This is a genomic window from Zobellia alginiliquefaciens, assembly GCF_029323795.1.
Taxonomy (GTDB): Bacteria; Bacteroidota; Bacteroidia; order Flavobacteriales; family Flavobacteriaceae; genus Zobellia; species Zobellia alginiliquefaciens.
In genome coordinates this window covers 2364529-2422199 of the sequence record NZ_CP119758.1, presented here as the reverse complement: position 1 = coordinate 2422199, position 57671 = coordinate 2364529, and the positions used below count along the sequence as shown (strand labels likewise).

Annotated in this window: 50 protein-coding genes and 1 tRNA gene (2 of these 51 only partly in view); 17 read left to right on the top strand and 34 right to left on the bottom strand. The window is 37.8% G+C overall.

What is annotated here, in order from left to right; translation table 11 throughout:
- A protein-coding gene (locus P0077_RS10245) for an ABC transporter ATP-binding protein (protein ID WP_276169083.1) crosses the window boundary here: on the top strand, positions 1 to 568 show its 3' portion. 95 nt of this gene lie to the left of the window's left edge; the window shows 568 of its 663 coding nt (coding positions 96-663); the start codon falls outside the window, past its left edge; its stop codon occupies positions 566 to 568.
- A gap of 10 nt (positions 569 to 578) precedes the next feature.
- Here the strand turns inward: P0077_RS10245 and P0077_RS10240 are convergent, their stop codons facing one another.
- On the bottom strand, positions 579 to 1943 hold the full coding sequence (locus tag P0077_RS10240; RefSeq protein WP_276169082.1) for a Fic family protein: 1365 nt from the start codon (positions 1941 to 1943) through the stop codon (positions 579 to 581).
- Positions 1944 to 2215: 272 nt separating this feature from the next.
- Here P0077_RS10240 and P0077_RS10235 point away from each other — a divergent pair, with 272 nt between their 5' ends.
- The 5 genes from P0077_RS10235 (at position 2216) to P0077_RS10215 (ending at position 5523) form a co-directional block, all read left to right on the top strand.
- Positions 2216 to 3355: an Mrp/NBP35 family ATP-binding protein gene (locus P0077_RS10235; RefSeq protein ID WP_276169081.1), complete on the top strand. Its 1140-nt coding sequence runs from the start codon at positions 2216 to 2218 to the stop codon at positions 3353 to 3355.
- Between the two features lies 1 nt (position 3356).
- Positions 3357 to 3599, top strand: a complete 243-nt coding sequence (locus P0077_RS10230; protein ID WP_276169080.1) for a NifU family protein — start codon at positions 3357 to 3359, stop codon at positions 3597 to 3599.
- Positions 3600 to 3669: 70 nt separating this feature from the next.
- On the top strand, positions 3670 to 4728 hold the full coding sequence (locus P0077_RS10225; protein WP_276169079.1) for an NAD(P)/FAD-dependent oxidoreductase: 1059 nt from the start codon (positions 3670 to 3672) through the stop codon (positions 4726 to 4728).
- 56 nt (positions 4729 to 4784) lie between these two features.
- The gene (locus P0077_RS10220; RefSeq protein WP_276169078.1) at positions 4785 to 5087 is read left to right on the top strand and encodes a four helix bundle protein; all 303 of its coding nucleotides are present in this window, start codon (positions 4785 to 4787) and stop codon (positions 5085 to 5087) included.
- A gap of 106 nt (positions 5088 to 5193) precedes the next feature.
- On the top strand, positions 5194 to 5523 hold the full coding sequence (locus tag P0077_RS10215; protein ID WP_276169077.1) for a 2Fe-2S iron-sulfur cluster-binding protein: 330 nt from the start codon (positions 5194 to 5196) through the stop codon (positions 5521 to 5523).
- Here the strand turns inward: P0077_RS10215 and P0077_RS10210 are convergent.
- From P0077_RS10210 to P0077_RS10155, 12 genes are all read right to left on the bottom strand, one after another.
- On the bottom strand, positions 5520 to 7256 hold the full coding sequence (locus P0077_RS10210) for an ABC transporter ATP-binding protein (RefSeq protein ID WP_276169076.1): 1737 nt from the start codon (positions 7254 to 7256) through the stop codon (positions 5520 to 5522). The two genes, P0077_RS10215 and P0077_RS10210, sit on opposite strands and share 4 nt — an antisense overlap.
- A gap of 128 nt (positions 7257 to 7384) precedes the next feature.
- Complete coding sequence (locus tag P0077_RS10205; RefSeq protein ID WP_276169075.1) at positions 7385 to 8044, bottom strand: hypothetical protein; 660 nt, start codon at positions 8042 to 8044, stop codon at positions 7385 to 7387.
- A gap of 60 nt (positions 8045 to 8104) precedes the next feature.
- Complete coding sequence (locus P0077_RS10200; protein ID WP_276169074.1) at positions 8105 to 8842, bottom strand: GDSL-type esterase/lipase family protein; 738 nt, start codon at positions 8840 to 8842, stop codon at positions 8105 to 8107.
- A gap of 20 nt (positions 8843 to 8862) precedes the next feature.
- Positions 8863 to 10179: a gluconate:H+ symporter gene (locus tag P0077_RS10195; protein WP_276169073.1), complete on the bottom strand. Its 1317-nt coding sequence runs from the start codon at positions 10177 to 10179 to the stop codon at positions 8863 to 8865.
- Positions 10180 to 10284: 105 nt separating this feature from the next.
- Positions 10285 to 10497 carry an ACT domain-containing protein gene (locus P0077_RS10190; RefSeq protein WP_276169072.1) on the bottom strand — a complete coding sequence of 71 codons (213 nt, stop codon included), beginning with the start codon at positions 10495 to 10497 and terminating at the stop codon, positions 10285 to 10287.
- A gap of 128 nt (positions 10498 to 10625) precedes the next feature.
- Positions 10626 to 11684, bottom strand: a complete 1059-nt coding sequence (locus tag P0077_RS10185; protein ID WP_276169071.1) for a toxin-antitoxin system YwqK family antitoxin — start codon at positions 11682 to 11684, stop codon at positions 10626 to 10628.
- A 308-nt stretch (positions 11685 to 11992) separates the two neighbouring features.
- A complete protein-coding gene (locus P0077_RS10180) occupies positions 11993 to 12394 on the bottom strand; it encodes an ACT domain-containing protein (RefSeq protein ID WP_276169070.1) in 402 nt (133 codons plus the stop codon).
- A gap of 133 nt (positions 12395 to 12527) precedes the next feature.
- Complete coding sequence (locus P0077_RS10175) at positions 12528 to 13406, bottom strand: pirin family protein (RefSeq protein WP_276169069.1); 879 nt, start codon at positions 13404 to 13406, stop codon at positions 12528 to 12530.
- A 68-nt stretch (positions 13407 to 13474) separates the two neighbouring features.
- On the bottom strand, positions 13475 to 14068 hold the full coding sequence (locus tag P0077_RS10170; protein WP_276169068.1) for a Crp/Fnr family transcriptional regulator: 594 nt from the start codon (positions 14066 to 14068) through the stop codon (positions 13475 to 13477).
- A gap of 86 nt (positions 14069 to 14154) precedes the next feature.
- On the bottom strand, positions 14155 to 15285 hold the full coding sequence (locus P0077_RS10165; protein ID WP_276169067.1) for a PAS domain-containing sensor histidine kinase: 1131 nt from the start codon (positions 15283 to 15285) through the stop codon (positions 14155 to 14157).
- Between the two features lie 289 nt (positions 15286 to 15574).
- Positions 15575 to 15958 (bottom strand): DUF3037 domain-containing protein, encoded by a 384-nt coding sequence (locus P0077_RS10160; RefSeq protein WP_276169066.1) that lies wholly within the window; start codon positions 15956 to 15958, stop codon positions 15575 to 15577.
- Entirely contained in the window at positions 15948 to 16727 is a 780-nt protein-coding gene (locus P0077_RS10155; RefSeq protein WP_276169065.1) for a HipA family kinase, read from the bottom strand. Before P0077_RS10155 ends, P0077_RS10160 begins: the two co-directional genes overlap by 11 nt.
- Positions 16728 to 17149: 422 nt before the next feature.
- On the opposite strand from P0077_RS10155, the gene P0077_RS10150 reads away from it, so the two are divergent.
- The gene (locus tag P0077_RS10150) at positions 17150 to 18082 is read left to right on the top strand and encodes a DUF6807 family protein (RefSeq protein ID WP_276169064.1); all 933 of its coding nucleotides are present in this window, start codon (positions 17150 to 17152) and stop codon (positions 18080 to 18082) included.
- Between the two features lie 92 nt (positions 18083 to 18174).
- Here P0077_RS10150 and P0077_RS10145 read toward each other — a convergent pair whose 3' ends face one another.
- The 15 genes from P0077_RS10145 to P0077_RS10075 all read right to left on the bottom strand — a co-directional run bounded on the left by P0077_RS10145 (position 18175) and on the right by P0077_RS10075 (position 41225).
- Positions 18175 to 19041, bottom strand: coding sequence for a DUF4861 family protein (locus P0077_RS10145; protein WP_276169063.1), 867 nt, complete (start codon positions 19039 to 19041; stop codon positions 18175 to 18177).
- Positions 19042 to 19119: 78 nt separating this feature from the next.
- Positions 19120 to 20613, bottom strand: coding sequence for a glycoside hydrolase family 88 protein (locus tag P0077_RS10140; RefSeq protein WP_276169062.1), 1494 nt, complete (start codon positions 20611 to 20613; stop codon positions 19120 to 19122).
- A gap of 74 nt (positions 20614 to 20687) precedes the next feature.
- Positions 20688 to 21539 (bottom strand): glycoside hydrolase family 16 protein, encoded by an 852-nt coding sequence (locus P0077_RS10135; protein WP_276169061.1) that lies wholly within the window; start codon positions 21537 to 21539, stop codon positions 20688 to 20690.
- A 106-nt stretch (positions 21540 to 21645) separates the two neighbouring features.
- Entirely contained in the window at positions 21646 to 23031 is a 1386-nt protein-coding gene (locus P0077_RS10130; protein ID WP_276169060.1) for an alpha-L-fucosidase, read from the bottom strand.
- A gap of 62 nt (positions 23032 to 23093) precedes the next feature.
- A complete protein-coding gene (locus tag P0077_RS10125; protein ID WP_276169059.1) occupies positions 23094 to 25079 on the bottom strand; it encodes a hypothetical protein in 1986 nt (661 codons plus the stop codon).
- 294 nt (positions 25080 to 25373) lie between these two features.
- Entirely contained in the window at positions 25374 to 26501 is a 1128-nt protein-coding gene (locus P0077_RS10120; protein WP_276169058.1) for a glycoside hydrolase family 88/105 protein, read from the bottom strand.
- A 26-nt stretch (positions 26502 to 26527) separates the two neighbouring features.
- A complete protein-coding gene (locus P0077_RS10115; protein ID WP_276169057.1) occupies positions 26528 to 27844 on the bottom strand; it encodes a dienelactone hydrolase family protein in 1317 nt (438 codons plus the stop codon).
- Complete coding sequence (locus P0077_RS10110; RefSeq protein WP_276169056.1) at positions 27831 to 29759, bottom strand: sialate O-acetylesterase; 1929 nt, start codon at positions 29757 to 29759, stop codon at positions 27831 to 27833. The genes P0077_RS10115 and P0077_RS10110 overlap by 14 nt, the downstream gene beginning before the upstream one ends.
- 22 nt (positions 29760 to 29781) lie before the next feature.
- On the bottom strand, positions 29782 to 31773 hold the full coding sequence (locus P0077_RS10105; RefSeq protein ID WP_276169055.1) for a hypothetical protein: 1992 nt from the start codon (positions 31771 to 31773) through the stop codon (positions 29782 to 29784).
- Between the two features lie 165 nt (positions 31774 to 31938).
- Positions 31939 to 33102 (bottom strand): galactonate dehydratase, encoded by a 1164-nt coding sequence (gene dgoD, locus P0077_RS10100; protein ID WP_276169054.1) that lies wholly within the window; start codon positions 33100 to 33102, stop codon positions 31939 to 31941.
- 50 nt (positions 33103 to 33152) lie between these two features.
- Complete coding sequence (locus tag P0077_RS10095) at positions 33153 to 33929, bottom strand: SDR family NAD(P)-dependent oxidoreductase (protein ID WP_276169053.1); 777 nt, start codon at positions 33927 to 33929, stop codon at positions 33153 to 33155.
- A gap of 61 nt (positions 33930 to 33990) precedes the next feature.
- Positions 33991 to 35241 carry an MFS transporter gene (locus tag P0077_RS10090; protein ID WP_276169052.1) on the bottom strand — a complete coding sequence of 417 codons (1251 nt, stop codon included), beginning with the start codon at positions 35239 to 35241 and terminating at the stop codon, positions 33991 to 33993.
- 43 nt (positions 35242 to 35284) lie between these two features.
- On the bottom strand, positions 35285 to 36712 hold the full coding sequence (locus P0077_RS10085; protein WP_276169051.1) for a GH39 family glycosyl hydrolase: 1428 nt from the start codon (positions 36710 to 36712) through the stop codon (positions 35285 to 35287).
- 41 nt (positions 36713 to 36753) lie between these two features.
- Positions 36754 to 38184, bottom strand: a complete 1431-nt coding sequence (locus P0077_RS10080; protein WP_276169050.1) for a RagB/SusD family nutrient uptake outer membrane protein — start codon at positions 38182 to 38184, stop codon at positions 36754 to 36756.
- Between the two features lie 23 nt (positions 38185 to 38207).
- Positions 38208 to 41225, bottom strand: a complete 3018-nt coding sequence (locus P0077_RS10075; protein WP_276169049.1) for a SusC/RagA family TonB-linked outer membrane protein — start codon at positions 41223 to 41225, stop codon at positions 38208 to 38210.
- Positions 41226 to 41383: 158 nt separating this feature from the next.
- Between P0077_RS10075 and P0077_RS10070 the strand changes: the two genes are divergently transcribed.
- From P0077_RS10070 to P0077_RS10060, 3 genes are all read left to right on the top strand, one after another.
- Positions 41384 to 42415, top strand: coding sequence for a GntR family transcriptional regulator (locus P0077_RS10070; RefSeq protein WP_276169048.1), 1032 nt, complete (start codon positions 41384 to 41386; stop codon positions 42413 to 42415).
- A gap of 29 nt (positions 42416 to 42444) precedes the next feature.
- Positions 42445 to 43137 (top strand): HAD family hydrolase, encoded by a 693-nt coding sequence (locus P0077_RS10065; RefSeq protein ID WP_276169047.1) that lies wholly within the window; start codon positions 42445 to 42447, stop codon positions 43135 to 43137.
- A gap of 94 nt (positions 43138 to 43231) precedes the next feature.
- Positions 43232 to 44272: a lactonase family protein gene (locus P0077_RS10060; protein ID WP_276169046.1), complete on the top strand. Its 1041-nt coding sequence runs from the start codon at positions 43232 to 43234 to the stop codon at positions 44270 to 44272.
- A 169-nt stretch (positions 44273 to 44441) separates the two neighbouring features.
- Here P0077_RS10060 and P0077_RS10055 read toward each other — a convergent pair.
- Positions 44442 to 44522 (bottom strand) — tRNA-Leu (locus P0077_RS10055).
- Between the two features lie 149 nt (positions 44523 to 44671).
- Between P0077_RS10055 and P0077_RS10050 the strand changes: the two genes are divergently transcribed.
- From P0077_RS10050 to pth, 3 genes are all read left to right on the top strand, one after another.
- A complete protein-coding gene (locus P0077_RS10050) occupies positions 44672 to 45613 on the top strand; it encodes a ribose-phosphate pyrophosphokinase (protein WP_276169045.1) in 942 nt (313 codons plus the stop codon).
- Positions 45614 to 45663: 50 nt separating this feature from the next.
- Positions 45664 to 46299 carry a 50S ribosomal protein L25/general stress protein Ctc gene (locus P0077_RS10045; RefSeq protein WP_276169044.1) on the top strand — a complete coding sequence of 212 codons (636 nt, stop codon included), beginning with the start codon at positions 45664 to 45666 and terminating at the stop codon, positions 46297 to 46299.
- 134 nt (positions 46300 to 46433) lie between these two features.
- Entirely contained in the window at positions 46434 to 47063 is a 630-nt protein-coding gene (gene pth, locus P0077_RS10040; protein WP_276169043.1) for an aminoacyl-tRNA hydrolase, read from the top strand.
- Here the strand turns inward: pth and P0077_RS10035 are convergent.
- Together P0077_RS10035 and P0077_RS10030 are read right to left on the bottom strand one after the other, a co-directional pair.
- Positions 47050 to 47730 (bottom strand): hypothetical protein, encoded by a 681-nt coding sequence (locus P0077_RS10035; protein ID WP_276169042.1) that lies wholly within the window; start codon positions 47728 to 47730, stop codon positions 47050 to 47052. The two genes, pth and P0077_RS10035, sit on opposite strands and share 14 nt — an antisense overlap.
- Positions 47727 to 51512, bottom strand: coding sequence for a reprolysin-like metallopeptidase (locus P0077_RS10030; RefSeq protein WP_276169041.1), 3786 nt, complete (start codon positions 51510 to 51512; stop codon positions 47727 to 47729). Before P0077_RS10030 ends, P0077_RS10035 begins: the two co-directional genes overlap by 4 nt.
- A gap of 52 nt (positions 51513 to 51564) precedes the next feature.
- Here P0077_RS10030 and P0077_RS10025 point away from each other — a divergent pair, with 52 nt between their 5' ends.
- Together P0077_RS10025 and P0077_RS10020 are read left to right on the top strand one after the other, a co-directional pair.
- Positions 51565 to 52491, top strand: coding sequence for a bifunctional riboflavin kinase/FAD synthetase (locus P0077_RS10025; RefSeq protein WP_276169040.1), 927 nt, complete (start codon positions 51565 to 51567; stop codon positions 52489 to 52491).
- Positions 52492 to 53820 carry an HTTM domain-containing protein gene (locus P0077_RS10020; RefSeq protein WP_276169039.1) on the top strand — a complete coding sequence of 443 codons (1329 nt, stop codon included), beginning with the start codon at positions 52492 to 52494 and terminating at the stop codon, positions 53818 to 53820. It begins immediately after the preceding gene.
- Here the strand turns inward: P0077_RS10020 and P0077_RS10015 are convergent.
- Positions 53817 to 54041 (bottom strand): VOC family protein, encoded by a 225-nt coding sequence (locus tag P0077_RS10015; RefSeq protein ID WP_349292997.1) that lies wholly within the window; start codon positions 54039 to 54041, stop codon positions 53817 to 53819. The two genes, P0077_RS10020 and P0077_RS10015, sit on opposite strands and share 4 nt — an antisense overlap.
- Positions 54042 to 54194 (bottom strand): VOC family protein, encoded by a 153-nt coding sequence (locus tag P0077_RS10010; protein ID WP_276169037.1) that lies wholly within the window; start codon positions 54192 to 54194, stop codon positions 54042 to 54044. It lies immediately after the preceding gene.
- A 79-nt stretch (positions 54195 to 54273) separates the two neighbouring features.
- Here P0077_RS10010 and serS point away from each other — a divergent pair, with 79 nt between their 5' ends.
- Positions 54274 to 55545 carry a serine--tRNA ligase gene (gene serS / locus P0077_RS10005; protein ID WP_276169036.1) on the top strand — a complete coding sequence of 424 codons (1272 nt, stop codon included), beginning with the start codon at positions 54274 to 54276 and terminating at the stop codon, positions 55543 to 55545.
- 65 nt (positions 55546 to 55610) lie between these two features.
- Here the strand turns inward: serS and P0077_RS10000 are convergent, their stop codons facing one another.
- Positions 55611 to 55922 (bottom strand): hypothetical protein, encoded by a 312-nt coding sequence (locus tag P0077_RS10000; RefSeq protein ID WP_276169035.1) that lies wholly within the window; start codon positions 55920 to 55922, stop codon positions 55611 to 55613.
- Between the two features lie 205 nt (positions 55923 to 56127).
- Between P0077_RS10000 and P0077_RS09995 the strand changes: the two genes are divergently transcribed.
- Positions 56128 to 57671 carry the 5' portion of a tetratricopeptide repeat protein gene (locus tag P0077_RS09995; protein ID WP_276169034.1) on the top strand. Its footprint extends 241 nt past the window's final position, so only the first 1544 of its 1785 coding nucleotides appear in the window; its start codon is at positions 56128 to 56130; the stop codon falls past the right edge of the window.

Below are 57671 nucleotides of genomic sequence, written 5' to 3'. Positions count from 1 at the left end.
AGAATTCATCTCTATCATGGGGCCTTCCGGCTCAGGAAAATCTACGTTACTGAATGTCATTGGTATGTTAGATGATTTTGACGAAGGTGAATACAGTTTTCTTGATGAACCGGTTCATCAACTGAAAGAAAAACATAGAGCTAACCTATACAAACAGTACATTGGTTTTGTATTCCAAGCCTATCACCTTATAGATGAATTAACAGTCTATGAGAACCTAGAAATGCCCTTATTGTATAAAAAGCATTCGGGTTCAGAACGTAAAGCGATGGTGGCAGATATGTTAGACCGTTTTAATATTGTTGGCAAAAAAGACCTTTTTCCCACGCAATTAAGTGGTGGCCAACAACAATTGGTAGGGGTAGCCCGCGCCTTGATATCAAAACCAAAGCTCCTGCTAGCAGATGAACCTACTGGCAACTTAAACTCTACTCAAGGAGAGGAAATTATGGAGTTGTTCAAGCAATTGAATAATGAAGGCGTAACCATAGTTCAAGTTACCCATTCCGAAAAGAATGCTGCGTACGGTAAGCGTGTTATTAATTTGTTAGATGGAAGAATGGTGTGATAAATTCTTTTTAGATAAGTGATTCAAATAAATCACCTTTCCAATAATTAGACGATTTTTTATCGATGGGTACTTTTTTTATAAATTCCTGACGTACCAATTCCTCTAAATCAGCTCGAGCAGTCTGATTAGTGACAGAAAAAATGGTTTCAATTTCTTTAACAGTAAAGGAGCGATTCCCATCTTTTTCAATCCAAAAAAGTATCTGGGCCTGCCGCTCATTGACACCATCGATTTTCAAAAATTTAGAAAAACTATGTTGTTCTATTTTCTGTTTAGCTACGTATTCTTTCAAATCCTCGAAAGCCTGAGTAAGCACTTTAACCTGATAATGAACAAAATATGTCACATCCATATCATCAATTTCTGTATAGATATATGCTTTTTCATACTGTACTTTCGATTTTATTATTACCCTTGAAATAGATAAGTACTCAGCTAACCAATACCCATTTTTTAAAAGATACCAATAAAAGATAGCACGAGCTGTTCTTCCATTTCCATCTACAAAAGGGTGAACATACCCAATGAGAAAATGCAAAATAGAAGCTTTAACGATTGGATGTATAAAATTTTCTTTTGGGTTTGAATTAAAGAACTCGCAGAACGATTGCATTAACTCATTAAGTTCCTCAAATTTTGGAGGTGTGTGGATAATTTCGCCAGTAATATCGTTCATTACATGCACGTCATCTGATGTTCGAAATACACCAATATTACTATCCTCTAAAGTATCAACTGTTACCAATCGGTGAATTTCAAATAATTTATCAATAGACATATCTTCCTCTTGATGCTCACTAATAAATTGAATTGCTTGGTAATTATTCAAAATCATCTGCTCCGATTTGCTCTTGGGTTTCTTGTTTTTCCTGAGCATCTCCTTCGCCTTCACACGCGTAGTCGTGGCCCCTTCGACCATAGAAGAAAAGATAGATTCTTCCATAAGGGCATTATTAAGATACTGATCCTTATCTAAATCGGAAAGCAATTTTTCTTTTTGAATTCCTGCGCCGAAATTAAAATCTAGATAGTGTAGCTTTTGTTGTAGTGAGGAATTAGGGTAAAATTTATAATCAATTCCAACCCTACTAGGAAATCTACCATCATCATCCCAACGTCTTAAACTATAACTTCTTAAATTAAGCATTCTTTGGGTTTTCACCAATCTCCAAACTTCAGATGGATAATCCTCCGGATATTCCATTTCTAAAGAATTCGGTTTTTTGACATACTTGATTTTATCCCAATACAAATAATCCTTTTCAATCTTATTTAATTGTGGAACAATTAAACTTGTATAAACATTTTCGTTTTTGAAATCTTGTATCACTCGAATATTATAACCATCTAAATCAGGTGCCTTTTCCATCATAATTTATAAAATATCCTAATTTTTAATTTTTTAGGATAAATCATCCCATTATAAATATATGTAATTATTTGTAAATTTTAAAAAAATTAGGACAAATTGAAAAGATTAAATTATTTATAAGGTCCCAAAAATCTCCATTTCCATAAGAGCTTAGAACACATCATACTAACGCCTAATCACTAACACCTATTACCCTCTATTACATTTCAACACAAACACTTTAGTTTCTTACCCTTATGCCGTATCTTTGTTCTTTAGAATGATTTTATATAATGAAGATTGATAAAAAAGAAGTTTTAAGAGCACTAGAGAATATTACCGTACCCGGTGAGGGCCAAAATATGGTAGAAAGCGGTGCAGTTAAAAATATACAGATTTTTGGAGATGAGGTTGAAGTGGATATTACCATTGGCAACCCTAGTTTACAGGCCAGAAAAAAAACCGAGGTGGAGATTCTAAAAATCATACACCGTGAGGTTTACGAAAAGGCTAAGATAAAAGTCAACATTAAGGTAGATGCTCCAGCAAAACCTAAGGCCAATGAAATAAAGGGCAAACCATTACCCGGCATCAAAAATATAATAGCCGTTGCTTCCGGTAAAGGTGGTGTAGGTAAATCTACGGTTACTGCAAATTTAGCGGTAACCTTGGCTAAAATGGGCTTTAAAGTAGGCGTTTTAGATGCTGACATTTACGGTCCTTCCATGCCAATAATGTTTGATGTTCCTATGGAAAAGCCTTTGGCTGTTAATGTTGATGGAAAATCAAAAATGAAACCGGTAGAGAATTATGGCGTAAAGATGTTATCCATTGGTTTTTTCACCCAGCCCAACCAAGCGGTAATCTGGCGTGGTCCAATGGCTGCAAAAGCGTTGAATCAAATGATTTTTGATGCACATTGGGGCGAATTGGATTTTATGCTTATCGACCTTCCTCCGGGAACAGGAGATATTCATTTGAGCATCATGCAAGCTATGCCCGTAACTGGAGCCGTAGTGGTAAGCACACCTCAGAACGTTGCTTTGGCAGATGCCAGAAAAGGGGTTGCTATGTTTCAACAAGACTCTATAAATGTTCCTGTTTTGGGAATTGTAGAGAATATGGCTTATTTTACACCAGACGAGCTTCCTGATAATAAGTATTACATTTTTGGTAAGGAAGGCGCAAAAAATCTGTCTGAAGATTTAGACGTACCTTTCTTGGGCGAGATTCCTCTAGTTCAGAGCATACGAGAAGCCGGAGACGTAGGAAGACCAGCAGCAATGCAAACTGCTACTCCTGTGGAAGAAGCCTTTGAAGAAATCACAAAAAATGTGGTACAAGAGGTTGTGGGCAGAAACAAAAGTCTTCCCCCAACCGAAGCAATTAAAATAACAACTATGGCAGGCTGTTCTGCCGTTAAGAAAAAATAATATGGCCTCAGAAGAATTAACACTGAAAGTAGAAAAAGCACTAGAGGAAATCCGTCCTTTTTTGCAGAGCGATGGTGGAGATATATCTTTGGTTTCCATAGATAACGAAAATTCCGTTAAAGTGAGATTAGAAGGGGCTTGCGTGGGTTGCAGCGTTAACCAGATGACCTTAAAGAGTGGTGTGGAAATGACTATTAAAAAGCATGCGCCACAAATTGAAGAAGTGATAAATATTGGCGTTTAACACGCTGATTTTTATCATTTTATTTCTGACCTTTTAACACTAATTTCGTCCAAAATTTATGCAAAACTCAATGATCAAGACAGACATATTGATTATAGGAGCTGGCCCAACAGGGCTTTTTGCCGTTTTTGAGGCAGGTCTACTAAAGCTCAAATGTCATTTAATAGATGCCCTACCACAAGCAGGTGGACAATGCTCCGAGATTTATCCTAAAAAACCAATTTACGACATACCAGGCTTTCCTGAAGTGTTGGCAGGGGATTTAGTGAACAATCTTATGGATCAAATAAAACCTTTTGAACCTGGCTTTACTTTAGGCGAAAGGGCTCAGACTATAGAAAAACTAGAGGATGGCACCTTCATAGTTACCACAAATAAAGGCACCAAACATCATGCACCCGTTGTTGCTATTGCTGGTGGTCTGGGCAGTTTTGAACCTAGAAAACCATTACTCCAGAATCTTAAAAAGTATGAAGACAATGGAGTTTCATACATCATAAAGGACCCTGAAGTCTATCGTGACAAAAAAGTGGTAATTGCAGGAGGTGGAGATTCCGCGCTAGACTGGAGTATATTTTTAGCCGATGTTGCTGCCGAGGTCACTTTGGTTCATCGTAGAAATGAATTTAGGGGTGCTTTAGACTCCGTGGAAAAAGTACAGCAGCTTAAAAACGAAGGGAAAATCAATTTGATTACCCCGGCTGAAATCGTAGCATTAAAAGGTGATGACAAGTTAGAGGCGGTTTCCATTAGAAAAACAACAAATCCCGATGAGGATGTTACCTTAGAAGTTGATAATTTTGTGCCGCTTTTTGGGCTTTCTCCAAAATTAGGCCCCATTGCTGATTGGGGACTGGAAATAGAGAAAAATGCCATTAAAGTAAACACATTTGATTATCAGACCAACGTGCCGGGAATTTATGCCATAGGCGATGTAAATACCTATCCTGGGAAGTTAAAACTGATTCTTTGTGGTTTCCACGAAGCCACCTTAATGTGCCAAAGCGCTTATCAGCGTATTTATCCTGATAAGAAATATGTAATGAAATATACAACCGTAGGCGGTGTAACCGGTTTTGACGGAAGTAAAAAAGAAGCACCTAAGGCAGTTGTAAAGAGTATAAATTAGGAAGCTAGGTATATAGGAATTAGGAGTTAGTTCTTAAAACTATAACATAGAAGCATATGGCAGTTAAAAGGTTTGAAGATGTATTGGTGTGGCAGAAAGCACAAGATTTTGCTGTTGTTATCTACCAAAAGTTTTCAAACTCCAAAGACTATTCTTTTAAAGACCAAATTCTAAGAGCATCGATATCAATTTCTAACAATATAGCCGAAGGGTTTGACAGACGCACGAATCCTGATTTTATTCGATTTTTATATTTTGCAACAAGTTCAAATAGCGAGGTACGTTCCATGTTATATCTTTCCAAGAGACTTCATTTTTTAAGAATCACCGGAAACAACAGAGTTAATCAAACAGTCTAACGAAATTTCTAGAATGCTCTTTGGACTTATACAATCAATGACCCCAAGAAAGTCAACCAATTCATAAAAACTAACACCTAATCCCTAACTACTAATTCCTTTTCTAATGTCCGATATAAAAATAAAAATAACCGACCGCGACGGAGTTGCCCATGAGGTAGATGCCCCAACCGATATGAACATGAATCTTATGGAGGTTGTTCGTTCCTACGAATTGGCCCCTGAAGGAACTATTGGAATCTGTGGAGGTATGGCCATGTGTGCTTCTTGCCAGTGCTATGTAGAGTCTGACCATGCGCTTCCTGAAAAATCAGATGATGAAGATGCTATGCTAGCGGAAGCCTTTGATGTGAAAGACAACAGCCGTCTGGGCTGTCAAATTCACATGACCCCAGATTTAGATGGGTTAGAAGTGGAATTAGCTCCTGAGAGTTAAATCCTTGCCTGATAAGTAAATAGATTAAAATACCTACCTTCCTTAGCAATAAGCGCATCGTGGGTGCCTTCTTCGGCAATTCTTCCATTTTCGATAACTAAAATCTGATTCGCTTTTCTGATTGTACTTAATCTGTGTGCGATTACAAATGTGGTACGTCCTTCGGTAAGGGCGGCCAAACTCTTTTGTATCAATGCCTCACTTTCGGTATCCAAATTAGAAGTAGCTTCATCTAAAATCAAGATTTTAGGGTCCGCCAAAACAGCCCTTGCAATAGCAATACGCTGGCGTTGACCACCCGATAGTTTCACGCCTCGTTCCCCTATCAACGTATCCAATCCGTCATCGAACCGATCCGTAAATTCATTTACATATGCCGCTTTAACAGCCTGCTGTAATTGCTCTTCGGAAGCATTAGGCCGCGGAAAAAGAATGTTCTCCCGTATGGTTCCCTCAAAAAGAAAATCGTCTTGCAAAACAACCCCCAAATGCTGCCGGAAGCTATTCAAGTTCACTTTTGAGACATCCTTGCCATCTATAGTAATTTTACCTGACTGTGGATTTAGAAAAGTAGCCGCTAACCCGGCAATTGTAGATTTCCCAGAGCCAGAACTCCCTACTAGAGCCACTACGTTACCTGACTTTACCTCAAAATTAATATTATGGAGCACTTCTTTATCTTCTTCATACGAAAAAGAAACATCGTCAAAAACAATATCGCCTTGAACATCATCCAGAACAATTGTTCGGTTTTCTTCATCAGATTCAGGAGTCATGTTCATGAGTTCTTCCGTACGGTCCAACCCGGCCAAGGCTTCGGTTAACTGACTTCCTATATTGCTCATTTGTACTATGGGCGCTACCATCAATCCCAACAAAAAAGTAAAGGTTAAAAATTCACCGACAGTCAATTCATCCATCATGATTTTATAACCTCCAATACCCATAATTCCGGTTGTGGCAATCCCTAAAAGAAAGGTTGAGGAACTGGTCATAAAAGCGGTAGCCGTCAAACTCTTTTTCACATTTTGAAAAAGACGATCAACCCCTTCTTCAAATATTTTATTTTCTTGTATCTCGGCATTAAAACCTTTAATTACCCGTACACCTCCTAAAGTTTCGGTAAGTCTACCTTTAACTTCGGCATTTATCTTTCCCCGGTTCCTAAAAATAGGTCTAATAATCTTAAATGCCTTCAAGGCTATAACGGCAAAAATAGCTAAAGGCACCAAGGTAAAAACAGTCATGGTCCAGCTTATGCGCAAAAGTAATATGAGCGAAACTACAGCCGTAATAGTACCGCCCACCAATTGTACCAAACCGGTACCGATTAAATTACGAACGCCCTCAACATCGCTCATAATACGGGAAACCAAAGCTCCCGACTTTGCATTATCAAAAAAACGAATAGGCAAAGAGAGTACTTTTTTCTGTACTTGCGCCCGAAGTTCGGAAATCAAAAATTGCGCCTGTACGCTCAAAATTTTAGTCAACAAAAACGACGTAACCGCCTGTACCAAAATGGCCAACGCAACCAGTCCCACGAGCAGCTTCAAAAACTCGATATCCTTATTGGGTATAATATCGTCCATCAAATACTTTAGGGACATTGGAGCCACAAAACTTGCCGCTTTACTAATTACAATGAGAAGTAGTCCAATAAAAACTAAATTTCGTCTAGGCCAAATAATGGTCTTAAACGCGGTAAGTATACTAACTTTTTTTTCGGCCATGGAAGAAGGTTTGAAGAGGCCAAAGTTACGGTAAAAAGTGGTACTCCACTTTTTAGGATTGTTATCTAAATCACAAACTGTTCAAATAGAAACGCAATTAAAGTCTATACCAAATAGAAAAAAAACTATTAATCCTCCTCTTTAGTAATAATCAAGGTAGCTTTAGAACCCTCGGAGAGCAACCATTTATTAGCGTAAATTAGTTCCCCTTTATCATCATAAACGTTTACCTGAGCGGTATTAGGTGCGGAAGTTCCGGTGTTAAGAGCCTCAAAATCTACACGATTAAACCCTTTTTTCAAATCTATATTTACGCCTTTAAAAGAACCTGTTAAAAGGATATTAGGGTCAACAACATCCCCATTGACATAAATTTTTATACGGTCGCCATCTACATTTTCATGGTCTCGACAAACAATACCAACAAATTTGCCATTGTTTTTTACATCGCCCATGTACATATCCGGGAAATGCTGCTTTGAACCTTCCTTAGGTTGTATTGGTCCAACTTTAGGGTCAATTTTCATGCCTGCTCCCGCCTGCACTAATTCTCGGTCATCAATCATCTTAACCGGATTCCGTTTTGCAAAATCCAATTCAACCTGAGGTTGATCATCAACTACAGAAGGAATTTTCAAAGATGTTCCTTCATTAGGCTTAGCATTATCATCTATTTTATTGGCTGCATCTATTTTTAAATCTTTCTTTTGAGGAATATCGGTCTGTGCCATCCCTGAAAAGGAAAACAGCATAACAGCTAATACCAATACCGAATAGTTTTTGATCATCGAATTAAAAAAATCAAGATAAAGATAACAAATACCCTGCCACGGGGGCTTAACGCAATGTTAAAACGATAAATTACTGAAAATCGTATCGGCAATTAACTTATGACCGCTCCTATTAGGATGAATAGGGTCTTTGCCATAACACTCTTTTTGACCATTAAAAAGAGGTTTACGAATGTTTATCTCGGCATTTGCATATGGGTGATGCATTTCTAAAATGATATTGGTAAACTCTTGTAACACCTCTGCATCATACTTCGGATATGGGTTTTTGTAGCTATATGAATTTCCCTCATGAGCTTTTGCTGCTAAATTGGCCAAAGGAGGTGGAGTAAGCAAAATAGTAGGAATATCTCTTTGCCTCATTTTTTCTAGGAAGGAATAAACTCCTATTTTAAAACTTCTAAATAATTTCTCGGAAGGTTTACCATAAATCCCATCATTGATTCCATAACAGAAAAGTGCCACATCTATCTTATTTTTATCTAAAATAGTATCTAACCGCTCAAAAAGATACGGTCTGGGCCCTGGGTGGTCTTTCTCCGTGAGTCCGCTTACGGTCTCACTACTTTTTCCAAAGTTGATAAAAGTAATATTGAGTTCCGGCTTTTCTATATTGAATTTTTCCTGAAGCATTTCAACATAACCATGACCTCCCGCGTACGTAATGCTATCACCAAAGCAACCCACGACCTGATTTTTCTTCAATTGAAACTTAGAGTGGTCAAAACAGCCCATGAGACTAGTTCCTGCAATAGCTAGGGCCGTTCTGTTTATAAATTGTCTTCTCTTCATCATCGTGCAATGATTCGTAGTTTTTATATAAAAATATCAAGAATAAGAACCCCAATAAGCCCCATAACACCAACAGTGGTTTCCATAACTGTCCATGTTTTTAAAGTATCTTTTACCGAAAGATTAAAATACTCTTTATAGAGCCAAAACCCACTGTCATTAACATGCGATAACATTAAACTACCCGAACCGATAGCCAAAACCATTAATTCCGGACTAACATCTGTATTCGCAATTAACGGCAATACAATACCTGCAGCCGTAAGTCCTGCTACAGTTGCAGAGCCTACACAGACCCGTATAACAGTAGCAATTAACCATGCTAAAATTAATGGCGAAACGGTTGACCCCTTTAGCATTTCCCCTATGTAGTCGCTTACACCACTATCTATAAGTACTTGTTTTAAAGCCCCTGCTCCTGCTATAATAAGAAGTACCATGGTAATGCCGGATACAGCACTTCCAACAGAGTCCATTACATCTTTCATTTTTTTGCCCCTTGCCAATCCTAAAGTATAAATGGCCACTAAAACCGATATAAGCATAGCCATTACGGGATTGCCTAAAATATCCGTTGCTTTTCTAATTGCATTTTCTTCAGGAAGTATCAGAGCTATAACCGATGCAAAAGCTATAAGAATTACAGGAAGCAAAGCCGTTACAATACTGATAGCCGTACTGGGCATCTCATCATCCGTTAAGATTTTTGGGTTCAAAAATTCTTTTAAAGGCGTGGCCTCCACATTTTTTATTGAGCGTGACAAAAGAGGTCCTGCCACAATAATAGCTGGTATGGCCACGATAATACCGTACAATAGCGTTTTACCTATATCCGCATTAAAAATAACGGCAATACCTGTAGGTGCCGGGTGCGGCGGAAGATATCCGTGGGTTACTGAAAGGGAAGCCAACATAGGCAATCCTACATAAATTAAGGGAAGTCCCGTAGCGGCGGCAACTGTAAAAACAAGTGGAATTAATATTACAAAGCCAACGGTATAGAACATGGGGATACCTACAATAAAACCTGTTAATACCACAGCCCACTGAATGTGTTTTTTTCCAAATTTCTCTACCATTTGCGTGGTGATACGTTGTGCGGCACCGCTATCTGCCACCAATTTACCTAACATGGCCCCAAGACCAAGAATTAGAATTAGATACCCCAAAGTATTACCAATACCGGATTGAATAGATTTGGTAACCGTTTCAAAATCCATCCCCTCAGCAACGCCTACCAATAGGGAAACGATAATAAAGGCGATAAAGGCGTTGAGTTTAAAGCGAGCAATTAAAATGAAAAGAATGAAAATTCCGGCAATTACAATAGCAAGTGGCATGGGCTAGATTGGTATTAAGCCCTCTAAGATAATAAAATAGATAACAAATGAAACTTGAAAAAACGGACTTACGACCTTCTTTTTTTTAATAATGACTTCTATATTTTACGAATAGTTTTCCGAAAGCATTTTAAGTACATGAACCGCTTTTTCAGCATCTTTTCTATCCACAAAAACATGGTCGTGATAGTAGGCCGCAACCACATTGCAACTTATATTGTATTTTGCCAATTCTGAGGAAAACAGAGCAGTAAGACCAACTCCTTCTAATAATAAGAGATAATTGGTGGAAAGTACGAATGGACAGCTACCATTCACCGTTCAACAGGTTCGATACGACCAACGAGAACCGAAAAGTATTCAACTATCTCGACATTATTATAACCCTGAAAAAATTTAAAATTAAAACAAGAAAAACAACTTCCCAAATATTTTAAGTGGTGAGATTAGTCATATCTCTTGTCAGAAACTTGATTGTCGTTTTTAAACACACGCTCCTGCTTTAACTCTCCGCTCTCTTTATAATATTTCCATGTCCCCTCACGTTGGTCTTTTATGTACTGACCGTCTAACGCCAGTTTTCCACTAGGGTAGTATTCCTTATAGATTCCATCGGTAATACCATTCTTATATTCCCGTTCTACATATTTGTTGCCGCTACGGTAATTATAAGTAACATCTACACCTTGTAGGTGACCATCGACATAAGGTGTGTGTCTAATTATCATCCCTTTTTCATTAAACTTATCCAGTGCCCCAATTGGGCCTTTATCATTGTAGGTAGCTGAAAGCGCCAATTTTCCGTTGTCGTGGTATTTTTTTTCCATTACCCTGACACCGTTCTCGTAGATTTCCTCATTTTTTTTAAAACCGTTTTCGAAGTATTCGGTAAGGGAATACGATTTGGGTCCGGAATAGACTTTTACCGATATTTTCTGATTATCACCCTTTGTTTTTTCCCAAGTCCCCGTTGGGTCGTTATTTTTATAATACTCAATGGTTGTGGACGTTACAGCTCCATTATAATTCCGTGAGGTTTGCACCCATTTTCCTTCTTTTAAGCCCTCATTGTAGTTTTCTATTTGATATACTCCGTGCTCATTCCTGTATATCCATTCCCCATCCGGTTCACCATTTTTATAAGCATAGGTATTCAGTACGCTACCATCTTGAGAATAAGTCTCTCCTTTTCCATTACCAATACCTTCAGCAAAGGTCGAGTAAAATTCAAGTCTACCAGAGCTATCGTAACCTTCCCATTTGCCATCAGGTTTTCCATCTATAAATGTAGCCTCACTATAAGCTCCGGACCTTTCCGCAATCTTAAACGTACCATTGAGCACCTTATCATCCTGTCCATAATAAACGATTTCTTTACCAAATTTAGCTGTACGTACGTATTCTATAGTGGGTACGCTTTTTTGTGCGGTAGATGAAACAGTTACCGTCGTTATCAATAATAAGGTCAATAAACTTTTAAAGATTTTCTTAATAATGTTTTTCATAGTTTGATTATTATTGAGGGTTTACTAAACGAGCCTTTGTGCCAAACAAATAACGAGCATATATAACATTTATTTTTTTTGGAAAAATATTTATTTTGAATCAACTGGTACCACAAAACATTACAAAATCATGACTTCGAGCGGCCAACTCACGCCGCTGCTAGTTTCTTTGCCCTCCAAATTTTCAAAATATCTTTTTACGGAAAGATTAGAATATTGTTTCTGGATTAGATAACCGTAGCTTGAAAACAAAAAGCAATGAGTAAAATTTTCGAGGCAACATTCAAAAGGGTAATTCGTTATCCCTTTTACGAATAACCTTCAGATAGTCCTTTTAAAACTACAACCGCTTTTTCAGCATCTTTTCTATCCACAAAAATATGGTCGTGATAGTAGGCCGCAACCACATTACAACTTATATTGTGTTTTGCCAATTCTGAGGAAAACAGAGCAGTAAGGCCAACTCCTTCTAAAGATGAATGGATTTCCAAAGTTATCCAAGAAGCTACGTATTCATACGAAAGTTTCAAAGCATCGGCTTTTTGCTTGGCAATTATTACCGTACTACCTTCTTTCTCTTTAAACTCAGAAAGGATATCCGCCCTTGAAATTAGGCTTGCATTCGTTAAGGTTGCAAATACATATTCCCCTTCGTTCAACTTTGGGGTCATGCCTTTTATCATTTTCGCTAGGTCTTTTTCTCCTGCCATTGTAATGATTGCATATAAAATCTAAATTTACATTACTTTACACACTTGTACAACCCAAATTAAACACCATAAAAAAGCGACAAAATGAAACAATACTTCTTTTCACCTTGTCGCCATAAAAATTTAAAATCTATTAGTTCTCCAAGTATCCAAATTTGCCGTTATTGAAGTCGTGAAAAGCCTGCATCAGCTCTTCTCTGGTATTCATAACAAACGGACCGTGAGCAGCAATAGGCTCGTTTAGGGGATCGCCACTTAAAACCAAGACTAATGCATCTTCAGAAGCTTCTACCGTAAAATTCTCCCCGTCATTGGCCATCAACACCAAATGATCCGTAGGGGCATGATCTGTACCATTTACCGTAACACTACCTTCAATAACCAAAAGAACGGTATTATAGTTCTCCGGAAACGAAAAATCCACTTTACCTCCTTTTTCCAATCTGGCATTAAACATATTAATTGGAGTAAATGTAGAAGCCGCACCTTTTACCGCATTGTATTCTCCCGCAATTACCTCAACCTCCCCCGTTTTGTTCGGAAGTTTGAACCGGTTTAGATTTTCCTTTTTTATTGCTTGATATTTGGGTTCGCTCATTTTATCTTTTTTAGGCAAATTCACCCAAAGCTGTACCATTTGAAAGTCGCCCCCTTTTTTTGCCCATTCTTCTTCATGGTATTCTTTGTGCAAAACACCACTTGCAGCAGTCATCCATTGTACATCACCTTCACTAATCACCCCTCCGCCACCACTACTGTCATGGTGAGCCACTTTGCCTTTGTAAGCAATAGTGACGGTTTCAAAACCTCTATGTGGATGTACGTCAACACCCCTAGGGGAATCTGTTGCAGAAAAATGAAACTTTGAATTGTAGTCCATCATAATAAATGGATTCATTCGCTCCATATCCAATCTAAAACCGCTGGGTATGAAATTATGCACTCTAAAACCATCTCCAACAAAATGTGGGTCTTTTGGTTTTACCACTAATTCTACTGTTCTTGTTTTCATGTCTTTATCATTTTATACTACAAATTTATTGCGATAAACCAAGCCGTACATTGATGTATGGTAAGAAGCTATTTTTTAAAATGTTTTTGCGCAAGACCCTTTCTAACTCTGCTTAAACTTTCTGGAGTAACACCTAAATAGGATGCTACCATTGTTTGTGGTACTCGCAAAAGAATATCTGGATACATTTTCACAAACTGCAAATACCTTTCTTCTGCCGATGCACTGAGAAGTCCGTTTACTCTCTTCTGTAAGTGCCGAATATGATTATGAAGAAGCCGATTATTAAAATCAGAAAAAGATGGAATATTTTTAGATAACTGTTGAATAAAAGCATCGTTTAACAACACCACCCTACTAGCCTCTAAAGCTTGTATATAATATGCTGAAGGCGAATTAAAATAACTGCTTTCACGATCCGTTACAAACCAATTTTCCGGGGCAAAAGCAATTACATGCTCTTTACCCTTATTGTCTATAGAGTACTGCCTTAACAGGCCTTTTTCAACAAAAAAAGTGTGCTCACAACGTTCATTTTTACGTAATAAGAATGTATCTTTTTGGATTGATTTTTTCTTACAATTCTCAAGTATTGCAAAAATCTCACCCTCGTCAACATTTAGGTTTGTCGTTAAAAAAGTCTTTAAAGTAGTGCCGTCCATTCCTTTTATTCAATTTTAATCTCTAAACTAAACAAAAGAGAACAGACATCTCTTTTTCCTATTCAACTTTAAACTAGGAAACAGGGTTATTTGGGCATATTCAATGGCACAGTAAATTTAAAGTCACTGCCTTCCCCCAATGTACTTTCCGCCCAGATTTTTCCTCCTAGTTTTTCTACAAACTCCTTACAGAGCACTAGACCAAAACCGGAACCTTTTTCGTCTGCCGTGCCCACGCAGGCCATATTGGTATTAATGCCAAATAATCTTTTACAAGTATCTGAACTCATACCAACGCCATTGTCAGAAACCGTCACTTCTACGTGGGTGTCGCTCAGTGCAGTGGACAAATTTATATTTCCACCTGGTTTTGTAAATTTAATAGCATTTGAGACCAGATTACGCACTACCGTTCTTATCATTTTATCATCAGAACGCACCTCTATAGCTTCAACTTTAGAATAATTTAGAGTTATATCCTTGGTTTTTGCTATAGTCTCGTATAATTCTAAAGTTTCATTTATTATTTGATGAACACAAACACTTTTTGATTCCAGTTCTAGTTGACCCATTTGAGATTTTGCCCAATTCAAAAGATTATCTAAGAGGTTAAGGCTGTTTTTAGTGGTCCTATCGATTAATTCTAAATACTCGTTAGATTGTGCAACATCATTCTTTTGAATCGAATCCCCCAACAAATCTGATAACAAACTGATATTATTAAACGGACTTCTTAAATCATGTGCTATAATCGAAAATAGTTTATCCTTGGTATCTCCAACTTTCCTTAATTGGGTTTCGCTTTTACGTAAATCTTCTTCTGCTTTTTTATTTTCGGATATGTCGCGAAGCACACACACAAGAAATTTATGACCTTTTTCATCAATGAATCGTGATTTCCTAGTGGAAATAATTTTTGACTTCCCTCCTCTAACCGTAATTTTTTCCTCTACAACACTTTCAATACCGCTTTCCAAAACTTGTTGGTCAACTTTTAAAAAAGACTCAGCTTCCTCTGGGGCAAAATCTTCTGCAAGGGTTTTTCCTAGAATGTCTTTACGAGAAAGCCCCATCATCTTGCAGAAAGCATCATTGACAATTACCAATCTACTCTGGGCATCTTTTACAAATACCGAATCACCCATGTGATCCAAAACAGTTTGGGTGTATATTTTATCTTTATTAAAATGACTATTTACATTAAGCGGTTTGTTCATTCTACGGTTTACGGTTGTTACATTTAAAGAAAGGGACTGGACATTATTAATTGCACGAGGTATAGTTCTAAGCTATCTCGTGTATTTCTATGGGGGAGTAGAAAACTGCTAATCAATGCATAGCAGCCTTTAAATTTAAGATTTTTTTTAACAACTTGTAGAAATCACTGCCGATTGAATCTAAAAAATTCGGAATTTCAAAACTAACATGATGCCTTAAAAGTGAATATTACAATTCATTTGAGTATTACTAAGAAAAACGAAATTTACCTGAAAAACACCTCATAAATTAAAGAACATACAAGTTAAAAAGTATTTCCAACTCTTTCTCAGGGTCCGTACAAAGACCAGGGTGCGGTTTTGAACTTTGTATAATTGTACTCCTAGAAGCGGTTAGCCAGCGAAATCTTGAGGGCAGGTCCAGCGTCCCAATAACCCCACCTTTAGGCTCACCCTCACATACCAACTTCCAAGCTTTTAAATACGCTTCTATATCTTCCTGTGCCACATCGCAAGCAAATGCTTTTAAACGATTTGGATCAATGGCAAACTTCATGCGTAAGAACTTTTTTCTTTTAGAGAACACAATGGCCCCAACGTTTATAAATTCTCCACGTTCTACTTTTGGAACTAATCTTATTATGGCAAATTCATATGTAACTCTATCTTGCATCTGCCGCTTCTTTAACCAACACTTCTAATTTTGCCAATCGGGTGTTCAAAAACTCTTTGTATGCCGCTCGTTTTTCCAGTGGCGTTAACTGATCGGATTCACTCAACAACCAATCTTCAGGAACATTAGATACAATTTCTGCAATCACAGTTTCATCTATTCGCTCTTTAATTTCGTTCGCTGCCTGCGTCAATTCGCTAGCTCGCTCTAAAAGCACATGATCTTTTATAGCCGGAAAAGTTCTGTCCAAATGGGTTCGCCAGGTTTCCCAATTGTGATGGAAATAAAAACTAGAACCGTGATCAATGAGCCAAAGCTCTTTGTGCCAATTAAGCAAGTTTGTATTCTTTGCCGTACGGTCTATATTACTGATCATACCATCCAACAGAACAACCTTTGAAGCTGTCAAGGGGTCTGCAACAGACACCAACGGGTCATAAACTATGGATCCTGACAGGTAATGTAATCCTAAATTTAAACCCACACTAAACTTGAGTAAATCTTGAATTTCTTCATCTGGCTCAGTTTTATTAAAACTGTCGTCCAAATTCATAAAAACAATTTCCGGGACTTTAAGCCCCATAGCACGGGCAAGTTCGGCTCCAATTAGCTCGGCAATCAAAGCTTTTTTGCCTTGCCCCGCACCTCTAAACTTTATGACATACAAAAATTCATCGTCCGCTTTTACAAGCCCGGGAAGTGAACCTCCCTCACGTAAAGGTTTAATATATTGAACCACATCTACGGTACGAATTTCAATTGTATTCATAGTTGCTAAGGTAGTGAAAGTTGTAATTTTGAATCTATATTTTTGGGCATAAAAAAAGCCGAGAATACATCTCAGCTTTTTTCTTTCTACTCTGTACTCGAGGCGCGAATCGAACTTATTCAAACAAGAGAATATAACCTTATGGTTCATAATATATTTAACGTAAGAATTACTTTATTCCCTCTTATTTTTCTCATTGGTCTTAAAACGACCTGCTAATTCGAGCATCTAAAAGACTTAATTTTAATATTGCTTCAGGCAACTTTCTTACTGAATAAAAAATAATAAGCTCACCATTATGACATACCTATCATTTTAGTATGTAAAAACCTTAAAAATCGCCTACTTTCATAACATAAAATGAGAATGTTTTATCGAAAATTATAGTACTTAAATTTTCGGATAATTTTTAACAAGTTAACATGTATCGATTATTATTATTTATCAGTCTAACAAATATTCTAAGCGCACAAAACATTAACGTCAAAATTCAAAGTAATATAGCCTGTTTTACGGAAAATAAGGATAGCATCTTGAATTACCAAATAGCTGACAAATCGCTGAATGGCACTTATAAAAGATCTAATTATATACACCCGCTGTATACTTTGGATGGTCAAATACTAACTGAGGACTTCCCTAAAGACCATCTACATCATAGAGGTGTTTTTTGGGCGTGGCATCAATTATACATTAACGACACAAAATTAGGAGATGCATGGGATATAAATGATTTTCACTGGATTGTAAAATCCGTCAAAGAGCTCAAGGTTGAGGGAAAAGCTAAAGCTATACAAGCTGAAGTGCTATGGAAAACCACTCGTTGGAAGGATGAAAATGGTAAAGAAAAGCCTGTAGTTAGAGAAATGACTACAATAAAAGTCTACCCCACTAAAAATCGTTATCGACAAATAGACATTAAAATATCTATATGCGCTTTAGAGTCAAATATGAGTCTAGGTGGGGCTCAAAATAAAACAGGTTATGGAGGTTTTTCTGCTCGAGTTCGTCTAGTAAACGATATTGCTTTCGCCAGTTCTACTGGAGTGGTAACACCCGACATTTTACCCGTAATTGCAGGTGACTGGATAGATATTTCTGGGTCTTTTAGTAAAGACGGCGTGCTCTCAGGACTGAGCATTCTTAGTCATCCGGATAATCCCGGCTTTCCAAATCCATGGGTTTTGCGCTCCAAAGGAAGTATGCAAAATGCCGTTTACCCTTATCCCGGAGAAAGTGCCGTACCTTTATCAGAAACTCAACCTACAACTTTACGTTATCGGTTGCTTGTTCATGAAGGCGACAATGAGGCTCTTGATATTGAATCAATACATACTGACTTTGGAAAAAATTAGCTTTTAGAAATTGTAAGGGTTACAACAGGTTACTGAATTCCATAATCGAAATAAGCATATAAAGAGTTTCCCGTTTTACTTTCGAAGATTTATTAGAGTTTTGATTCTTCCTCAATATACGCTAAAAACTTTTCAAAGGTATTTAGCTTTTTTTCTTTAGCATTAGCTGAAACAATCCAACTCTCCAATAGTTTTGTTGGTTTTGATACAAGTAGATATTGACTTTCTTCGCTGATTTTTTGAACAAAATCATTGGGATTAAACAGTATTGCAGACCCTATTTCAATTTTATCCACCGCCACATCTTCGGGGTGTAAACCCCATGTGGAAATATAGTTAGACTCACTATTAATCTTATGCCCTGGGTGATGATTAATTCCTGTGACAAATTGTACAGGTTCGGAGGTAAGGGCAAATGCTTCTACCTTGGCTTTACGAATACCCGTAAAAACGGTTACCCGTACCAATATATCAACATTTGTATTTTTGTATGGTATGCCTTCAGAAAGCATTTCCATATAAGAAATAGTTCCTTCCTTTACCACTCTTGCAGTTCTTTTGGTAATGGGGTTCAAGGGCACTACCTTTTCCCCATCCCATAATCGAATACCGCCAAGTCCTACCGTATTCCCAACTTTATAATAATCCGCACCCCATCCATTTTTTTGCTGTTCCACGCTAGGGTACCATTGTGCTTTACGTATCTCTAAACCTTCTTTCGTTTTAGAGTATACATCAATAGCGGCCACCTTGTTAAAATAGATTCTAAAACCAAGCCACTCATTTTCAATAGCTGATCCATGATGCCCCAAAACATTAAATAAATCTCCCTCCTTGGAGCTTACCTCATTTAAGTAGTTTGTACTATCCTTTTTAAAAAACAAACTTACATCGGTATTGTTTTGTGCAAAAGTAATATTATTGATAAATACTATAATAATTACCACGATTAGACGCATAGTGATTTGCTTTTATTTATTTACTGATTCCTTTACCCCTATTATATTTTAAGTTTTGCCGATTAAATAAATGAGTATTTATTTTCTAAAGGCATATAATTGGGCCATCATTCCCATTCCCATTTGGGCAATTACTCGATAATTACTTTGTTGCAATCCAATTCCTCCCCTATTATCTTGAGCTGCTCCTTTAAGAAAACCATCCGGTGTAAGGTACTGCTGCAGACCTATCCAACATTTTTTAGCATATATCGCATATTTTGACTCCAAATAACCATTTTGTACCCCTGTCATAATTGCTGCCGAAATTCCGGCAGAGCCAGAAGTATCAGGTGCAACATCTTGATCCATAAAGCAGTTCCATAGCCCATTTTCGCGTTGCATAGCAACAACAATATCAACTCCCTCTCTAAACTTTTCTATAATTACCTGATCCTCGATTTCTCCTTCCAGTTCAGAAATTGTTCGAACGGACCCCAATAAAAACCACGCTGCACCCCTTGCCCAATTCTTATATGTCTTTTCTCCTTGGTTATACCGTAAGTAAAAAGAGCCATTGTTCAGCAATACAAAACGATGTCTGAGCTGTTCCAAAGCATTTTGCATCAAATCTTTACGTTTCCACAATTTTCCGATAACCGCCATTGGATATGCCACCGTATAACATCCCTCGGCGGTAAGTGAATGGCCATCGGTAACCATACCGTTCTCTTTTGTATAAGAATCCCAAGCTTTGACTACTGTTTTTAATATTGGATGAGAAGCATCTAACCGAGCTAATGTTGCAAATGGAATTGTAGATTCAATTCCATCTATTTGATTAAACTTTGGCATACTATGAGCATTTTCATAGATTAGATTTTTATTATCATCAAAAAATAAATCAAAATGCTTTTTAATAATGTCCAAAGCCTGTTGCGTACCTTTTTGTGAGTAAATCTGCCAAAGACCATCAAGCACTGTTCCTTCTCGCCAGCCAAATGCCTGTATTGAGTTAAGTGACATAAAATTGTCCAAAAAGGTCTCTACGGAACCATTTTTCTCAGTAGAAACACAAAGATGTGGCAATAATAATTGATTGTTACCATCGATTGATTGCCTGTCAAAAATCCAAAGTGGCTCAGAAGCTTCCAGAAAAAGGACAAGACCATGTTTATTTATTGACCGAACATGTTTTTTATCAATTTCGAGTTCGTATGGTACCAATACGGAAGAACTTTTAATAGCTATAGAGCCTATATCAATTTCAGTATCAGGTATTCTAATTTTCAATAATTTTTCGTCCCACGTTTCTTGAGCTATGGATATCCTAAAAAAAACATTTGTGTTTGGAAGGTTTGATAATGGCTTTAAAACAATAAAGTCATTAGGCCTTATACCGGCTGTACGCCATCCAAATGCAGCTCTTTTCCCTTTTGGAATTTCAATTGGATTTTGGGAAATAATCTTTACATCGATTGTTTTGGTCCCTTTAAATCTAACTTCTGAAAGTAAATCACATGCAGTTGAAGGAAGTAGAAAAACCCCCAGACCAAGGGTGGGTATTTTTTCTAAAAAAATTCGTCGTTGCATATTGTCTTTTGATTTGGGTTGTTTGATTTTTTTAAAATGCTGAATTCGATAGTTTAATTATTCTACACTCATTTTTAAATTTTTACTTCATCATACACCCGTACGTAATCGACTTCAAAATAATCAGGTAGTATAGCCTCTTTAAGAATCGGGGACGCAGCTCCTTCCCGATACCCATTGCATTCCGCAGATACCAAAATAAACTGCTCTGTATGGGAAACAGGACCAGATATCCGCCAAGTTTCCTTTCCGTCAACATAAAAAACATAGCCTGTTGGACTCCAATCAACCCCGTAGGTATGAAACTCGTTATCGTTCAAACCCATTTTCATTTCACCAGATCCCTCGTGCTCATGGTTTTCTCCATACCCGTTCCAATGAATATTTTGGCTAATCGTACCATTTCTTTTAAAATTCTCCATGATATCGATTTCCACTCCAGAAGCCAAGGGGTCCAATGATGAGCCTATGGTTGGAGATTGTAACCAAAATGCGACCCACCATCCTTCTTGGGTCGGTAATTTGCATCGAATTTCATAATACCCATATTTATGTAAAAACTTGGGGGATTTCAGATTCGCTATTGGCCAAGTCAATTCTGTCTTTCCATACTGATTTCCGGGCCGATCCATGAAATTGCTTCCCGTTTGTAGTTGTGTGGTATGATATTCTCCTTCATTTTTATACGCTTTCATCAGCAGACTACCCTTACCGTCTAATTTATAAGCGTCATCCGTCCAAGTTATATGGCGAGTTTGCATTATATGCAGCCTAAATCCCCACTTTGTGGTATCCAATTCTTTCCCGTTAAACTCATCATTCCACACTAACTTCCAGGTTTTATCTTTTGGCAGATGATTGGTCGATTGTGCAAAACTCATTTGAATATTGACCATATTCATGATAATCGTAAAAAGTACTGTCAAATAATAAATGTTACATTTCCTCATGATTGCGTTTATCTTACTTTATTTTTAAACTACTATGGATTGATTGTTTATGAGTTCAACTATAGAAGCTGTCATATAAATCTTATTCATTCTGAAATTTTAATACCCACGCATTTTCGCACTTGGGTTTTCGCTGCAGTTCCACAGGAATCTCAACGAAAAATCCTGTACCATTTTTCTCCCATTTTAATGGTTTATTATACCCAAGTAAATAAACCTCATCCCCTTCTTTTGGTTGCATGGACGAAATGGAAATTCTAGCCGGCATTTTTGTTTCTCCTTCATCGGGGAGATAAAATGCGTAGACAAAATCATCTTTTTGGGTAAACACCAATTTGGTTTCATGGTATGGAACTATTGGTTTTGTACCGTAAATAGCTTCTCCATTGATTTTCATCCAATCACCAATACTCTCTAAACGTTCATAGGCGGTATCGTCAAAATCACCATTGGGGCTAGGGCCAACATTCAACAGGAAATTTCCGCCTCTCGAAACAATTTTAACCAGTAATTGGACCAATTCGTATACCGATTTATAATTCTCATTAGGCCTATAGGACCATTTTTCGCCCATTGTCATACAAGTCTCCCATGGGTAATCCAATGCCTTGTCCGGAACCTGTTGTTCTGGAGTACGATAGTGCTCGTATTCCGTATACATATGACGAGCAACTAGCAAGGCTTGGGGTTGATTATCGCTAATCACTTTTTCAAATCGAGCCCAATCAACCTTTTTTTCATTTGACACATTATTCAAATCGAACCATAACATGCCCAATTTTCCATAGTCACTTGTCAATTCATCCAGTTGGTTGTAAATAAAATCATTATAGTTCTGCCATTTTGCTGGATATTTTTCAGGTGAATAGTTAATTTGACGATTAAACGGTGGAAAATAATCCCACCAAAAATCGTTATGGTGCCAATCAGAAATAGAATAGTAGGCTCCCGCCATAAAATCCTTGGCACGAAAGGCATCAAATATCTCTTTAGTTACATCAGCTCTAGGATTTGAGCTAAACGGAGTCTTAGTGCTAGTGATTTTATAGTCCGACTCTTTTGTATCGTACATATTAAAACCATCATGATGTTTAGTGGTAAACACCATATATTTCATACCCGCATATTCAGCTGCCTTTGCCCATTTTTCTGGATTAAAATTGACTGGATTAAACGTAGTCTGAAGGTTTTCATATTCCTTAACATAGTCGAAATAGCTCATTCCTTCAGGGCGAACGGAGGTAAACCCCTCATCTTCTGGGCAAAGCGACCATGATTCTACAATGCCCCATTGACTATAAGTACCCCAATGCAAAAACAGGCCAAATTTCATGTCCTGCCATTCTTCCAAGGTTTTCATTTTTTCTTGTTCTTTTGGATATTGATACTCAGGATGTTTATCCTGGGCACTTAATCCTTCTGCTATAAGTAGAAAAAACAATAGTAAACTTGCAATTTTACATTTCATAAAAGTCTTATATTTAGTAGTTTATACTCTCTTACGTTGTTTATATGAATAATTGCACTTTTCTAATTTGTGTCAATTCTTCTTAAAGTCATTGTCACCTTCACTTCGCCCATATCGTTGAAACTCGTATTACCTCTTAGATATAGACTTCTATCTGAGCCAGAACCCGTTAATGAAGGTTCATTTATATTGGCTATTGTTGATCCAGTGGTAGAAATATTTGGCAACAGGTTGTTTGCAGCCCCCGAATTAGTTCCTAATGACAATGAAGTTATATTAGCGTCCAAATCACTAAGTACACTTGCTTGTACATCTACAATTGAATAATCTGCATCAACAAGAATTTCCAATTGCTGTTCCTGTAGCGAGCCTAAATCAACCGTTTCTGTTATAGTCCAAGTTGCTGTTACTTCATTATTAATTTGCTCTATAATATAATGGTTGTTTAGGTCTATAACTTTAGCATAGTTATTGTTCGGGTTGACAGGTTTTGCAAACAGCATTCTTGACCTCAACGCTCTCGGATTTGGGCTAATATCCCTCCAACCTTTTACAACGACTTCATAATGATTACCACCTCCCTCATTCATAGCCAAATCATTATGATACACAACACCTCTCCATTCTTGAGTTGATGAGTGAGTTTCTATATCAAGAGTTGAATTTATGATAGTATTACCGCTTCCACTAATCCCAAAAGGACCAGAATAAATTGTATTCAGTTCCTTAACATAAATATCAATAGCATCCATTAAATTTCCCGACCCTGTCATTGCATCTAGAGGATACACTGCTGCAATTGCTGCATTATCTTGCAATTCAATATTTTGAAAACTTGAATTATTTACAGTTCCTACCCATCTAAAAGCATTAAATTGCCATGAAGCGCTAAATATTGAAGAATTAAACTCTGCATATATATCTTTAAAAACTCCATTTTCTATTCCTCCAAAATCGCCTAAACCATCTCTTCTAAAGGATTTGTAACCATCTACATAAGGGTTATTTTGTTTATCGACCAGTTTTAAAGAATGGCAATAACCGCTAGATCCCCTAACATCTTCATTCCCCACGTATTCACCATAATCTACAGTATCAATAAATCTTACATCACTACAATTGTAGGTAGGCGAGTTATCACTATTCAGATATATTAAGTGTGGCGGTGGCATCCATTTGTCCGCTCCTCCAATATTTGAACCATCCGCTGATTGAGCATCCGAATATCGATAAGACCTTAAGCCCGTGCTTTCAAAATTCTTGACTATACCTTGAACTCCCATTAAAGTCCCGTCGAACACCAAATTTTTAAAAGTAATGTTTCTACATATATTGGTATCTTCCAAATCATTGTCAACAACTTCTTGGTCTGAATTGTATTGTTCATTGAACTTTATACCGCCTATCATAAAAGTATCAGCAGTTTTACCTTTTGCTTTAAATTTTACATTATCAAAATTGATATCACTTGCCGCATAGAGAAGAAAAGTATACATGAAGTTAATAGCCCCTTTGTAGATAGGGTTTGAATTGTTGAAAGTAATATTTCTTTCAGTTTCAAGATAATTTTGAAGATTAGCTTGATTCAAATCTTTTATACTAGCATCCGACCCATAATTTATGGATGCATCGTAAGCGTTGTCATATAAAATTGTAATGTCCTTAATAGTAACATTATTGCTGAGCGCCATTATGAAGGCGGGGGAACGTAGATGGTTAACTATTATCTTAGCTCCATTTTTCCCCTCTATATAAATATTATCAGGTATAAAAATAGTCTTGGCACCAATCTCCTCTACATCAAGGAATATATCCTTGTCAATGATTATCTTTTTTCCTGTTGAGTCTGCAGCATCCAATGTAGCCACAAATGCGTCCCTATCGTCTGTAACTCCATCCATAGTTGCCCCAAACCATTGGGGTTTTATATAATTCACATTGTCATCATCAACGAAATCTTTTATATCTTTTATATCAATATACTCGCAACTGGATAACATTGACCCAAGACCACAAATAAGTATAATGGCAAAAATTGTTTTTCTCATAATGAATAAAATTTAGGTTAATAATTGACTTATTTAATTTTTCTATAATTTCAAAATTCTAAACCTCAACAAATTGACTTCCATCTTATCTTTCGCAACATCACCAATCAATACCATCTATTAAGCACGAACACCTTGGCTATAGGCCTCAAAAGTTCATTGAAACCCAATACTTCAATTACTTTCGTAGTTTTCTTTTGAGCAGTCTTTTATGACTTGATATTCTTTAGAGGTCCGCCAAATATTAACCTCTTAAAAAACAATTGGATAAACCTCCCTTATAACCAACTATAACTATCGTACCAAAGCAGTAGCGCACCAAAGTAATGGAGCCTGCCCATGCAGATCACCAACAATTCGCGGTCGGTTCATGTAATGGTCTCGACTGTTCATAATGTTCGTACCGGCGCACACCTCGGTAAGCTCATCATCTTCGTTGATATAGTCCGTTAGCGAAAGCCAGCCCTTGCGTGCCGCCTTTCCGTATATTTTCTTGTTCAGCCAACCCTCTTTTACCCCAGTAATCATCGCATAAGTGAACATCGCTGTTGCGGAAGTCTCTTTCCACGCAGACTTATCATCAACAATTTGTCGCCACATACCATCTTCTGCTTGATATTTTAATAGTGATGACATCATTTCATGGTAACCGGCGATTATACGTTCTCGATCAGCATTATCTTTGGGTAACTTTCGTAAAATTTCAGCCATACCTACCGCCATCCACCCATTTCCTCTTCCCCAACTAAAAGGTGCTTCAGGAGCATGGTAGAACAATCCATTTTTCAATTGTATTTTATCTAAGTATAAAACCATTTCCTTAGCTGCCCTGTCAATATATTTTTGATCTTTGGTTGCTTTAAATGCCTGTGCCTGAATTGCAGTAATCATAAACATATCATCGATCCATATACGAGTCTGCCATGAATATCCTTGATCAGCCCATTGTTTCTGTTCTTCGTTGGCATTTTCTGGTAAAATCCACTGACTATCGGCATATTTTAATCCCATTTTTAGATAATTTTCGTCTCCAGATTTCATATATAATTCCAATGGAACTGCTCCAAAAACATTATTATCAACATGATTGGGCTTGGGAAGTAAATTCATATCCTCATTAAGCAAGGGTTGAAAACGATCCTTAAAACGACTAAAAAGTTTTTCGTTTTTGGTAACTTCTGCAAACCACAATCCTCCCAACCATGTACAAACGTCAGGATAGGTAATTTGTGTGGGGGGCTTCACCGGGTTGGTATTACCGTATAAGGAATGTGAAGTATTGAGGAATTTTTCTGAAATTCTCATACCAATTTCCTGTGGTGTTTTCCCCTTTGGGAACCGTTTTAAATTATGGTCAGCCTGTCCTGTTACCGAAAGGGACATAATTATAAATACAATAGTGATTAAAGTCTTGGTATTCATTTTAAAGGTCTTTTTTACTGAAAAATTCAATTATTTATCTTTATGATACTACTTGAGACGGTTACCGGTCTTGAATCTGAAATTGAAGCGAAACAAACAACACCATCTTCTAGTTGCCCTGTTGGAATCTCCGCTTCGAACCAACCATTATTCAAGCTAGTAGCTAAAATTATCTCCCAAACTTTTTGGGGCCATTCTTCATTTTCGAGAGCATAACACACATTGGCCCCAGAAAATGACCCTGCTCCCATAACCTGAAAACGTATTTTTGTGTTCCCGTTTTTCATCCTGACAGATTCAATCTTATCAATATTAGGAAAGGGCATACCTTTACCTTTCAGGAAATATTCAAAATAAACCAGCTCCATGGACAACCAGCCTGGTTCTTCTTCACTAATCCCACTTGTGCCTCCCGGAAGTTCTATTTTGTGTGAATTGTTGGGTGCGTATAAATGATTTGTTTCACCTTTTATGCTCTTTAGCGTTTGTGACACCGCGGGAGGATAAAACCAATTATCGTTCGCTGCGGCCGCAATAAAAAACGGTATTTCGATGTGTTCCGCCACCCTACCAGCATCTAGGTTCTTGAGCCAAATGGCGCGGTCCTCAGAACTCATATTGTCAAGAATCTTTAAAAACGTGGATCCAAGATCATAGTAGCCGCTTCCATACACCGAAAAAGAAGCCGTGATCTTTGAATTGGCCAGACCGGATATAAAGGTTGTCAAATAGCCGCCCCATGAAACTCCCGTCACCCCGATTTTGTCATTTATAACATCCGGTTGGGAATGCAATAAATAAAGCCCTTGAATAGAAGCTAGAATGGCAGAAAAAAGAGTACTTGATTTTATCTCTGGCTTTACAACGAAGCGATTTTCTCCGTATTCATATTTTTCCCATGGACCATGGGTCATTGGTATTTTATCGGGGGCAGCCACCCCGGGCTCATCCAAGACCACCGTTACATACCCTTGGGCCGCCCATTTTTTTGCCCTCTCGACCTGTGCATATCCTGCTCCCCCATGCAAAACAAGCAGCCCAGGATAATTGCCCTCCTTTGCGGGACGGGCAATAGCGGCAAAGACCTCGGCACTTTTCTGCTCTCCAGCTTCCATGTAGGTATAGGAATGAAAAACCAACTTCCTTAGCCTGACTCCACCTTCAATTTCTTCGCCTAAATCCTTTACAATTTTAGGCCCCTCTTCTATTAGGTAGGGCCTAAAAAGTCTAGAAGGATCCTTTTGACCCATAGTTAGATTTGGACATATCCATATCTGGAGCATTATAACCCAGACACCTAACATTCGCTTCAAAAGCGGTACAGTGGTTCTAATCATCATCATTCTGGTCATCTGTTCTAAATGGACTTGCTGGTAAACCTTCCACATTATATAAATTCGTTTCTGGATTGTTCCCCCAAGCATATCTTACATAAGCCGGTTGAGTAACCTGATCACTTTCAAGACTGATTTTGTTACCTACTATTTTTGCCTTGGCCCAAACAAAATTTTTATCTTGACCAGCAATCGCAAAGCCTTTTACGTTCGATGAATTGTCCAAGATGACCAAACCAGAGCCTATATTTTGGAAGGAAATCACCGCTTTTTGATTCTTAAATTTTACGGATTTGAAAGTGGGGCCGGCAAATATCGTTTCGGTTTTCCCATAGTCTTTGTTCAAGGCTATCAATGCTAAACGTAGTCCCACATCCTGTTTATTCTTTGGATGGATGTCCCCCGCTTCGCCCACATCAATACCAACGGCCTCTCCGGTTTTAGGTAACGATAGAGCCTTTGTTTGTGCCTCTCTCAGTTCGGCCCAGGTACTTCTGGATGGTTTGTCATCAATTTTCATGTAATTAGGAAGTTGCACCCAATAAAAGGGAAGCTCCTCACCCCATTTTTTTCGCCAGTCTTTGATCATAAGTGGAAAAAGCGTTTCATATTGCCTCGCTCTACCCACATTTTGTTCCCCCTGATACCAGAGTATCCCTTTGACCTTTAATTTTAGTAACGGGTTGATCATGGCGTTGTAAAGTATACTTGGATATAAATTGCGAGCATTTGGCTCGTACTCGAACATATCGCTGGTAATCGCTTTTCTGTATGCCCAATCTCCCGCTAAAGAATATTTTTTGCTTTTAAGCTTTAAGAACAGGTCTTCCGCCTTGCCCATAAAACCTCCATTGCCGCCATTGTCATCAATCCTGACCGCAACGGTATTTGTTCCTTCCTGTAAAATCCCTTCTGAAATTCCATAGCTTCTCTCCTTCGAATTCGAATCCGTATGACCCACAGTTTTTCCATTAATCCATACCATATCCTGTTGATTTATGGGCCCCAGGTTGAGAACTCCCTTCTTTTGGCCGGTTGTAGCGGGCAAATCGATTGTGGTATAGAACCAAACCACCCCATCGATACGCTTTAGCTCGGATTGGTCCCATCTAAGGGGCATTTCGCAGGTTTCATATTCTGTGGTATTGCTCGGGAATGTGTAGTCTTCTTCCTTACTATCCTCCTTTCTCTTCTTTGCCTCTTGAAATAATCTTTGAGCAGTTTCTTGATTTTCAATGAACGCAACGGGATTATCACCGAAAATATCGTACGGGTAACGTTCCCAATATTCCATAGGAAGTTTTTTATAGGCATCTTTACCTATCCAGGTCTCAATCTGAGTACCTCCCCATGAAGCGTTGATCAGACCGATTGGTATTCCTGTTTCTTCATATACCTTCCGGGCAAAGAAATAAGCGACAGCCGAATACCGTCCTACATTTTCTGGATTGCATTCCGTCCATTTTCCTTCCAAGTCTTCAACTGGTTCAAAGGCCATGTCCCGTTTAACCCTAAATGATCGTATTTCGGGATAATTAGCACTGGCAATTTCCGCTTTGGCGTTCTTGACATCTTGAACAACAAACTCCATGTTTGATTGTCCACTGCAAATCCATACATCCCCAATCATAATATTTTGCAACACAATGGTATTCTTACCGTGAACGCTCAATTCATACGGACCTCCATAGTTCATAGATTTCAAGGTGACAGCCCATTTCCCATCGAGATCAGTTATTGTTTTAACTCTCTGACCGTTACATACGACCTCGATTTTTTCGCCTGCTTGTGCCCAACCCCAAATTGTTATTGGTTTATCCCTTTGCAGCACCATATTATTATTAAATATCTTAGGCATAACTACTTGGGCCTGTGTAAAAAGTCCAATACCGAAGAACAATAGAATGAATAATATCTTTTTCATATAATTTTTTTAGGTAGATAGGTCAATTTTTGGTGATAACGGGAATATCACCTTGCCAATTCACCGTTATGTCTGTCTTGTTATCTTTTATAGTAAGAACATTGTCCGCCATATTTATGGACGGGCTCTCGATCATGGGCCATTCGCGGTACTCTATTTCTATCTTGTTCCCGATTTTTACGACTGGGATGGATTCTGCCATTCCGTTAATGCCCTTTAATACCAAATGCTCGGGCATCTCATTTTCAATAGCAATGGGTAGACCTCCCTGATATTGTATCTGCAATTTCTCCTTCTGTGAGTCGACATAGGTGACCCTCATGTTTTTCCAATCGATGGAAAGTCTGTTCTTTTTTAGAGTCTTGCGGAAATTCCCAAAAGTGCCCGATTCCTCTTTACTGCCAAGTTCAAAAACAAAACCTGTTTGTGCGTGATCACTTTTAATAATATTAAAACCATCCAATCCTTTCCCTTTTAAATCTGTTTGCTCATAAAAACTTTTTAAGGGTTTTATACCAATATACGTTTCCCCTTCCCTTAGAAAAATCCAACCTTTTTCTTCGACTTTTTCATCTACAGATTTTGGGTAACGCAACATTCCCCTTTTTATCAAGTTTTCGGCATGACCATCACGCCAGGCCCATTTAGATTCACTGGGGGACTCGATCCATGGATCTTTTTCGGGAATATTGAAAAGGGTAATCACCGTATTCTTCGAATGCGCTGTCTGTTGAAAGGGCGAAATGTTCCCTTTGTACCAGGTATCCGGGCCACGGTCCTTTTCATCACCATCGCTGAACCAGTACGGATGGAAGCAATTGATATAATTAAAACGGTCAGGACTATGGTACACGATGTTGAACCCATTGGCATCACGGTCGGCATAATCACCTCCGGGCACCCAACGAAAATTACCTGTTCCGATAGCATAGGTCTTATTGCGATACACTTTTCTCATCATCTGATGTGGAACACCTGAACCATAACTTCCAAAAGTTGAGGACGAAGTTTTTAGTTCAAATGGTGCTGAATCATTTCCTGACAACTTAAAGAAAACAGCATTGGGAACAACTCTGGATAAAGCTGCAAAAACTGTATAGCTGGTTTCATAATAGTATAAAAAATCATTCATCTTAACGTTACTCGTAGCTGGACCCCATCCCCACATCAACCAATTATAATAAGTAGTAGCCGAGATATAACTATCATCCGGAAAATGATCTTGCTGGGTATTCATCCGTCCATAGGGAGCCAAGATATTCCCTTCAAAATTATTGAGTGATAATAAGGACCATTTGTAGAGCATAAAGGCTTCGGCAATCGCCTTCATTTCCGGATCGTTAGCATATTCCAACAATATTTCGACTGGAAAGTTCATTACCACTTCATAGGTCGTAGAAAGATATTCGGTATAGCCGTGGTCATATACATTTTTGAATGTTTTTCGCAAGCGTTCTTTCATATCTGCCATTAGTTCATCGCTTGTCATTCCATTGGCCCAACGAGCATCGGGGAACAACTGTCCAAACAAATAAGCACTGCTCCACATAATAGTGGCATGGTTCTCGGTACCGTGCCCCAAAAAGCCTTCACCATTTTGCTTATCCTCTTTTGCTAAATTCTCGAGATTACTTTTTATTTTTTCCAATTGGTTGGCATTAAAACTGTCCCAGTAGCGACAAAGGGCAAGTGCAATCCCTGGAAAGTCGAACATACTCTGATGGCGATTATCCAAGTCGTTGGTAATGTAGGTCAAGGCCGCACCATCTTGTGGGTTCGCCTCAAGTCTGGCAATAGCCTTGGGAAGGCCATGCTTACCCCGTTCTGCGAGGGTAACATTTTTCAAAGAATTGATAATCTGGTTTTTGCGTAATTTATATGATGCTATATCTTGGGTGAAACTTAAAATAGGAAACAGTAAAAATGCCAGTACTAGTGTTTTCTTTATGAAATTCACCATGACCTTTTCAAAAGAAGAGTTTCTAAAAATAATATTTAGTTCTGAATTGCTCATTTATAGTTGTTTACGATATGTGTGATTTTGTGCTAAAATTTTATATTAAACTTTTTCGGTGATTGAAAGGAAGCGCGGGAATCCACGCTTCCTCAACCAACTGAACTAACTCAACTAACTCAACTAACAATTTCAGATATCAATCGCTAATGAGATAAATCTATCCTAGAAATAGGATTTTGCGTTTTCCGGTCTGATATCTGTTAAATTTCCTTTATAGTGCCTTAATTCTTGAGCCTTATAAGGGTATTTTTCTATTTCCTTTTCATTAATGTCGATTCCAAGTCCCGGTAAATCAGGAATTACCATTTTACCTTTCTCAAATTGTATATTTTCAGTACTGATTTCAGAACGCCATGGGACATCGCTACTCATTGTTTCCAACAAATAAAAATTCGGGACGCAGGCCGCCAATTGTAAGGTCGCTGCATTAGCTATAGGACCACTTGGGTTATGAGGACAAAAAGGAATGTGAAAAGATTCGGCAATGGCCGCTATTTTTTTGAGTTCCATAATACCTCCGGCATGACTGACATCTGGTTGAATAAAATCTGCAGCCTTCAGTTCGAACAACCTTTTAAAGTCCCATCTGTTATACAGGCGTTCTCCAGCAGAAACAGGTACATTAACCCTACTTTTCACCTCAGCCAATCCTTCTAGGTTTTGAGGAGGTATGGGTTCTTCGTACCAAAGAATATCAAATTGAGACAGCGCATTACCGATTCTTACCGCCGTAGGGATATCGAAACGTCCGTGGGCTTCAATAATGATATCAGCCTTATGTTTTACGGAATCATAAACTGCTTCAACACAAGACAATGCCTCATTAAGCTCTTTACGGCTTATTTGCAAATAAGAGGACCCAAAAGGATCCCATTTGAGAGCAGAAAACCCAATTTCTATGGCTTGTTTTGCCTTTTCTGCAAATTCATCAGGAGTTTTTGCTGGGGCAAACCATCCATTGGCATAACAAGGTATGGCTTCACGCACTTTACCTCCTAGTAATTGGTATACAGGAACACCTAAATCTTTGCCCTTAATGTCCCATAGCGCCATCTCAATTGCAGAAATCGCACTCATCAGAACCGCTCCTCCTCGCCAATAGCCCTCTCTGTAGGCCAAATGCCAAAACTCCTCGATTCTATGTGGATCTTTACCAACTAGTAGACCTTCCAGGTCATGACAAGCTTGCGCTACTGTGTGTTCTTTGTACTCTAAGGTTGCTTCACCAATACCATACAACCCATCAATATTGGTATATACTTTTACAAACACCCAATTTGTGCGATATGCATGGCAGATAAACGTTTTTATTGCTGTAATCTTCATTAGTTTATTTTTTCTAAAATTTCAACATCCCATGAATATTATACTCGAAATCATAAATCAACATCTGCAGGCATGTGTTGCGCAGAACATCCACCATCTACAACCAAACACTCGCCAACAATATTTTTGGCCGCGGCCGAAGCTAAGAATGCTACAGCCTGAGCAATATCGTCAGTGGTTGACTCGGTGCCAATAGGAATATTCAGATGTCTACGTTTTATATGTTCTTTTGAAAGTTTTTCCCATCTATCTGTATTGATATATCCAGGGGCCACCATATTTACTCTTATACCCTTAGGTCCCAAATCAATGGCCATCGAACGGGTAAGGGCATCGATTCCTCCCTTGCTGGTCACGTAAGCAGTACGATCATGAATGGCACGTTTAGAGACGTTTGAGCCCAAATTAATGATAGTTCCTTTGGATTTTTGTTCCATCATTATTCTAACAGCTTGCTGTGAAACTTGAAATGTACCTAATATATTTACTTTTAATACCTCAAGAAAGTCGTTGGGCTTCATCGTATCAAATTTCATCCCCAATCCTTGGTTAGCTGCATTGTTGACTAAAATATCCAGTCTTCCGTGCTTCTTTTTAATTTCCTGGAACATATGTTCTACTTGTTGTTGGTCAGAAATATCAGCCGCGTATTGGTCGAATTTTTTTAGTCCTGCTCTATTCAATTCAGAAGCCCCTAATTGGAGCCCTTTTTCTGATACACCATTAATACAGACTTTTGCTCCTTCCCTTATAAAAAGTGCGGCGATACTTACTCCTGTATTCCTGGTCGCTCCTGTTACAAGAACCACTTTGTCCTTAAATCTCATATATATCGTTTTATCGTAAGCATTTTTTTTTTAATAATTCACTTATACAGTTTAATGCCAATCACCTTTTTAGGTTTGCCGATTGATTTTTATTGTAATCCTTCAAAAAATAAAATTTATAGCCCACGAGAAATAACACTCCACATAACACCCATACGATTGCTAACAATGAAATTCCCATGGACAGACCGATTATCGGTTTTAAGTAGCCCAATATAATCGGTGATAATGAGCCCACAGAAAAACCAATCATCAGCATAATACCTGAAGCGGAGGAGTGATATTTCTCTGGAATTACATCATAGAGTACGGCATATGTGTTGGCATCGAAAAATGCTCTTCCGAATCCAAAGCCTGCAAACCCTATATACACCAACCATAATGTGTTCGAATTACCCATTAATAAGATGAATGGTGCAGCAACCAATAACCCCAGTGCTTGTACCAACATCCGGGCTTGGGGTTTTTTCTTTGCCAAAAAATCGGAGTACTTACCGGCAAATAGAATGCCTATAAAAGCAAACAAATGCGTATAGAACATAGAATGAAAACCTGCATTGGAAAGAGTCATCCCGAAATTTTCATATAAATAGGTGGGAGTCCAGGTAAGATATCCTACCAAAACAAATATGAGACCGCTAAAACCTATAGTAAGTATCAATGCGGTTGGTGTTCTGAAAATAATCTTTACGCCTTCCCAGAACTTTACTCTTTCCCCATTCTCTATTTGAACGGTATCCTTTTTTTTATCTTTTAATCGAAAAGCGAGTATAATACCGTGGATTACGCCTATACCCCCGAACGCATAAAAAGCAAACCTCCATCCGTAATGTTCGCCCAAATAGCCCGCAACATACCCAGATAGAATTATCCCGATATAATAGGAGGTTTGATGGAGTGACATTGCCAAGGATCGCGTTTTTTTATGATATTGGGCCAACAAACTATAGTTGGCTGGACCAAAAAAAGCTTCTCCTCCACCCGTAGCTACACTTCGCATTATAATCAACATCAACATAGAATTACCTAGCCCGGTAAACATTGTTGCAACGCTCCAGAAAATAATACTTAGGGTAACAATCCATTTTCGGCTAAATATATCACCTGCATAGCCGGCCAATGGAACCAAGGCAGCGTACACTAAATTAAAAACAGTGGCTATTGTACCTATTTCGACATCTGTCAGATTTAAATCGGCCTTGATCAAGGGCAATACAACATTAAAAACCTGACGGTCCGCTTGGTTTAAAAGAAAGGCCACCCAAAGGAGCCCTAGAACCTCCCATTTATATCCTTTATAGAGTTGCTTCATCAACCTGTTTATATTTACCTCTTATTAGTTTATACCGGTATTTTTACTCTTCGGCCTTTAAAGCTACTTGCGAGCGTTCCGCTATCATCATGACACCGTCCCAAACTGGGAGTTCTTCAAACTGGACCTTTTTTCCATCATTTTTCCAATCACCTTTCAACTCAAACACTTTGCCTGAGATCATGTCAACAATTACCGGATCCTTAAAATTCATGTTATCGATTTTAATATCCACCAAATCCCATTTCAAATCATCGGAAGGTATCTCATCGTTGTACCATAATAATGCTGTAGATGAATTGCCTTTTTTAAAACCGGCAACAGTCATCTTTCTAGTTGAAGAAGATTCAAAATTCATCACTCCTAAAGGAATGACCGAACTATTAAAATAAGTCATCATATGCTGCACGGCATAAAATGCCGGTTTCTTGTATAGGACTTCTTGTTTTAAATTAGAACGCAGTAAGCCCATTGACAACAGTACTTCGGGATACTTCATATCAATGATACCAAAAACACTAGTTCTGATATCCCTAGCACGATCTCCAGCCATTCTGCGCATATACCATTTTGCTTGACTTATTTCCGTCCATGGATAATCATTTAATGCATGATATACGTAATGATTATCTGAAGGTGCCGCATTTTCACCTTGAAACAATTTAATATTTGGATTATATGACTCGGCAAGAGATTTTAATTCCTCAACATCTTCATACGAGTCATCTGGATTAAATTCGTAAGGGTGATATGATAGATAATCAACTTTATCTGCCATATCATTTTTCTTAAGAACATCGAATACTTCCTTAGTGAATCCCAATGGCATCTCGGATAAAGCAAACCCAATTATTACGGCATCTGGCTGAACTTTTTTTATAGTTTCAATAGTTCTTATGAGTAAAGTAGCGTATGTTTCACCTCCGTTATTCCCATAGTTGGGCTCATTCCAAATTTCCCATTCATTTACGGTATCCTTATAATGCTCAACAGTTGCTTCCACCCAAGAACACCATGCATCCAATGTTTCTTCCGAAGAAAAAATCTTTGACCCTAGGTTGGGATTAGATTTATATAACGGATTCCCATAAGAAAGGGATATCCATGGTTGTATGCCTTGCTCTTTTAGACCATAAACATGTTCGTCCAACCATTCAAAATCATAAACACCCTTTACCTTTTCGCATTTTGCCCAACCTCCTTGAAGCCGAGCGGATTTAGCTCCTAATTCACCAACATAATCTTTGTAATTGTTGAATATGGTATAGCCTCTATCCATTGTTTCACAACCAATAGACCAAGGAGAGGATTCTATCTCCTTGGAATTTTTAGTTGCCATTAGTCCTATTTGTTCCAAGCCAGGTTTGGTCGACTTAATGGTTTCCCAATTTTTAGACTTGTATTGAGCAAAGCATATATTTCCAGTAAAGAAAAGAGTGATTACTACTTTTATTAAAATTGATTTTCTCATGTTATAAATAATACTTTATACTACTACATTAAAAGGTAAAATCAGTATCCAGGGTTTTGATCAGAACCTGGATCAATAGCATTATTATATTCGTATTCAATGTTGGGAATTGGCCAAAGAAATTGTTTATCTGCGACGTCAATTCCCTTCACATCTTTAATGGTGCTTTTTAATCTTCCTGTTCTCCTTAGATCATAGAACCGTTTGTGTTCTGAAAATAATTCGTAAAGACGTTCTTGCAATACTAAATCTATAAAAGTCTCTTCGGTATAATCAGCAAAGTTGAAATCTTCAATAGAAGGCGTATTGGGATCAAGTCCATATCCACGTCTATGGATCATATTGAGTTTTTCCATACCGTCAGCCGTAGGCCCTCCATTTGCCCGACTATCAGCTTCTGCATAAATCAAAAGTAAATCAGCATAACGATACACAGTGTAATCACAACTTAAGCTCTGGTCTGGATCTGTGAATTTTTTGTACAATAGTGTTTTTGGACCAACGCCGATATCCCAATTATATAAGTTAAATCTCCTACGTAGATCTTGAAAATCCCATTCGGAAATTGTTTTATTCTCGGAACTATCGGGCACATAAGCCGCATATGCTCCATTACCATAATAATAATCACGGTTATCCTTGTGAAGCATAACTGTAAAGGAACTTGGACTCAAGGGATTGTACTTCATATAAAAGATCTCCTCAGATGTGGATAGAACATTGGAACCAAAAATTTGGTAAAAATCATCTGGTTCAGAAACGTTTATGAGTTGATATTTGTTAGAATTTATTACCTCTAATGCTTTATCCCTAGAATTTTGCCAACTACCCATGTTCAAATAAACATCGGCCAAAAGAGTTTTAGCAGTCATTTTGATAGGGCGACCAGCCAAACTCTGATCATCAGGTAAATACTGTTCAGCAAATTCCAAATCTTCAACTATTTTCGCATAAACATCTTCTACAGAACTTCTCGGCAAATCCGGGTCTGATATGTTATCTTCCGTCCTCAAAGGGATTCCCCCCCAGTTTAAGACCAAATGAAAATAATTAAACGCCCTTAGAAATTTTGCCTCGGCAATTAGCGGATTCAATATGGTTGCATTAATTTCAACATCTGACCCACTTGCTTCTTGAATAACAAGGTTCACGTCACGAATAGAACGATAAAAATATGACCACATATTACTAGTTCTATCAATATTAGTTGGATCCAACCCCTGAAAATTACTTGTTGAGGAATATGAGCCTCTTCCTACCCCATAATCTACTTGAGATAAATTTACCAGTAAGTAATTACGGTGAAATGGACCTCGCTCCAATTGTCTATATGCACCATAGATAGCTGCTTCGAATTCTGCTTCAGTTTTATAGAAAGTCTCTGCTGCAATTGCTTTTGGCACTTCTTCAAGAGCGTTCTCACAAGAAATATGTAAGCATATAATAACTACGGCTAAGAATAAATTTTTCATAATAATAGGTATTTGCTTTTTATTTAAAAATCGAGTTTAACCCCAAACGTAAATGTTTTTGCTACGGGATAGGAATATTGGTCAATACCCTGCCTGAGGGAACTAGCACCTCCAAAACTGTTAATCTCAGGATCTTGCCACGGGTATTTGGTAAATGTCAATAAATTCTGTCCGCTTATATATACTTTACCCTTTTGCAGCAATGGTATACGCAATTTTTCTACTGGAATATTATAGCCCAACTGAATATTTTTTAGTCTTAAATAAGAACCATCAAAAACGTATGAATCTGAAATTTTTGGTGTTGTAGAGGTACTAATTTTTGGATATTGTGAATTGGGATTTTCTGGTGTCCAATGATTATACAGCACATCTTTTAACGTATTCAACCCCATTCCAAAGTCAATAGTCTGAGCAACCATTCCTAAAGCATAAATATCGTTACCCTGAGAGCCCTGAAAAAAGATATCAAAATCAAAATTTTTCCATGATAGATTCGAATTGAAACCATAAATAAAATCAGGATTGGGATTACCTATATATGTTCTATCCTCCGAAGTAATATCTCCGCTCTGATCCAAGTCAACATATTTAAAGTTACCATTCTCATCATAACCATCACTTTGATAGCCATAAAAGACATTCATCGGCTGACCCTCTCTAATCAAGTTAAGATAATCAATAAGTACTGTAATATTTATATTAGGTGCGAGAATGTCTTGATTATCATACAACTCAATTACTTCATTTTTGTTGAAAGAAATATTGGAAGAAACATTCCATTTTACATCTCCATCCAAAAGTTTTGCATCAAGTTGAAATTCCCAACCCTTATTTTGAACTTTACCTATGTTTTGAATGGTATAAGAATACCCTAGAGATCTAGGTAATTGAACTGAGTTAAGTAAATCATTAGTGTTTTTGACATAATAATCCGCAACGAAATTAATTTTTCCATCGAAAAGCGACAGATCCACCCCTACGTCTGTTTGCTGAGTTGTTTCCCACCTTAAAGGTCCTGGGAACCTGTCAGAAGGCTCATAAGTTGTATAACTGTCATCTCCAAAAGTAGCTTTACCCGTAAACAACATGTTAAGGGTTGTATATGGTGAAATAGCAGTGCTTCCTGTCTCCCCATAACCTGCCCTCAATTTCAGATTATTTATAAAGGATATATCTTCCATAAAGTTTTCTTCTGAAATTCGATAAGCTAAAGCAGCCGACGGAAAATAACCCCATTTATTTCCTTCACTATACCTGGAGGATCCATCTGAACGGAAACTGGCAGTTACATAATACTTATCATCATAAGAGTAATTTAATCTACCCAAATAAGATAACAATTGCCATTTAGTATAAGAAGAACCTGGATTACCCACCACATTAGCAGCTCCAATCCCATAGTTCTCTGTTGCATCACTTAAGAAACCTGACCCTGAAATTCCTATACCCGTAGACAAGGATTCTTCATAAGTTACCCCTCCTGTCAACGATATGTTATGAGAGGTTCCTAAGGTCTTATTATAAGTTATAATATTGTTACTGGCTATAGTTCTATTATTAGACGTACTAATTGCGCCATTACCTTGTGAGCCAGGATACTCCAGAGTTCTATAAGAATCCGACCTCCCATCTATGTTAATATAATTACCTGACAAATTTACAATTAAATCGCTATTTAGCTTATACTCAAGACCAAGACCAATTGTAGTGTTTCGAGTTTTTTGAACACTTGAGTTTTCTTGTATATATGCCTCTGGGTTCAATAGGCCATCACTCATAAAAGGATATGAATATCTTAATTCCCGATATTCCCCATTCTCGTCATATGGACTCAAAGTCGGAGGGGCACCCAAAATAGCACTGATAACAGAATTTCCTCTGAATCCAGCAGATGCATACTCATTTTCATTCTTGGTTTCACTGAAATTCATATTATATTTTAAACTTAACTTATCACTTATATCATGATTTATTTTAGCCCTAAGAGTATGCCTATCGAAGTTATTATTGCCAATTACTCCCTCTTGATCAAAATGCCCATAACTTACAGAGAATTGAGTTTTTTCACTGCCACCACTTACAGTGATCGCTTTATTTCGAACTGGCGCGAGATTATAGTATGCATCTTGCCAATCGGTTTCATTTCCCACATTATTTATCTCTTCTTCTGTAAAAAACGCTTGTCCTAAATCATTTACTTGCTGTATGTTTATGAATTCCATATATTCCTTACCATTCAGCAAATCCAATTTATTTCTTACCTTTTGCAACCCATAGCTACTTTCGAAAGACACTTTCGTTTTACCTAACTTACCACTTTTAGTAGTTATAATAATTACACCATTAGCACCCCGCGACCCATATATCGCAGTAGCAGAGGCATCTTTTAGAATTTCCATACTTTCGATATCATTAGGATTAATTGTATTTTGATCCCCAGGAAACCCATCAATAATCCACAGTGGCTCATTGCTGCCGCTTATGGAATTTGTTCCACGAATTCTAATTTGAATTCCAGAGCCAGGAGACCCTGAATTTTGTTGAACTTGAACCCCTGATGCTCTCCCCTGAATCGACCTTGCCAAAGTACCCGTAGGAACCGATTTAATATCCTCACTGTCAATAGAGGCAACCGACCCAGTTAAGTCTTTTTTCTTTATACTTCCATACCCAATTACGACTACTTCATCAAGTCCTGCAGCACTTTGCTCCAATATTACTTTATGAGCAAATTGTCCATTCATTATTACCTCCTTAGTTGTGTAACCGATGTAGGATACTATTAATGTGGAATTAGAGCTTGAAACCTTGATTGTAAAATTACCATCGAAATCAGCGGTCACCCCATTGGTAGTACCCTTTTCAACAATATTTGCCCCAGGCAATGGTGTTCCGTTTTCCTCAGAAACAGTTCCTGAGGCGGTATTTTGGGCAAACACTTGACTGATGAACAAAAAGTTCAGTAGGATAAAGAGAGAGAGACTTCTTTGATTGCCCAGAAGCTTGTTTGGTCCTAAATGAATTTCGGTTGTTTTCATAATTTGTAATTTCGGTTATTTATAACGGTATTGTATAATACAACAATACTGTTGTGTAGTGTGGTGTCAAATATAAAATTAATTATTAACTTAGCAAATAAATAAGAGTATTTTTAAATTACCCTCAATTAAAATCATACAAAATATCAAATACGCATATGCATTCTAAAATTGAAATTGAAATAGAGTCAAAAGAGCCTCTTTACAAACAACTAGTTAAGAGTATTGAATATTTAGTAGATTCAGGGGAGTACCGTAGTGGTGACTATGTTCCATCTTTAAACGATTTATCATCGGAGCTCAACATTTCAAAAGAAACCGTTAAAAAGGCTTATTCCCTATTGCGAAAGAAAAACCTATTAGAATCTGCTCAAGGGAAGGGTTACTATATTTCTGAATCTAAAATCAATAAGTTGAACATTTTATTGATTTTTGATCGCCTGGGAACTTATAAGCAAGCAATGTTCGATTCCTTTTCAGAAAAGCTGGGAAACAACGTAGAAATTAGTATTCGTTTGCATAACCAAGATATATCTACCTTCGAAAGGTTTCTTGATGATGGTCTCGATAATTACGATTACTATGTTATTACTCCTCATTTTCCTTTGATTGAAGAAGTACAAAAAAGAGTTGTTCACTCCTTAGGAAAGATTCCCAATAGAAAGCTTCTACTACTAGATCACCATATCGAAGGGTTATCAGGGAATTTCGGATCGGTATATCAAAACTATGAGCATGATGTGTACCATGGATTACAACAAGGAGTGGAGACGTTGAAAAAATACAAAAAATTAAATGTAATCTCATTGAAGGGAAGCCTATATGCACCTTTCCTTCAAAAAGGTATAGCTAAGTTCTGTTCCGACAATAGTATTGATTATGAAATCCTCTATCAAGCTACTCCTGAAGATATTAAAAAAAATCAGGTTTACCTTATACTCAACGGTCAATTAGACAAAGAGCTAATTGAACTTGCAAAGACAGCAATATCAAAAGATTACAACATTGGTAGCGACATAGGTATAATTTCTTATAACGAATCACCAATAAATGAGATGATATTGAACGGTCTGACTGTACTCTCAACTGATTTTTATCAAATGGGGGAAGTCGCAGCCAATATGATTCTCAACAAATCATTCAAAAAAATTAAATGCGATTTTAGACTGGTAAGAAGGAGTAGTTTCTAAAGGGAAATATTAATTAAACACATTAATATATGCACATTTTTTTTGACCTTGACGACACATTGATAGATAGCGAAAGCGCTCATGAATTTGCCATTAAAGCGCTATTTAAAGAATATTTTAAAGATAGTGTACCAGAAAACATTGCAGAAACCTGGATGAACATCACAAACAAATATTTAGCAATTTATTTTGAAAAGGAAATTGATCTTGAACAGCAAAGAATTTCTAGAATCCAAGAATTTTGGAAATATTTTGGAGAAAATTTAAACGTTTCAACGTCTAAAAAAATTTATTCCAAATACCACAAACACTTCCTTAGTTCTTGTTTAATTTTTGAAGACACTATTAACACTTTAGAAAAATTATCTGATTTAAGTATTGGTCTAATATCTAATGGAACATACCCTGATCAAATATTTAAATTAAGACATAATAATCTTCATAAATATTTAGACCAAATTTTAATATCGGAAAAAGTTGGATTTTCCAAGCCTGATAAAAGAATTTTTCAATATGCCGCAAAACAGGCAAACAAAAAAATTGAAGAATGTATTTATATTGGGAATTCATTTAAGTTAGACTATTTAGGGAGTTTAAATTCTGGAATGAAGGCCATATGGTTAGATAGACGTAATACAGCTACAAGTGACTTCGATGGGAATAAAATTATTAATCTAAATCAATTAATAGACCATCAATTACTACATAGAGATCAATCCTGATGAAAACTCCACAAATAATTTTAAATCTTTATTTAAGCAACAAAATTAGTCTAATTAATACATATTATATCGGAGCAAAATTTGAATTCATGTTATGGGTAAAAAATATCAGTTTTTTATTGGAACTTACACTTATGAAGAGAGTGAAGGGGTATATATGTATTCCATAAATTCTAAAGGATATTTAAGTAAAAAAGGCATCGTTGCCAAGACAGACAATCCTTCGTTCATTACAAAAAGTCATGATGGACAGTACCTCTTATTAGTTAATGAAAATGGCGGAAATAACGTTGGCACTATCGAATCTTATGCTATTCATGATGAAACCCTATCTTTACTTGACAAAAAAACATCCGGAGGTATGTCCCCCTGTTTTATAAATATAAATCAACAAGGCCATGTCCTTACCGCCAATTACGGAAGTGGATCAATTGGTTTTCTACAGTTAAAATCAACCGGCAAACTATCAAACCTCCTTTATGTACAACAACATACCGGAAAAGGTTCAAATATTCGACAGGAAGGGCCTCATGCACATTCTGTATGGTTTGAGGAGGATGAAAACAATATTATTTCTATAGATTTGGGGTCTAACAAGCTTTACTTTTCAAAAATTGATTACGCTAATAAGAAACTTATCTATAGAAAACAACACAAATTAACAATGCCCGCTGGTTCTGGCCCAAGACATTTAGCATGGCATCCTAATAAAAAATGGTTTTATGTTATTAATGAACTATCATCAACAATATCTCTTATAAAAAAAACTGACAATGTAAGCTATGAGATAGATAATTCAATTTCTACATTACCAAAAACTTATAAACTGCCAAATACGAGCGCCGAAATTATAATTTCATCTGACGGTGAATTTATATATGCGTCAAACCGCGGACATAATAGTGTGGTAATTTTCAAAGTAAACCACACAAATGGTAGGCTAACGGCAATTAGACATGAATCTGTACGTGGAGTTGGCCCCCGAAATTTTGTTTTGACTCCAGATGAGAACTTTTTGATTCTAGCTAATCAAAAAACAAATTCACTAGTATCCTTTAAACGCAACAAAACTAATGGTTTATTAAGCTATATCGACCAAATTATGGCACCGACACCCGTTTGTATTCTATTCTAATCTTCATTAAAAGATTTCCAAAATATTTAATTAAATAAGACAAATACAAAGAGAGCGGTATTAATTATTCTGGCGTTAAATATGCTTTTTATTCTAAAATTCTGTTACCATTCTGTTACCCCTAAAACCAAAAAACCCTATTAATCAAATGATTAACAGGGTTTAATCGTACTCGAGGCGGGAATCGAACCCGCACTCCAAAGGAACTGGATTTTGAATCCAGCGCGTCTACCAGTTCCGCCACTCGAGCATTAAAATCGGACTGCAAAAGTATATAATTTTTTTATTTCCAACGTAAAAAATAACAACATTTATTCTTTAGCAACACAAATAAATGTCTAAATTTGCACCTCGCTAATAAAACGACTTGTCAATAAACTAGTTAACAATACGTTACCCATGGCCTACCAAGTTCCCGAACCTAAAATTTTCGCCTGTACACAGAGTGCTGATTTGGCACAAAAAATTGCCAAATATTACGGCGCCGAATTAGGCAACGTGCTCTTCTCTAGATATAGTGACGGAGAGTTTCAACCGTCGTTTGAGGAATCCGTACGTGGAACACGTATTTTTATTATCGGCTCTACCAATCCAAGTTCTGAGCATTTAATGGAAATGTTATTAATGCTAGATGCCGCAAAACGTGCATCCGCAAGACATATAACCGCTGTAATGCCGTATTTTGGATGGGCCAGACAAGATAGAAAAGATAAACCAAGAGTACCTATTGCGGCCAAGCTGATTGCAAAAATGCTTGAAGCAGCTGGTGCAACGCGCATAATTACAATGGACTTGCATGCCGATCAAATTCAAGGCTTTTTTGAAAGACCTGTTGATCATCTGTTTGCTTCCACCATGTTTTTGCCATACCTCAAAAGTTTAAAACTAGACAACCTAACCATTGCTTCTCCTGATATGGGAGGTTCCAAACGAGCCTACGCCTATTCAAAAGCATTGGGCAGCGATGTTGTTATTTGTTACAAACAAAGAGCCAAAGCCAATGTAATATCTCATATGGAGCTAATTGGAGATGTTCAGGGCAAAAATGTAGTTTTAGTAGATGACATGGTAGATACCGCCGGAACACTGACCAAAGCTGCAGATTTAATGATGGAAAGAGGTGCACTGAGCGTTAGGGCCATTACAACACATGCCCTTTTGTCCGGTGATGCGTATGAAAAAATAGAGAAATCACAATTGCTAGAACTGATCGTAACCGATTCTATTCCGGCAAAACAAGACTCGGACAAGGTTAAAGTATTAAGCTGTGCCGAGCTTTTTGCAGATGTAATGCACAGAGTACATCACAATACATCAATTGCATCAAAATTTTTAATGTAGCCCTTTAAAAGGCTACTCCAATTACGAGTATTAATTTTTTAAATCATATAATGAAGTCAATTAAAATTAAAGGATCAGAAAGAGAAAGCGTGGGCAAGAAGGCAACGAAAGCCCTACGTAATGCTGGACAGGTTCCTTGCGTGATATACGGAGGGGAAAAACCACTACACTTTTCGGCAGATGAGTTAGCGTTCAGAGATTTAGTTTACACCCCAGCCGCACATACCGTAAAGGTTGACTTAGGAACTGGTAAGGTAAAAGCGATTATGCAAGACATTCAGTTTCACCCAGTAACTGATAAAATTTTGCACATCGATTTTTATCAACTTTTTGATGACAAAGAGGTTACCATGAACATTCCTGTTCGTTTAGAAGGTAATGCTCCTGGTGTTAAAGCTGGTGGACGTTTACTTTTCAGAAAGAGAAAACTTACTATTAAAGCACTTCCGGACAATTTGCCAGATTATTTTGATATTGATATATCAAAATTAAGAATTGGTGACAACATTACTGTTGAATCTTTGTTGAAAGATGAGTTTACAATCTTACACCCAGAAACTACAGTGGTTGTTCAAGTTAAAACTCAGCGTACGGCAGTAGCTATTGATGACGATGAAGATCTTGAAGGAGAAGAAGGCGAAGCAACTGAAGCAGCAGCAGCTGAAGGCGGAGAAAGCCAAGAATAAATTTCAATTGAAGTTTTATAAAAAGCGCCCTAAATTAGGGCGCTTTTGTATTTTTACAACTTTAAGTTTGCAGCTTATTTAGATTAGAGCATAATCGCACCTAGAAAACGAACATTCTAAAAAAGCCCCGTATTATGTTTCAGTTTATTAAATCAATTTTCAACCAGAACAAGAGTGTTCTAGAAGAAACGGATAGCATGAAGAAGTACCTTATTATAGGCCTTGGAAACATAGGCAGTGAATATTCCGAAACCCGCCACAACATTGGATTTAAAGTTCTTGATGCGCTTGCCAAAACCATGGAATTCTCCTTTGAGACCGTAAAGTTAGGTGATGTAGGTGTTTTTAAAATTAAAGGCCGTAGCGTACTTTGTCTTAAACCGTCTACCTATATGAACCTTAGCGGGAAGGCCTTAAAATACTGGATGGACAAGGAAAAAATACCTTTGGAAAATATCCTTGTAATTACGGACGATATTAATCTAGAGTTTGGAACTTTACGCTTAAAAACAAAGGGAAGCAATGGAGGCCACAATGGCCTAAAGGATATTCAGAACGTGCTACAGACTACTAACTATAACCGACTAAGATTTGGCGTAGGTGCCGACTTTGGGAAAGGAAGGCAGGTTGAATACGTTTTGGGCGAATGGAGCGAAACGGAAAAAAATGCGCTTAGCGAGCGTTATGAAAAGACTACGGAGCTAATTCAGTCTTTTGTTCTTGCAGGTGTTGCCCGTACCATGAATCAATTTAACGGGTCTTAAATTCTGAAATAGCGCTCGTTGAGATATTTCCCTCGGCATCGGTTGTTACTACTTTCCAAAAATAGACCTTGTCCGAAGTCACGCCCACCGTTAACTCACTAACTCCTGCATCTGTTGTTCGCAATAACGTTGTTGGCGGGTTTTCATCAGAAAAATACACGTTATAACTTTCTATATCATCATCCAAATCACTACCTGACCATCTTAATTGGATTTGTCCGTTAACGTCCTTAAAAGCTGTTGAGCCCTGCACCGGAAAAGTCAATTCTGCCGGAAAAGGCACATGACTAATTTGAGACCCCGGATTATAGAACAACCAAGAATCACTACTTGTTGATTTTGCAATTTCCGAATTTTTTGATTCAACTACCCATGAAAACGGTGTGCCTTTCGTTAATGACAATGTTTCTATAGTGTTAGACGTATTTTTGGACTGCACCGTTCCCGTAGTCAGATTGGTAACTTGTAGCACATAACTTTCCGTATAGTCTGAAGCTCCCCAAGTAAACCGAACAATGCTACTATTTTCACCATCACTTTGAACCGGCGTACATTCTGAATTTTTAGCGGGAGCTATCAAATTAACTTTTTCAGGCGCTTTTGGCGAGTCTTTTTTACAAGCTGAAAAGAGCACTACTCCCAATACCATAAAAGCTAGTATCCTCATCGTTTTATTACTTTTACCGTTCCCTCAATGGTTTCACCTGTTACTGTTACTATATAAATTCCGGAGTGAAGTGAAGAAAAATCTAAATCTATTCCACCACTTCTTGGTGTGGCCTGCTGACTCTTAACCAACGCCCCACCCATAGTAAAGATATCTATTTTTACTTTTTCCGTTGATGCTCCTAACAGCATCCTGGTACTATAATCAAAAGGGTTTGGATAAACCATTGGCTCGTTCCCTATAAAAAAGCTATCTTCAAAAACCCCCTGACATGCCAGCCCTGTAGATACACGAAGCAAATTCCCTCCTGATTTAAGATCCAATGTAATTTCCGATTTATCCGTCAGTACAATATCTCCATTTAATTCAATCGTATACAAATCTGCCCCCTCCATAGAAAGCAACAATTGCTTTCCATCTAAAGACACGGCCGAGGAGACACCTAAAGGATCCGGCTGTAAAATTGTTACTTGGGCACAGAATGGCTCATAATCAAATCCGTCACCCGAAGCATTTACACATAACGAGTATACACCCGAGTTTAAGCTTGATAATGAATATGTATTTGTAAATGTATCTGTTACCTCCACTCCATTGCCGGAAATAGTTACGGTGTAATCCAAAGGCATGATAGCACTTATAGAAATGACTCCATCATCATTATTTCTGCACGATTCACTTTGTACCGTAACTTCAAAATTTTCCGTAGCAAAACGATGTACCTCGCAACCGGAAGAATCTACTTCTGCACCTTCGGGCGTATTAAGGCACAGGTCGTCCCCATCATCAAAAACACCATCATTATCTACATCTGGCCTAAATTCTCCTTCAACACAAATATCCAAGGCAAACGTATTTATAACCCCTCCATCCCTAGCTGCATTATCAACAACGGTCAAGGTCCACTCACCCAATACGGATTCCCCTTTAAAAGAACTCAATGATCCTAGTGGCTTTACAGTTCCATTTATTGCCGTTGTAGCCGTTGCTCCACATGTAAAACTACTGGCATCATCATCAAAAGTTGCATCTACATTCTTAAGGTTACCACATGAACTGGAAATTAAAGGAACTACCGTATTGGACGGCGAGGTAAGGGTGACCACCAAATCCTCTAAATACTCATGGTCAATATTCAACCTCACATTAATATCATCCACCTTTAAATCTTCAAAAAAGGCAATTTTAGAAATTACCGTAGTTCGTTCTGATGAGCTAATTTCCTGCGGAAGGTCTCTTGCCGGTTTGTTGGCACAATCCACTTGGATGGTAGTGAAATTACGAACAGTACTGAAGTCTCCTTCACCACATACATTCAAAGGTTTTACTCGCCAATAATATGTTTCTTGATTGTTCAGCTCAGCGGGCACATAGCTGTTGGCTGTGACCGTAACCAACTCAACGAGATTGGCAAACCCGCTATCCGTAGCAATATGAACTTCATACGAAGTATACGATGCATTTTCTTCCCACTTCAACAGCTCTGTTGTTGCCGCATCAATCAAATTATTTGCCGGTGCTGTTAGCCCAACCGTTGGAAAGTCGGTATCATATATTTTTAGGTCCAATGTAATTTCTTTTGAAACACTTGCTGAAACTGCCGAAACCGTTAACGAATAAGACCCTTCCGGCACATTTTCAGTATTTTCAACCACCATATCCACTGCTGTCCCATCTAGCAAAGCCGTTCCTGGCGTAAAGGTAACACCTAGGTTTTCGGGCGCATCGGTCACCTCAAAAGTAACTTCTTCATCAAAACCCAAATAAGTTTCATAAACAAATGGAACCACAAGGTCATCAAAGTGACAGGCTTCATATTCCAAACCTGAAAAATTCATAACAAACTGAGAGGCTTCAATAGTAAAATCTTCTGAGTTCACGGCATAATAAATATTATCCGATGCCTTTACCATAATACGTGCTTCCGTAGTTGGCATACCGGGAACGACCACCTTATGAGCGCCATCGTTAACCACTCCCATTGCTAATGGAACCGTAAAAGTTACCCCACCATCAACCGAAAGACTTATATCTACGTTTTTAGTTGCAACCGGCAATGCATCCGTACCTGCCACATCCCATTCTATTTGCAGCATTTCACCGGCAACATAGGTTTCAGCAGAAGCTTGAGAGGTAACCTGAAAAGGACCTGCACTATTCACTACGGCAATATTCATTAATTCCGAAACCACTTGCCCTCCTCCGGGTGCATTGTCCCTAACGCTAAAAGCAAAGTTCATTTCTCTCTCAACATCGGAAACCGTTTCCCAGGCCGAGCCTCTTGTTGGGAAAGTCTGGGTTAAATTGCCTTTTATCACTTGTGAAAGCATAGGAAAATATCGTACTGGAGCTAAACTTGGCAATCTAGACCTAAAATTTGCTCCACTAGCGTTATTTGGACCAAAAGAGGCCTGAGTAACTACTCCGTTATCTATTTGCTCCCAAGTATAGGTTAATACATCCGTAGCATCTGAATCGGACGCACTGCCCTCTAATACAAAAGCAGTAGATTTTGGAATCACATAATCTTCAAGGCCATCGACCACCGGTGGTGTATTAGAAATACCCATAACCTCACCACAAGTCTTTGTCTTTAAATTATCTATAATCTGTTGAATGCTGATATAATGAAAATAATCATCTCCTCTAGCAGCAACATCATTAACACCCGTAATACCGGCATATCCCATAATAGTAGATCCACTACCTGGTTCTACCTGGACTACAGTGCCCTCAAATTCATGGGACCAAGTATGATTTGCCCCTAGTTGATGGCCCATTTCATGAGCCACAAAATCCAAGTCAAACCTATCTCCCTTAGGAGTTAAGCTCGATGAATAAGCACTACCTTTTCTATTGGTTACACAGATAGCGCCTATAAAACCGGCATTACCATTGTTTTCCCCTTTGTGAAAAACATGCCCTATATCATAATTTGTTTCACCAATTTCACTGGTCATTACGGCCTGGCCTTCATTCCCCAACGTACTTAATGTACCATCATAAGGGTCTGTGTTTACATTGGTATAAATAATTTTATCCGTAGTGGAAACAAGTTCTAAACGAACGGCCAAATCAGTCTCAAAAACCTCGTTTACCCTGGTTAATGTTGCGTTGATTCCTGCTAGAGCATCGGCTACTGTACCACCATGGTATTCTGTATATTCTCCAGTTGCAGAAACCGCCAATCTATATTTTCTAATGACACGGTCATCTAGGGGCTTTGCCGTAAGACTCGCACCAAAAGCCAATACTTTTTCTTGAGTGCTGCATACAAAATCACTTTCATCTTCTGCTTTAGCACTTCTTGAGTACACCATATATTTATCATCCTCCACTTTTTCAATGAAACTGCTTTCACTGGTCTTAGCGGAGACGATCATAGCTTGTACATCTTTCTGGGAAATACTAAATCTTATGCGGTCTTCACGATTATCTACCGCTCTACCGGAAAATGACTTGATTTCTGGATATTTTTTTGAAAGTTCCTCTGAAAGAACTGGAGTTTCGCGGACACTATAAGCCACCATATTTCCACTTGAATTGGGAAAATAGACGATTCTAGAATTGCTTTTAGAGGTTGTAGAATTTTTTAATTCTTGTTTGAAAAGTTTTTCCTTCAAGGCAAAAACTTTTCCATCATCTACCCTCAAACCTTGTGAAACCTTCTTGTAGGAAGATTTTTTCATTGACGAACTTTCCCAGTATTCACTCTGTGCCGAAGCGGAAAAGGAAAGAAATGCTATGGTAATTGAAAAAACAAGACGTAATTTTGTAACCATCAAGGGGGTTTAGAACAGAATCAAATATAAGTCTTTTTATTATTTTTAACAGGTGGTAACAGTCCAAAGCATTTCCAAAAACGATAAACGGCATCCGACTGCCATTACCATAGGCACTTTTGACGGAGTCCATATAGGTCATAGAAAAATTCTTGAACGCCTGATCAATAACGCTGCCTCTCTGGATCTTAAATCTACAGTATTGACCTTTTTTCCGCATCCACGTATGGTTTTACAAAAAGATGCGAACATAAAATTGCTAAATACAATTGAAGAAAAGACAAAAATACTAGAAGCTCTAGGTCTCGACCAATTAATCATTCACCCTTTTACGCAAGAATTTTCTAGACTTTCTGCCACAGAATTTGTCAGGGACAATTTGGTAAATCAATTAAACACAAAACAAATAATCATTGGTTACGACCATCGTTTTGGCAGAAACCGAAATGCAAATATTACAGACTTAAGAGCCTTTGGCAGTACTTTTAACTTTGAAGTTGAAGAAATATCCGCTCAAGAAATAGACGAAGTATCCGTCAGTTCTACCAAAATAAGAAAAGCCCTTCAAGAAGGAGATATTACAACTGCTAATGCATATTTGGGATATAACTACATGCTTACAGGCACCATAGAAAAAGGGAAAGGTCTAGGCAGACAAATTGGTTTCCCTACGGCCAACCTACATATTGCCGAGTCCTACAAACTCATACCCAAAAACGGTGTGTATGTTGTAAAAAGTAAAATTTCGGAACAAACGGTCTACGGCATGATGAACATTGGCTACAACCCAACGGTTGCCGGAAAGAAAAAGACAATTGAAATCAATTTTTTTGATTTTGACCAAGATCTCTATGGCCAAGAACTACAGATAGATATTTTGCACCGTATACGGGACGAGCACAAATTTGAATCCGTAGAAGCATTGAAAAAACAGATTGAAAAAGATAAGCAAACCTCTCTTGCATTAATCTCTAAATAAATGTTGAATCGTTTTCTCTTTTCGAAAATCGATAATTCACAACTAATTATTTTCCGTATTTTCTTCGGAATATTGATTTCACTGGAATGTTATGGCGCCATTTTAACCGGTTGGATCAGAAGAACTTTAATTGAACCTAAATTCACTTTCAACTTTATCGGTTTTGATTGGCTGCAGCCCTTACCGGGTTTCGGAATGTATTATTACTTTTTCGCCATGGGTACACTTGGCGTACTAATCTCCTTGGGGTACAAATACCGTTTTGCCATCATTTCGTTCACCGTAATGTGGACATGTGTCTACCTGATGCAAAAAACATCGTACAACAATCACTATTACCTTTTAGTACTAATCTCGTTGATCATGTGCTTTTTACCGGCACACCGAAGTTATTCCATAGATGCAAAGAGAAACCCCCATTTGCAAAGTAATAGTATGTTAACGTATGTGAGGTGGGCTATAATTTTTCAATTGATTATCGTCTATACTTATGCCTCTATAGCAAAACTTTACGGAGATTGGTTAGATTTTGGCATTGTCCGCGTTCTTATGCTCAATAAGGCAAGTTACCCCATAATTGGAAATCTTTTACAAGAACCCCTCCTTCATAAAATTATAGGAATTTCCGGTATTTTATTCGACTTACTCATAGTACCGGCCCTCCTTTGGAAACCCACTCGAAAAATTGCTTTTTTCGCATCCATATTTTTTCATCTGTTCAATTCTATTGTTTTTCAAATTGGCATATTCCCTTATTTGGCATTAGCCTTTACAGTGTTCTTTTTTGAACCTGAAACGATTCGAAAAATATTCTTCAAAAAGAAAAAACCGTACCTGCTACAGAAGCTGGAAGTCCCTAAGTATAAAAACATCCTTTTTATACTTGGCGGTCTGTATTTCTTGGTACAGCTAGCATTACCCGTAAGACATCATTTTATAAAAGATGATGTGTTATGGACGGAAGAAGGCCATAGATTAAGTTGGCGCATGATGCTCAGAAGTCGTTCCGGATCCTTAAAGTTTAAAGTAATAAATAAGGAAACCGGTGAAAAAACTACAATAAAAAATGAAGATTACCTTACCAAAAAGCAACTGCGTAGAATTGGCGGCTACCCAGACTTTATTTGGCAATTTGCGCAAAGATTAAAAAAAGAATACGCAGCAAAAGGAGAGCAAATAGAGGTATACGCCGTGAACTCCAGAGTTAGTATTAACGGTAAACCTTACCGCCCGTTTATAGACCCTAAAGTAGATTTAGCCCATGTTAAATGGAATTACTTTTGGCATAACGAATGGATCTACCCCTCACCCGAATCAGAAAAGCATTAAAACTTATTGGCCCGTTGACAAAGTTGTAAAGGCATTCCCCATGGGTCACGCAACATAACCAAATGTACCCCTTCACGTTTTACTTCTTCTACCAAAGATGCCCCTTCACGTATTAGCCTTTCTTTATCAAGTTTAGCATCATCAGAAACGAATGCCATATGGAATGTTGCCGGTTGCCGTTCTTTAAAATTGCTAAAAGGTTCGTTCTCTTTTTGATACAATTATAATATCACCCTATCTGTGGAGTCGGCCAAGAACGTCATAAAAGGCGGATTCTCTTTAGCAACTACCACCTTAAGACCCAGATGGGCTACAAACCAGTCCACTCTTTTCTTAATATCCGTAACGTTCAACGCTAAATGTTCAAAAACCATAAAATAATAAGATTATAACGGCTGTAAATGTATTCGTTTTTAATCATTAGTTTAAATTTGCAGACTAAATTTAAGAGCAATGTTACAGCTACACGTAGTTCGAGACAAAAAAGACGACATCATAAATGCATTAAAAAAGCGAAATATAGATGCCGCACCTTTGATTGATGATGTATTACAATTGGATGAGAAAAGACGTTCAACACAAACGGCTTTGGACACTACCCTAGCGGAAAGCAACAAACTTTCCAAAGAAATAGGTATGCTCTTTAAAAGTGGTAAAGCCCAAGAAGCCAACGTGCTTAAAGAAAAAACGGGCACCCTAAAGGAAGACTCAAAAAAACTAAGCGATGAACTGAACACGATTGCCGAAGAGCTTCAAAAAGCACTTTACAAAATACCGAATGTACCTCATGACTCTGTTCCTGCAGGAAATACGGATGAAGATAACGAAGAGATATTCAAAGAAGGTGAGGTCCCTACTTTAATCGCAGATGCACTCCCCCACTGGGAATTGGCTAAAAAGTACGATATCATCAACTTTGAGCTGGGTGTAAAAGTCACCGGTGCTGGTTTCCCGGTCTACAAAGGAAAAGGTGCTCGATTACAACGTGCTTTAATTTCTTATTTTCTTGATAAGAATGCAGAAGCGGGTTATACGGAAATACAAGTGCCGCACTTGGTGAATGAAGCCTCCGGTCTTGGCACAGGGCAATTACCGGATAAAGAAGGGCAGATGTACCACGTAGGAGAAGATGATTTATATCTTATTCCAACAGCGGAAGTTCCTGTTACCAATCTTTTTCGTGATGAAATAGTAGCAGAAAGTGACTTCCCTATTTGTTATACCGCCTACACACCTTGTTTTAGAAGGGAAGCGGGTAGCTATGGCGCTCACGTTCGTGGCCTGAACCGTTTACACCAATTTGATAAAGTTGAAATTGTACGTGTGGAAAACCCTGCCAATTCGTTTAAGGCTTTAGATGGTATGGTAGAACATGTAAAAAACATCCTTAGAGAGCTTAAGTTGCCATATCGTATTCTTAGACTTTGTGGTGGTGACCTAGGTTTTACCTCTGCACTTACTTTTGATTTTGAGGTATTCTCTACCGCACAAGACCGTTGGTTGGAAATTAGTTCGGTTTCTAATTTTGAAACCTACCAAGCCAACCGATTGAAGTTACGGTATAAAGACGAAAACGGTAAAAGTCAGTTGGCACACACCTTAAACGGAAGTTCGTTAGCATTGCCAAGAGTATTAGCCGGGATTTTAGAAAACTACCAAACCGCAGACGGAATTGAAATTCCAGAAGTATTGGTTCCCTATTGTGGATTTAGTCGCATAGATTAAATGAGATGATAATAAATTAAAATCGGCCAGGATCAATACGTCTGGCCGATTTTGTTTTACACAATTTACATCTCTCCTTCCCCAACCTCTTCACCAGAGGCGTAGACAACATAGCTTTTCTTAGTGGTATTGAATGTTACTCGTATTGGTTTTTCATTTCTAACCAAATCCAAATAATCACTATACCTATCTATTGGTTGGTAACCCACTCCCGTTTTTATGCCTTCGTTATATGTATTTTCAGATAGATTTCCATCAACAAAAATTAGATAGATCCTATACCCATCTGCACAATACAGATTAATTCTACCTGAGTTAGTTCCGTTCGGATAAAGAAACGCTGCATAGCGGTCACAATTTTTTACAAACACTGCCATTTTTCTATTTTTTAAATTTAAATTCATTAATGTTCTGATTATAAATATATTACACATAAAAACAGGTGCTAAGCCACATTGTATGAATGGCTTTTATTCTTGTGTAAAATGAAGTAAACCGGACTTGCAATCTATTTATGTCCAAATTATAGTCCCCTTAACAGATTCTTTTCCGGGGCTAACGTAAATTTGTTAAATTTCATGTATGAAGGCTCTATATAGCATCGCCATTCTTCTTATTACGTTTTCCACTGTGGCCCAAGAAGACTTCTTGGCAAAGCAGTACTTTAACGATGGGGATTTTGACAAGGCTGTAGTGTACTATGAAAAATTGGTGGATAAAAACCCACGTAGAACCGACTACACCGAAGCACTTATTGCAACCTACCAGCAATTGGAACGCTATACGGACGCAGAGAACTTGTTATCCGAAAAAATTAAGGATGCCAATGTCTTTCCCACTTTATTAATTGAAATGGGGTATAACTACAGATTGCAAAACCTACCGGAAAAAGCAAAAGAATACTATCAAAAAGCAATTTCACAAATTGACAAAAATCCGAATTACGGGTATGGCATTGGTTATCGCTTTCAAAAATATGCACTTCTAGACGAAGCCCTCGCTGCCTATTCCAAAGCTATGAAGCTAAATCCCCAATTGGATTATAATTACCAGATGGCCCGCATTTATGGTGAACAGGGGAATATTAAAAAAATGTATGTTTCGTACCTCAACCTTATTAGTGAGGGCAAGACATCAAAATCTAACGTACTTAGGAATATAGATGATTTCATTACGGCAGATGCCGAAAATGAAAACAATATCACTTTCAAAAAAATACTCCTACAAAACGCCCAGAAGAATCCAGATATACTCTGGAACGAGCTTCTTAGTTGGTTATTTGTACAGCAAAAGCAATACAACAGCGCTTTTAGACAGGAAAAAGCCATTTATAAACGAATGGAAGGTGCAAACATGCATCGCCTTAATACCCTTGGTAATTTAGCGTTGGAAGAAAGTGAAACCGAAACCGCTCAAGAAATATTTCAATTTATAGCAGATAATAGTGGTGACGCCGTCACTAAGCTAAACGCTCAATTAAACCTTATTGATATTCAGCTTTTAGACCCTTCTGAAAAAGAGTTGCAAACCGTCCAAAGACAATTTGATGAACTAATCAACATACACGGCTACAAGTCTCAAACCCTGCAATTGCAAGTAGCATATGCAAACTTTCTGACCTTTAAAAAAGAAACTCCGGAAATGGCCGTCCAGATTCTAAAGCAAAGTTTAGAGCTTCCGCTAAACGCACGAGGAAAGGCTTTTGTAAAATTAGCCTTGGGTGATATTTTGGTCTATGACAAAAAATTTAATGAAGCGCTCATCTATTTTTCGCAAATACAACAAAACCTAAAAAATGATGTACTTGGGCAAAATGCAAGGTTTAAGGTGGCCCAGACCAGTTTCTACAAAGGTGATTTTGACTGGGCACTTACCCAACTTAAAGTACTAAGAAGCTCAACATCCCAGCTCATTGCCAATGATGCCATGCAATTAAGTTTATTAATCTCTGATAATTCCTTGGAAGATTCTACACAAACCGCTTTAAAGAAATATGCCCGAGCAGACCTTCTAGCCTATCAAAACAAAACAAAAGAAGCCATTGCTGAGCTTGATGGTATTCTTGAAAACCATAAAGGCGAAAAAATAGAGGACGAGGCCCTTCTTAAACAAGGAAAACTTCTAGA

What these genes read in the sequence shown, in the direction of transcription:
- P0077_RS10240 (WP_276169082.1), bottom strand. Translation starts at nt 1,943, where the DNA reads ATGATGGAAAAGGCACCTGATTTAGATGGTTATAATATTCGAGTGATA.
- P0077_RS10235 (WP_276169081.1), top strand. Translation starts at nt 2,216, where the DNA reads ATGAAGATTGATAAAAAAGAAGTTTTAAGAGCACTAGAGAATATTACC.
- P0077_RS10230 (WP_276169080.1), top strand. Translation starts at nt 3,357, where the DNA reads ATGGCCTCAGAAGAATTAACACTGAAAGTAGAAAAAGCACTAGAGGAA.
- P0077_RS10225 (WP_276169079.1), top strand. Translation starts at nt 3,670, where the DNA reads ATGATCAAGACAGACATATTGATTATAGGAGCTGGCCCAACAGGGCTT.
- P0077_RS10220 (WP_276169078.1), top strand. Translation starts at nt 4,785, where the DNA reads ATGGCAGTTAAAAGGTTTGAAGATGTATTGGTGTGGCAGAAAGCACAA.
- P0077_RS10215 (WP_276169077.1), top strand. Translation starts at nt 5,194, where the DNA reads ATGTCCGATATAAAAATAAAAATAACCGACCGCGACGGAGTTGCCCAT.
- P0077_RS10210 (WP_276169076.1), bottom strand. Translation starts at nt 7,256, where the DNA reads ATGGCCGAAAAAAAAGTTAGTATACTTACCGCGTTTAAGACCATTATT.
- P0077_RS10205 (WP_276169075.1), bottom strand. Translation starts at nt 8,044, where the DNA reads ATGATCAAAAACTATTCGGTATTGGTATTAGCTGTTATGCTGTTTTCC.
- P0077_RS10200 (WP_276169074.1), bottom strand. Translation starts at nt 8,842, where the DNA reads ATGATGAAGAGAAGACAATTTATAAACAGAACGGCCCTAGCTATTGCA.
- P0077_RS10195 (WP_276169073.1), bottom strand. Translation starts at nt 10,179, where the DNA reads ATGCCACTTGCTATTGTAATTGCCGGAATTTTCATTCTTTTCATTTTA.
- P0077_RS10185 (WP_276169071.1), bottom strand. Translation starts at nt 11,684, where the DNA reads ATGAAAAACATTATTAAGAAAATCTTTAAAAGTTTATTGACCTTATTA.
- P0077_RS10180 (WP_276169070.1), bottom strand. Translation starts at nt 12,394, where the DNA reads ATGGCAGGAGAAAAAGACCTAGCGAAAATGATAAAAGGCATGACCCCA.
- P0077_RS10175 (WP_276169069.1), bottom strand. Translation starts at nt 13,406, where the DNA reads ATGAAAACAAGAACAGTAGAATTAGTGGTAAAACCAAAAGACCCACAT.
- P0077_RS10170 (WP_276169068.1), bottom strand. Translation starts at nt 14,068, where the DNA reads ATGGACGGCACTACTTTAAAGACTTTTTTAACGACAAACCTAAATGTT.
- P0077_RS10165 (WP_276169067.1), bottom strand. Translation starts at nt 15,285, where the DNA reads ATGAACAAACCGCTTAATGTAAATAGTCATTTTAATAAAGATAAAATA.
- P0077_RS10160 (WP_276169066.1), bottom strand. Translation starts at nt 15,958, where the DNA reads ATGCAAGATAGAGTTACATATGAATTTGCCATAATAAGATTAGTTCCA.
- P0077_RS10155 (WP_276169065.1), bottom strand. Translation starts at nt 16,727, where the DNA reads ATGAATACAATTGAAATTCGTACCGTAGATGTGGTTCAATATATTAAA.
- P0077_RS10150 (WP_276169064.1), top strand. Translation starts at nt 17,150, where the DNA reads ATGTATCGATTATTATTATTTATCAGTCTAACAAATATTCTAAGCGCA.
- P0077_RS10145 (WP_276169063.1), bottom strand. Translation starts at nt 19,041, where the DNA reads ATGCGTCTAATCGTGGTAATTATTATAGTATTTATCAATAATATTACT.
- P0077_RS10140 (WP_276169062.1), bottom strand. Translation starts at nt 20,613, where the DNA reads ATGCAACGACGAATTTTTTTAGAAAAAATACCCACCCTTGGTCTGGGG.
- P0077_RS10130 (WP_276169060.1), bottom strand. Translation starts at nt 23,031, where the DNA reads ATGAAATGTAAAATTGCAAGTTTACTATTGTTTTTTCTACTTATAGCA.
- P0077_RS10125 (WP_276169059.1), bottom strand. Translation starts at nt 25,079, where the DNA reads ATGAGAAAAACAATTTTTGCCATTATACTTATTTGTGGTCTTGGGTCA.
- P0077_RS10120 (WP_276169058.1), bottom strand. Translation starts at nt 26,501, where the DNA reads ATGAATACCAAGACTTTAATCACTATTGTATTTATAATTATGTCCCTT.
- P0077_RS10115 (WP_276169057.1), bottom strand. Translation starts at nt 27,844, where the DNA reads ATGATGATGATTAGAACCACTGTACCGCTTTTGAAGCGAATGTTAGGT.
- P0077_RS10110 (WP_276169056.1), bottom strand. Translation starts at nt 29,759, where the DNA reads ATGAAAAAGATATTATTCATTCTATTGTTCTTCGGTATTGGACTTTTT.
- P0077_RS10105 (WP_276169055.1), bottom strand. Translation starts at nt 31,773, where the DNA reads ATGAGCAATTCAGAACTAAATATTATTTTTAGAAACTCTTCTTTTGAA.
- dgoD (WP_276169054.1), bottom strand. Translation starts at nt 33,102, where the DNA reads ATGAAGATTACAGCAATAAAAACGTTTATCTGCCATGCATATCGCACA.
- P0077_RS10095 (WP_276169053.1), bottom strand. Translation starts at nt 33,929, where the DNA reads ATGAGATTTAAGGACAAAGTGGTTCTTGTAACAGGAGCGACCAGGAAT.
- P0077_RS10090 (WP_276169052.1), bottom strand. Translation starts at nt 35,241, where the DNA reads ATGAAGCAACTCTATAAAGGATATAAATGGGAGGTTCTAGGGCTCCTT.
- P0077_RS10085 (WP_276169051.1), bottom strand. Translation starts at nt 36,712, where the DNA reads ATGAGAAAATCAATTTTAATAAAAGTAGTAATCACTCTTTTCTTTACT.
- P0077_RS10080 (WP_276169050.1), bottom strand. Translation starts at nt 38,184, where the DNA reads ATGAAAAATTTATTCTTAGCCGTAGTTATTATATGCTTACATATTTCT.
- P0077_RS10075 (WP_276169049.1), bottom strand. Translation starts at nt 41,225, where the DNA reads ATGAAAACAACCGAAATTCATTTAGGACCAAACAAGCTTCTGGGCAAT.
- P0077_RS10070 (WP_276169048.1), top strand. Translation starts at nt 41,384, where the DNA reads ATGCATTCTAAAATTGAAATTGAAATAGAGTCAAAAGAGCCTCTTTAC.
- P0077_RS10065 (WP_276169047.1), top strand. Translation starts at nt 42,445, where the DNA reads ATGCACATTTTTTTTGACCTTGACGACACATTGATAGATAGCGAAAGC.
- P0077_RS10060 (WP_276169046.1), top strand. Translation starts at nt 43,232, where the DNA reads ATGGGTAAAAAATATCAGTTTTTTATTGGAACTTACACTTATGAAGAG.
- P0077_RS10050 (WP_276169045.1), top strand. Translation starts at nt 44,672, where the DNA reads ATGGCCTACCAAGTTCCCGAACCTAAAATTTTCGCCTGTACACAGAGT.
- P0077_RS10045 (WP_276169044.1), top strand. Translation starts at nt 45,664, where the DNA reads ATGAAGTCAATTAAAATTAAAGGATCAGAAAGAGAAAGCGTGGGCAAG.
- pth (WP_276169043.1), top strand. Translation starts at nt 46,434, where the DNA reads ATGTTTCAGTTTATTAAATCAATTTTCAACCAGAACAAGAGTGTTCTA.
- P0077_RS10035 (WP_276169042.1), bottom strand. Translation starts at nt 47,730, where the DNA reads ATGAGGATACTAGCTTTTATGGTATTGGGAGTAGTGCTCTTTTCAGCT.
- P0077_RS10030 (WP_276169041.1), bottom strand. Translation starts at nt 51,512, where the DNA reads ATGGTTACAAAATTACGTCTTGTTTTTTCAATTACCATAGCATTTCTT.
- P0077_RS10020 (WP_276169039.1), top strand. Translation starts at nt 52,492, where the DNA reads ATGTTGAATCGTTTTCTCTTTTCGAAAATCGATAATTCACAACTAATT.
- P0077_RS10010 (WP_276169037.1), bottom strand. Translation starts at nt 54,194, where the DNA reads ATGGTTTTTGAACATTTAGCGTTGAACGTTACGGATATTAAGAAAAGA.
- serS (WP_276169036.1), top strand. Translation starts at nt 54,274, where the DNA reads ATGTTACAGCTACACGTAGTTCGAGACAAAAAAGACGACATCATAAAT.
- P0077_RS10000 (WP_276169035.1), bottom strand. Translation starts at nt 55,922, where the DNA reads ATGGCAGTGTTTGTAAAAAATTGTGACCGCTATGCAGCGTTTCTTTAT.